Raw genomic sequence first — 55,998 nt, 5'->3', positions numbered from 1 at the left:
TTGCCGCTCTTGGCGCCGGCCGATTCGATGACGTCCGGGTAGATCGTGCCTTGGGCCAGCCACCGAGCATCGGTCAGTTTGCCGGCTTCCTCGTCGAAAATCTCGACGAACAATCCGCCGATGATTTTGCGTTTTTGCTCCGGGTCGTTGACGCCGGACAGTGCGCTCATGTAGCGGGCCTCGGCATCGACGCGGATGACCTTGATGCCCATGTGTTCGGCGAACATTGCCATGACCTGATCGCCTTCGTGCAGGCGCAACAGGCCGGTATCCACGAACACGCAGGTCAGTTGCGAGGCTATGGCGCGGTGCAATAAGGCCGCGACCACCGATGAATCGACGCCGCCGGACAAGCCCAGTATCACCTGATCGCCGCCGACTTTTTCCCGCACCGCCTTGATGCTGTCTTCGATGATGTTGTTGGCATTCCATAGCGCCGCGCAGCCGCAGATGTCCAATACGAAGCGGCTCAGGATGCGGCCGCCCTGCTTGGTGTGGGTGACTTCCGGGTGGAATTGCAGCGCGTAGAAATTGCGCGCCTCGTCGGCGATGCCGGCAATCGGCGCGCCGTCGGAGCTGGCGATCAGTTTGAAGCCGTTCGGCAATTCGACCACGCGGTCGCCGTGGCTCATCCATACGTCGAGTAGGCCGTAGCCTTCCGGTGAGACGTGGTCTTCGATTTCCGTCAACAGTTTGGAGTGGCCGCGAGCGCGAATTTGGGCGTAGCCGAATTCGCGGTGGTCGGAGGACTCGACCTTGCCGCCCAACTGTTCGGCCATGGTTTGCATGCCGTAGCAAATGCCCAGTACCGGCACGCCCAGGTCGAACACGGCTTGCGGCGCGCGCGGGGTGCCGCTGCTGGTCACGGTTTCCGGGCCGCCGGACAGGATGATGCCCTTGGCGCCGAAGTTTTTGACTTCGTCATCGCGACTGTCGCAGGAATAAATCTCGCAATACACGCCGATCTCGCGGATGCGGCGGGCGATCAGTTGCGTGTATTGCGAACCGAAGTCGAGGATCAGGATTTTGTCGGCGTGGATGTTGGATGCGGGAGTCGTCACGGGAACACCTTGAAGTAACGGAAGCGGCTTGGGCTTTAATCTAGCCCAAGCCGTCGGAAATAACAGAAAATCGGTCGCTGCCTAGAGTACGCGATACTCGCGGTACAGCTGATCCAGCAGGGCTTTGCTGTCGGCGACCGGCTGGTTCAGTCCGCGCTCGGCGATGCTGCGTTGCAGTTTTTTCAAAAACCGCAGATAAGGCGCGGCCCGCATGAAGTGGCGCAGGTTGGTATGGCCGCGCACGATCGCGCCTATCCGGTCGGCGTTGCCGCTCAGCGCTGCCGAGTCGGCTCGGACTTCGGCGGGTTTGAAGAACATCGTCAAGTTGCCGCCGTCTTCCGATAAGCGGTATTCGCTTGCGGTCAGGCCGACTTTTTCGCCCATCCGTTGCAGGGTGTTGGCGTTGAAATTGAACAGATGGGCTTCGTGAAAGCTGCTGGCCGGCGATTGGCAGACGGCCTCGACGTTGGGTACTTCGACAACCAGGATGCCGTCGGGTTTGAGCAGGCCGCGCAGGCGGCCGAGCACCGCGCTGGGGTCTTCGGTGTGTTCCAGCACGTGCCAAATCGTGACTAGGTCGAAACTGGCGTCGTCCAGTGCGGCGTCCTGGATGAAGCCGATTTGCAGGTTCAAGCCGTATTGGGCGGCGGAATATTCGCCATAGCCCTTGTTCGGTTCGATACCTTGCAGCTCGTGGCCCAGCGATTGAATCAGGTAGGCGAATTCGCCGCCGCCGGTGCCGACGTCCAACACCCGCCGGCGTTGCTGCAACAGATGCTTGATCTTGGCGTGGCGTTCCAACGCCACCCGGCCGGCGCGCAGAATGTGCTTGGCCTTGGGCGAGTAGGTTTGCTTATAGGCCAGACGGTAGTCGTCGGCGTAAAACTGGCGGGGGTCGTGCGGAAACGGGTCGCTCCACACCAGGCCGCAATCCTTGCAGATTACGGTGCGTAGCGCCGCGCCGCTACGGGAACGCTTGGACAGTACCTCGACATGGCGGCCGCCGCACAGGTTGCAGGGCATGGAGGATTCGAGTTGGTTTGCTTGCATGCTGATTTCCGGAAACCCGCCGTCGCCGGTCGGCGACGGCCAGGAGCGGACCGGGATCGGTCCGGATTAGTTCATGTGGTAGTTGGGCGCTTCCTTGGTGATCGTCACGTCGTGGACGTGGCTTTCCCGCATGCCGGCGCTGGTGACTCGAACGAACTGAGCATTGTTGTGCATTTCTTCTATCGTGCTGTTACCGGTATAGCCCATCGCCGAACGCACGCCGCCCAACAATTGATGGACGATGGCCAGTACCGAGCCTTTGTAAGGCACCCGGCCTTCGATGCCTTCCGGCACCAATTTTTCGACCTGCTCGGTATCTTCCTGGAAATAGCGGTCGCTGGAGCCTTGTTGCTGCGACATCGCACCCAGCGAGCCCATGCCCCGGTAAGATTTGTACGAGCGGCCCTGGAACAATTCGACTTCGCCGGGGGCTTCCTCGGTGCCGGCGAACAAGCCGCCCAGCATCACCGCGTGAGCGCCGGCCGCCAATGCCTTGGCGACGTCGCCGGAATAACGAATGCCGCCGTCGGCGATCAGCGGCACGCCGCTGGCTTTCAAGGCGTCGGCGACATTGCTGACCGCGGTGATCTGCGGCACGCCGACGCCGGCGACGATACGGGTGGTGCAGATCGAGCCGGGGCCGATGCCGACCTTGACGCCGTCGGCACCGGCTTCGACCAGCGCCTTGGCCGCCGCAGCCGTGGCGATGTTGCCGCCGATGACCTGAACCTGCGGAAAGTTTTGTTTGACCCAGCGCACCTTGTCCAGCACGCCTTGCGAGTGGCCGTGGGCGGTGTCGACGATAATCACGTCCACGCCGGCCTCGACCAGCGCGCCGACCCGTTCGCCGGTGTCGGCGCCGGTCCCGACCGCCGCGCCGACGATCAGTCTTTCCTGCTCGTCCTTGCAAGCTTGCGGATTGTCCTTGGCTTTTTGAATGTCCTTGACGGTAATCATGCCGCGTAAATGAAAGGCGTCGTTGACCACCAGGACTTTTTCGATGCGGTGGGTATGCAGTTTTTCGATGACTTCCCGGTGGCTGAAGCTTTCGCGGACGGTGACCAGCTTGTCTTTCGGCGTCATGATCTGGCTGATCGCCACGTCGAGGCGGGTTTCGAAACGCAAATCTCGGCTGGTAACGATGCCGACCAATTCTTCACCGTCGACGACCGGCACTCCGGAAATATTCTTGGCGCGGGTCAGTTCCAGCACTTCGTGGACCGTGACGTTGGGCGAAACCGTGATCGGGTCCTTGATGACGCCGCTTTCGTATTTTTTGACCCGCCGTACTTCGCCGGCCTGCTGCTCGACCGTCATGTTCTTGTGGATGATGCCGATGCCGCCTTCCTGGGCGATCGCGATCGCCAAGCGGGCTTCGGTAACGGTGTCCATCGCCGCCGAAACCAGCGGGATGTTCAGGGTGATTTTGCGGGTCAGCCGGGTTTTCAGCTCGACTTCGCGCGGTAATACGGAAGAATGGGCCGGCACCAATAAAACGTCATCGAAGGTGAGCGCTTCCTGAATAATTTGCATAATCACACCTGGGGCTAATCTTTAATAAGCCCGCCATTGTACAACCTAAGCGCGCATCCTAAAAATCGGAAATAGTCAACGGGATTTGCCGGCATCAAGGGGTTTTCCGGGTTAGCTCGTCGACAATGCGCTGATATTCCTCGGCCTTGGGTCGATGCAGATACACGCCCAGCGCCGCCATCAGGCTGAAAATATAGAGGGTGTTGTAACCGTCCCCGATCAGAAACATCCCGAAACCGAACAGCCCGACCCATACGATCAGCCCCTGGGTGACCGCAATCGTGACCAGATAGCGGGCCGCCGCCGGTTTGGGGCCTGGCATGGTCTGGTTCAGACGCAGCAGGACGTGGCGCAGCAGATTGGTGAACGGAAACAGCACGATGGCAATGCCGTACAGCACGCTACGGATCAGCTCGCGCCGGTCGGCCGGCCAGCCGAGCTGAAACTCATTCGGCCAGAAGTGGCAAAACGCGTTGTAGGCTAGCAGCAGCGCCAGCATCGCGACGCAGATCAGTTTGTGGGCCGTCAGCTTTTCGTGGTTGTCTCGACCAGGCGACTCGGGCATTACTGGCTCCTTAACTGGCGGTGGCGGTAATCGCGCAGGATAACAACAAACGCGACGAAGTCGTAAGCGGCGTGGGCCACCATCGGCATCAGCAGGTTGCGCTCGCCGCCGTAATCCAGCAAAACGCCGAGATAGAGACCGATCAGCAAGGCCAACACCGCGTACAATGGGGTTACCGCGTGTACCAGCGCGAACACCGTGTTGCTCAGCCAGAGCGCGGGCAGCGCGCCCCAACGGTTCTCCAGCCACGGCTGCAAAAAGCCGCGAAACAACGCTTCCTCGCCGAAGCCGGCTAGACCGGCCAGAATCAGCAGATCGGACCAGTGCCGTCCGACCAGTCGGGCGCCCAACGTCTCCAGCAGCAATTCGCGAATGTCGCGCAACGCCGGATATTCCAGCGCTTGCAGCGCGAAAAATACGATCAACAGCGGCAGCGTGGCCAACAAGCCGTTCGCCAATGCCGGTTCCGACCAAGCCAAGCCCGCGAACGGATCGACGTCGGCCAGCCAGCCGAACAGAACCGCAAGCGGCGCCAAACCGGCCTCGAATAGGCAGGCCAGCCGGAAAAAACGGTCTTGCGGCGGAATCGAATCGGACATTAGCGGTGGCTGCGAGGATGGGCGGGCCGAAAATTCTAAACAAAAACCGTTAGAATTGGCAGCCCAAACCCATTCCGAGGATCGCGCATGCAATGCTTTATATATAAAAGCCTAAAAAAAGACGAACTCTATTTATATCTGGACAAGAAAGACGATTTCTCGGCCGTGCCGGCCGATTTGTTCGCCGGCTTGGGGCGCTTGCAATTCGTGATGGAACTGGAGTTGACGCCGGAACGCAAACTGGCCAGGGAGAATGCCGAAAAAGTCATCGCCAGCCTGCGCTCCAAAGGCTTTTTCGTGCAACTCCCGCCCACTCGGTTGGCCGATCCGCTATCGCTCGCCAACGCCAAGCTGCACTGAAATCGGCGAATGCCAACCGGTTAATCCGTGCTAACATGCTCGCATTTTTATCGGGGGGCAGCTTTCTCCTGTTTCTCTAAAGACTCACCGGGAATTGTTACAAATGTCAGATAATCCATTAGCTTACGAAGACTCCAAGTCGAGAGGCATCCTGTGGGGATTCGGCTCGTTGGTCAGCGTTGTGGTCATCGTGATGCTGGTATTGGGGGAATGGTGGAGCCAGGAGCCGGAACAATTCAGCGTCGAAGATGAAGCGATCGAGCGCATGAATGTGACCCACACCGATCAAATGCCGATCGGCTACGTCTACGCCAACACGCTGGCACACATTGCCGACGTGATTTTATTCAAGGCCGGCGGGTACTTATCCAACGACGTGGCGCCGCCCGGCTTGTTCTGCGATAACATCCAAAGTTTCGAGTACGGCGCGCTGGTCATGCTGCGCGACGGCACCACCGCCTTGCGCAACCACTTCGCCCGCGACCAGTCACAATCGGCCGAAGACCCGGATTTGGCGAAAGCGGAGCCTTATTTTTACTACGAACGCAATTCCTGGGCGCTGCCGTCCACCGAATCCGAATACGTTAAAGGCGTCGAGGCATTGCATGGTTACATGGCGCGTTTGCAAAACCCGACTTCGGAATCCAAGCCAGCCCAGTTTCACGCCCGCGCCGATAACCTTTGGCAATACACCGAGGTTGTCATCAAACGCTTGGGCGGCTTATCCACTCGTTTGGCGGCCAGTACCGACAGATTTTCCGGAGCCGCGCACGGCGACCCCTCCAACCCGGTCGATATGAACATGCCGACCATCGGTCAAACGCCTTGGCTGGAAATCGATAACGTGTTCTACGAAGCGCGCGGCGCCAGCTGGGCCTTGTTGCACATTCTGCGGGCGATCAAGCACGATTTTTCCGACATTCTGCTCGACAAGCGGGCGATGAATACGCTGGACATCATGATTCAGTCGCTGGAAAAAGCCTTGACACCGACCTTGAGTCCGGTGGTATTGAACGGCGATGGCTTCGGTCTGTTCGCCAACTATTCGCTGGCGCTGGCCAACTATATCGCACGGGCCAACGCGGCGGCTTTGGACTTGCGCGACGTAATGAACCGGGGTTAAGTTGGCGATGCAGGACCAAATCAACGAAAACCTGAAAAAAATCGAAACCTGGAAGCGGATCATCTTCATGGTGATCTACGCCGCCATCGACGGCTTGGTTAAATTGCTGCTGTGGCTGGTAATTCTGTTGCAGGTCGGCTCGGTGCTGCTGACTGGCGCATGCAATCCCAACATCCTGAATTTCGGCCGCTCGCTGTCGATTTACCATTACCACATCTTGCTGTTCCTGACCTTCAATACCGACAAGCTGCCGTTTCCGTTCGCGGACTGGAACGAAACCGCCAATCTGGAATTGCCCCACAAACCCTAGTCCGCAATGACCGAGGTTCCGCGCAAAATCATCCATATCGACATGGATGCGTTTTACGCGGCGGTCGAGCAACGCGACCACCCGCAATACCGCGACAAGCCGGTCATCGTCGGCGGCCAGCCCGATTCGCGCGGCGTTGTCGCCACCTGTAGCTACGAGGCCCGCGTGTTCGGCGTGCATTCGGCGATGCCGTCGTCGCAGGCCTACCGGCTCTGTCCACACGCGATTTTCGTTAGACCGCGTTTCGACGTGTACCGGGCTGTTTCGGCTGCCATCCGCGCCATCTTCGCCCGCTATTGCGATTGCATCGAGCCCTTGTCGCTGGATGAAGCCTATCTGGACGTCAGCTCGGCCGAATCGGCGATGCGATTGGCGGGGCAAATCAAACAAGCCATTCGCCGGGAAACCGGACTAATCGCTTCGGCCGGCGTGTCCTATAACAAGTTTTTGGCGAAAATCGCCTCCGATTTGGGCAAACCGGACGGTTTGCACTTGATCACCCCCGAGCAAGGCCCGGCCTTCGTCGAAACCCTGGCCGTCGGCAAATTTCACGGTATCGGTCCGGCCACCGAACGCAAGATGCAGGCGCTCGGAATACTGACCGGCCTGGATTTAAAAAAGCCCCGCTGGTCTTGTTGCAGCATCATTTCGGCAAGGCCGCCCAGCATTACCACGACATCGCCCGAGGCGTCGATCACCGGCCGGTGCGGGCCGACAGACAGCGCAAATCGGTCGGGGTCGAAACCACCTTCGAACGGGACGTCGCCGACGCGGCGACTCAGTCGCGTTTGCTACAGGCTTTATTCAGCCAAGCCCTGTTACGGCTGACCGAAAAGCAGATGACGGCTTACACGCTGACGGTCAAAATCAAGTACCGCAACTTCGTGCAAGTGACCCGCGCCCGGACGCTGGATCGACCGATCGCCGACGACGCGGATACGCGCCTGTTGCTAGCCGAGTTGTTGCACAGCGCCGGCACCGGCGGCGAGCCGGTGCGATTACTGGGGGTCACCTTATCCGGCCTGGACCCGGAGCGCTCCGCCGGGCAGTACCGCCAGCTCGATTTATTCGAACACCTCTAGGACGACCCAACGCTCAAACGCTTTCCAACTGATCCTTGATCGGCAAATGACGGATACGTCGGCCGGTCGCCGCGAAAATGGCGTTGCATAGTGCCGGCGCGATCGGCGGCACGCCGGGTTCGCCGACGCCGCCCAGCGGCACGTCGAAATCGCCGGCCGGCAGCAAATGAACCCGGATTTCGCGCGGTGCATCGTCGATACGGGCAAGCTGATAGGCGTGAAAATTATCCTGCTGCGCCGCGCCGTTCTTGAAGCTGATCTCACCGTACAAAGCCAGCGTAACGCCCATGTTGCAAGCGCCTTCGATCTGAGATCTTATCCGTTCCGGATTCACTTGCGGGCCGCAGTCGACGGCGATGTCGATGCGGGGAATGTTCAGTTTGCCGTCCGCGCCGACCGCAACCTCGGCGACCACCGCCACATAGGTGACGAAGCTGTAATGCGCCGCCAACCCCAGGCCTTGACCCTTGGGCAAGGCTCGGCCCCAGCCGGCTTCGCGGGTCGCGGTTTCGATGACCCGACGCAAGCGGCCGATATCGATAGGATAGCGTTCCGGCGATTCGCCGTGGTTCCAGTTGTCGCCGAGAGCGCGCGGATCGATTTTGCGAGGCGGTCCTATCAAGGCCAGCAAAAAATCGCGGTGATCCTGGCCGGCCGCCACCGCCAACTCGGCGACGAAGGATTGCACCGCGAACGCGTGTGGAATATTTGAAACCGAACGGAACCAGCCGATCCGGGTATGGGCCTCGGCCTCGGCGGTTTCGATGCGCAGATGCTCGATCGCGAACGGCACGTTGATCACGCCCATGCCCAATTCCACCGGCATCGGCAATTTGCTGCCGGCGACGAAGGTCGAGGAAATGCTCGGCGAGGCGCTGCGGTGCAACCAGGACAGGGGCTTGCCTTCCGCGCTTAGTCCGGCTTCCAGGCGATCGAGCGTCACGGTGTGATAATAGGAATGGTGCAAATCGTCTTCGCGGGTCCAGGTGACTTTGACCGGTTTGCCGGCCATCGCTTGCGACAGCAAGGCCGCTTCGATTACATAGTCCGGCATCGATTTGCGGCCGAAGCCGCCGCCGAGCAAGGTGACGTGAACCGTCACCTTGTCCTCGGTTAGTTTCAGCCATTTGGCGACCTTTTCCCGGCTCAATTGCGGCGCCTGTGTACAGGCCCACACTTCGCAACGGCCGTTGCCGATGCGGGCGGTCGCCGCCGGCGGCTCCATCGGTGCCTGGGCCAGATGCGGGACGTAATATTCGGCTTCGACGCGCTTGGCGGCGGATTTCAGCGCGGCCCCAACATCACCTTGCTGGCGGACTACCTTGGCGGGTTGGCGTGCCGCTGCCTCCAGCTCGGCTTGGTAGGCCGAGGAGTCGTACCCGGCGTGCGGGCCGGCGTCCCATTCGATTTTCAACGCCGCGCGTCCCTGAATCGCCGCCCAGGTGTTGGTCGCAATCACCGCGACGCCGCCCAGCGGATTGAATTCGGCCGGCGGCGGACTGCCGGGCAATTCGACGACCTTGACCACGCCCTTCACGGTTAGCGCGGCACTGGCGTCGTAGCTTTTAAGCCTGCCGCCGAAGACCGGCGGCCGGGCAATCACGGCATACAGCATGCCTTTCAGCCGAATGTCTATGCCGTATTGAGCCTTGCCGGCGACGATGTCGGCGCCGTCGTAAATGTCCGACTGGCCCTTGCCGATGTAGCGAAATTCGGCCGGCGCTTTCAATCGCAGGGTATCTCGTTCAGGCACCGGCAGTTTCGCCGCCGCCTTGGCCAGTTCGCCGTAGCCGACGGTCTTGCCGCTGGGTAGATGTTTGACCTGATGCTGCTCGGCGCGCACCTCTTCGAGAGGCACCCGCCATTTGGCCGCCGCCGCTGTTTCCAGCATGCGCCGGGCCGCCGCGCCGACCCGGCGCATCGGTAGGAAAAATGCCGGGTACTGCGCGAGCCGTCGGTATCCTGATTGCCGAAACGGACCTCGTCGCCGGGCGCTTGCTCAACCCTCACCCGTGCCCAATCGGCTTCCAGTTCGTCGGCGACCACCATCGGCAAACTGGTACGCACGCCCTGACCCATTTCCGAGCGGTGGCAAACGATGGTGACCGTGCCGTCGGCGGCGATTGCAACGAACACCAGCGGATCGTCTATCCAGCCGTGCGGCATCGCGTCGGCGCCGTACTTTGCCGGGGTTTGCGGCGATGCGGTTTCGTCGGCTTTCAACAAGGCCGGAAAGCCCGCGGCCAGCACGAAGCCGGTCAGCGCGCTGGTTTTCAGGAACTCGCGGCGGCTGACGTTGACGATGCTCAGCGCGTCGCCGGGACGATCGGAAAACGGCCGGTTCATACGGGCTCCTCGTTCAGACTCGCGGCTTGTTTGATCGCCGCGCGGATGCGTTGGTAAGTACCGCAGCGGCATAAATTCACGCTCATCGCCTTGTCGATGTCTTCATCGCTGGGCCGAGGGTGTTGTTTGAGCAGCGCGGTGGCCGACATGATTTGTCCGGACTGACAATAGCCGCATTGCGGCACGTTCAAGGCCAGCCAGGCGTCCTGAACCTTGCGGCCGACCGGGTCGTTGCCGACGGCTTCTATCGTGACGATTTTCTTGCCGGCCGCCGCCGAGATCGGCGTCACGCAGGCGCGGGTGGGGGTGCCGTCCAGATGCACCATGCAGGCTCCGCACACCGCCATGCCGCAGCCGAACTTGGTGCCGGTCATGCCGAGCCGGTCGCGCAAGGCCCACAGTAGCGGCGTGTCGTCGGGCAGATCGATTTTATGGCGTTTGCCGTTGATATCGAGCGTGGTCATGGTCTATCGCTCCGTTAGGTGTCGCGAAAAATGCCGTGTGGCGAGTGGGCGCATCGTACACGGCGGTTGTCGGCCGGTAAAGCGGCCGAATTAACCGGGCGGACTTGCCGGGAGGCCGCTCAACGGTACGCAACCCGCGCCCCGCCGAACCGCGACCATTTCGGCGACGATCGCTAGCGCGATTTCCTCGGGCGTTTTCGCGCCTAAATCCAGTCCGGCGGGCGCCCGGATACGCTTCAGGGAGGTTTCGTCCCAACCTTCGCCGGCCAAGCGCGAAATCACCAATTGCGCGCGTTTGCGGCTGGACACCAATGCGATGTAGCCGGCTTCGGAATTTAGGGCCTGGGTCAGCGCGTCGTAATCGCCTTTGTGGTGGGTGGCGACGACGACAAAATCGCCGGCAAACGGTTGCAATTGTTGATAGCGCTGATCGTCGGTAATCAGCCGGCAGGCGCCGGGGAAGCGTGTCGGCAAGGCCTGATGATCGTCAACGATGGCGTCGAAACCCAGGCGGCCGGCGAATTCGCACAAGGCCTCGACGATGCGGCCGTGGCCCAACAGCCAGGCTCGCGGTTTCGGCACCACCGGCTCGACGTAGACCCGCATACTGCCGCCGCACGGCATGCCGGCGCCGAATACTTCGTCGGTCAGATCGACATCGATCACACAGGGTTCGCCGCTGGCCAGGGCTTTTAGCGCGGTATCGACCGCCATCGCCTGCGCGCAACCCCCGCCTATCCAGCCGGCCAGGACCTCGCCGGTTTCGCCGATCAGAGCCTTGGCGCCGGGTTTGGCCGACGACGAACCGAGAATTTCGATCACGGTGGCCAGGGCGTGCGGACGGCGGGCGTCGCGCAATTCAAGTTGCAAACTTAACAGATCGGGTTTTTGCATTGTCGGGGAAATAAGTCTTCGGGCCTGTCGATGTCGCGGAAAATACCGGGGTCGTCGCAATCGAGCAGCATGAGTTGATGAAGATGGGCTTGGATGACCGATTTTGCACCTTGATCGCCTTGCAATGCAATCAATTCGGCCGCCAATGCGCGAGCGAAGCCGACCGGATGACCGCGCTGGCCGTTGAACACCGGGGCAGCCACTAAGGCGCCGCCGCGCAAGGCCTCGGCGACTTTGATCACCGTACTCGGCAATATCCAGGGCATGTCGGCCAGCGCCACCAACCAGCCGGCGGCCGGCGAGGCCACTTGCACGCCGCGGACCAAGCTGTGTCCCATGCCCAGGTCGGCATCGCGGCAAACCGCGACTTCGGCGCCGGCGGCTTGCAAACGCTCGGCCAAGGCCGGATTGTCCGGCCGAACCACCGTGACGACCCGATCGCAACCCTCCGCCAGATTCCGGTAGGCGCGTAGCGCAATAGGTTCTCCATCCGGCAGGCATTGACTCAATTTGTCGGCGCCGTAGCGGCGACTAGCGCCGGCGGCCAACAGAATTCCGACTATTTCCGGCATTGGCTTAAACATGCGGTTGAGTATGGCAACATCGGGACGGGTGAAAAGTGTGGATTCGAGTTAAGCGTTACCGAACAGGGGAAACGGCGCGCCGGTGAGTCCGATTGCGAAGCGCGACTGATTTCCATGCCCGGCACTCGGCGATTTTTGCCACGCCCGGACCGCCGGCGAACCTTAGCATCGACGCAACGGCGGCGCAATCGCCCGTTGGATTCTTCACGCTGGCGCTTAATTCGTGTTTGTCGGACTCTCGGTAGTGCGGGTCAATTTGGCGGGGGCGCTTTCGCGTTATTACGGGGGGCAACTCATAGGCCACGGGTGGACCGATGTTTACCTTCGCGGCTAACGTCGTTCCGGCGCTCGTCTGTGCATTTTTCGGCGCAAAACGTCGGTTTCTGTCGGTTGGGACTCTGCGCTGACATACAAAGCCTGGGCGGACAACGGGCAGGCCGACTATAATTGGCCCAACTTCGTCTTGAAAACCGCACCGATGCTCAAGCTCCGTTTTTCGCCAGCGATATTGCCGATAGCGCTATTGGCCGCGTTGCTGGCCGGTTGCGCCGGCGACGACAAGAAGGCGCTGAATATCGCCCCGCAAGCAATACCGGCCGACGCGCCCAAGGTGGTCGCCGAGGCCTTGCAATTGCAGGGGCGGCCTTACGTTTACGGTGGAGCTTCGCCCAGCCAGGGCTTCGATTGCAGCGGCTTGGTGTATTACGTCTACAACCGCCAAGGCTTGCGTCTGCCGCGCGATACCTTTTCGTTGGCTACCCAGTTGCCGGCCGTCCATCCGGAGCAGCGCCAGCCGGGCGATCTGTTGTTTTTCAATACCGATAAGCCCTACTCCCACGTCGGCATTTACGTCGGCGACGACCGCTTCGTGCATGCCCCCAGTAGTCGGACCGGTCGGGTCATGGTGTCCGATTTGAATCAACCGTACTGGCGGGAACGCTTCATCGGCGTGCGCCGACCGCCCAGCCAGCCCGCGCTATCGATGAACGAAGCTTGTTTCGGCGGCTAATATTGGCGGCCGGCGCGCTCGTTTCTCGCGATAGTACGATCAGGTTAGGAACAATCCTCCGCCAGTCGAGCCCAAATCCGGCCGCGCACCGTTAAACGCAGCCGTTAAACAAGTACAAGGCTATGAGTCAACGCATTCCTGCTCTCGATAATCTGCGCGGTCTGGTGATGGTGTTAATGACCCTGGACCATACCCGCGACTTTTTCAGCAACGCCCATTTCGATCCTACCGACCTGGACAAAACCTCGCCGGCCCTGTTCATGACGCGCTGGATCACCCATTTTTGCGCGGCGGTGTTCGTGTTTCTGGCCGGTACCAGCGCCTATCTGTGGGCGGCCAAACGCGGTCCGGACGCACCACTCGGCGAATTTCTGGTCAAACGCGGCCTGCTGTTAGTCGTGTTGGTGGCGACCGTCGAAGCCTTTGCCTGGAATTTCCGGGCCGACTTGCGCCAGCTCGACGCCGGCGTTTTGTGGGCGATCGGCTGGTCGATGATCGCGTTGGCCGGCCTGGTCAAACTACCGCTGGCTTGGCTGGTGGCGTTCGGCGGCATCATGGTGGCGACCCACAATCTGTTCGACGGGATTAAACCGGAACACTTGGGCGGGTTCGGCCCGTGGTGGGCGGTGTTACACACCGGCGACGACATCGATTTCGGCGCCGGTTGGAAACTGAATCCCTATTATCCGCTGGTACCGTGGATCGGCGTGATGGCGCTGGGTTATGGCTTCGGCGGACTGATCAGCAGTCCGGGCTGGCAAAGCGGTCGGCGGCTGGCCGGATTGGGCACCGCGCTGATTCTGGGATTTGTCGCGCTACGCTACAGCAATTTTTACGGCGATCCCAAACCCTGGCGAAGCTACCCGGACCCGGCATTCACGCTGCTGTCGTTTATCAATTGCCATAAATACCCGCCATCCTTGCTGTACTTGCTGATGACCTTGGGTCCGGCCTTGCTGTTCCTGGCAGCCAGCAGCGGTCGGCTGTTGCCGATTTTGCCGGTGTTCGGTAAGACCCCGCTATTTTACTATTTGATCCATCTTTACCTGATACACGGTTTGGCGGTGCTCATCGCCTATTGGACCGACGGTCCGGTCGCTGCCATCGCCGGCGGCGGCATTTGGCGCAAGGATTTGCCGACGGACTACGGCTACGGGCTGCCCGGCGTGTACGCGATTTGGTTGCTGGTGTTGCTGACGCTGTATCCGGTCTGCCGCTGGTTCGAAGCCTTCAAGGCGGCGCGTCCGGCTTGGCGGTGGCTGCGCTATTTGTAGCGCGCTGCGAAGGCTAAGTCGCCTCGACGACCACCGCCGTCAAGTCATGCACTTCAAAGCGTTTGGAGGCCGCGCGCGACAGAGCGGTCACCCGTGGCGCCAAACGAAAGATCGGCCACGGCTACCTAATTTTTACAACAACCGGCTCGGCCGAAAGAGGAACATTCTTGCTGGAACTCGACTGGATTGCGGCCTACCTGGGTCTGGGCGTGGCGGTCGGCTTCTTTGCCGGCTTGCTGGGTATCGGCGGCGGCGGCATTATGGTGCCGGTGTTGACCACGCTGTTCGCGATGCAAAACTTCGGCGCGGCTCACTTGGTACACATGGCGCTGGCAACTTCGATGGCGGCCATCATCGTGACGTCGATCGCCAGCCTGCGCGCCCATCATCGGCATGGGGCGGTGATCTGGCCAGTGGTATGGACGCTCTCGCCCGGCATTATCGCCGGCACCTTCGCGGCGGCGTTCGTTGCCGCGTTGATTCCAAACCGACCGTTAGCCCTGTTTTTCGTGGTGTTCATGGCTTATGTGTCGCTGCAAATGGTGCTCAACGTTCGCCCCAAGCCCAGTCGACAGCTACCCGGCGCGATGGGTTTAAGCCTGGTTGGCCTGTTGATCGGCGCGGTGTCGGCGCTGGTGGCGATCGGCGGCGGTTCTTTGACCGTGCCGTTTCTAAGCTGGTGCAACGTGCGCATCCAGAATGCGATCGGCACCTCCGCGGCGGTCGGCCTGCCGTTGTCGCTGGCCGGCACTTTGGGCTACATGGCCAGCGGTTGGCGGGTCGAAGGCCTGCCGGCCCATAGTTTCGGCTACATCTATTTGCCGGCGGTGGCGGCGATTGCGCTAGTCAGCGTGGTGACCGCGCCATTGGGCGCCAGACTGGCCCATCGCCTGCCGGTACCTGCCTTGAAAAAACTGTTCGCGCTGTTGTTGTTGCTGCTGTCCGCCAAGATGCTGCACACCGTTTACGGCGCCTGAAACCCGGCCGGGAAAATCGGCGGGCGGCCGAGCGCGATTGGTTATAATGCCGGACAACGGAATGCACTATAAAGTGGAGGGATTTCATCCATGCCGCGCCGCGGCTATTGACTGGGGAAGAATATAAATGGCTGATGAACTACATAAAATCCTGATCGTCGGCGGCGGTGCCGCCGGTCTGGAGCTGGCGACCGAACTCGGGAAAAAACTCGGCAAGTCCGGCCGGGCGGAGATCACGCTACTGGATGCCACTTCGACTCACATCTGGAAGCCGTTGCTGCACGAAGTCGCCTCCGGCACCTTGGCCGAAGCCGAGGAAATCGAATACATGGCTCAGGCCCACCGCAACCATTTCCGTTTCCTGTTCGGCCGCATGGAAGGCTTGGACCGCGCCGCCAAGGAAATCATTGTCGCACCGATCAACAACAAACAAGGCGCCGAACTGATTCCGGCCCGCCGCTTCAAATACGATACCTTGGTGATGGCGGTAGGTAGCGTCAGCAACACCTTCGGCATCAAGGGCGTCGACCAGCACTGCATGTTTATCGACACCACTACCCAAGCCTATCGCTTTCAGCGCCAGCTGGTCGAAACCTATTACATCCAGTCTTACGCCAACCAAAGCAGGCAACGCGACAAGCCGCTGTCCATCGTCATCGTCGGCGCCGGTGCCACCGGCGTGGAGTTGTCCGCCGAATTGCACGAGGTCACTAAACTGCTGGCGACTTACGGCCTGGAAGGCTCGATAGAAGTCAACATCACCATCATCGAAGCCGCCACCCAATTGCTGCCAGCCTTGCCGCCGCGTTTGTCGCAAGCCACCCAAGACCAATTGCTCAAGTTGGGCATCCAGTTGAAGCTGGGCCGCAAAGTCACCGAAGTCACCGAGACCGAAGTGCATACCTACGACGGCGAGGTGTTCGACGCCGATCTGAAAGTCTGGGCCGCCGGTATCAAGGCGCCGGACTGGATGAAAAATCTGGACGGGCTGGAATCCAACCACATCAACCAGCTGGTGGTGGATCAAACCCTGCAAACCAGCGATCCCGACGTATTCGCGATCGGCGACTGCGCCGCCTGCGCCTGGGCCGACCATGCCGGTAACGTGCCGCCGCGCGCTCAGGCGGCCCATCAAATGGCCTCGGCCGTTGCCAAGACCATCGTCAACCGTCTGAACGGCAAGGCGCCGGTTAAATTCGTTTACCACGATTACGGCTCGCTGGTGTCGCTAGGTAAATTCAGCACGGTCGGTTCGTTGATGGGCAGCCTGATGGGTACGGTCAGCGTCGGCGGTTTTATCGCCTATGTGGTGTATTTGTCGCTGTACAAAATGCACCAAGTGGCGATTCACGGCTATTTCCGCACCGCGATGCTAACCCTGTCCAACCTGTTCCGGCGCAGTACCCACGCCAAAATCAAGATGCACTAATCCACCCGACGAGCGAGCGCAATGTTAGAAATCGAATACGAATTCCGCGAGGAAGACCTGGTTCACTTCAACGAACTCAGGCTGAAAAGCGATCCGGAAATGCAAAAGAAAATCCGCAACAACCGCCTGTTCGCCCCCGGCGTGATGATGGCGATCGGTTTGTTTTACTACGTGTACTACGTGGATATGATGACCACCGCCTACATCACGATCCTGGCGCTGGGTTGGGCGTTTGCGTCGCCTTTCATCATGAAAATCGACATGCGCCGCCAATTCTTCAATAAATACACCGAGGCCGAGAAAAAAGCCATGTTCGGCATCCACCATCTGACGGCGGAGCCGGAGTTCTTGCGGGAAACCTCGCCGGGCGGCAAGCATAAAACGCTGTGGAAAGACATGCTGCGCGTCGAGCGCCATAAGGATTACGTCTACATCTACGTCGATTTCGACGCCGCCATCGTCATCCCCCGTGCAACCGTCAAAAAGGGCGATCTCAAGGTGTTCGCCAAGCAGGTGGAAGGCTTGATCGAGCGCGCCAGCTGAGCTTTTGCCAGCCCGATAGGCTTTGGCCGCGACTTCGCCCAGCCAACCGCTTGTCTCAAGACGTCAATTGGTCTCTCCGCATCGGCGATGGAACGCTGATGCAAAAGTCGTTTTTGCCGGCGAGCTTGACCTGATACATCGCTTTGTCGGCATGATCGATCAACTGGGCAATCGACAAATGGGCGTGCTCCGGTCCGCTGGCGCAGATGCCTATGCTAACGCCGATATTCGCGTTTCGGCCCTGATTCAACGGGATGTCTTGCGGCAGTAATTGGATTGTTTTTTGTGCTATCCGGCTTAAGTCGGCTTGGTTGATCGCCGGTTTGCAGATTAAAGCGGCCAGAAATTCGTCTCCGCCCAGCCTAACCAGAATATCGTTTGCCCGAAAACAAGCCAATAAGCGTTCGGCTACCGCTATCAGAACGGTATCGCCGGCTTCGTGGCCGTAGTTATCGTTGATCGGTTTGAAATTATCCAAGTCCATCAGGAAAATCGCGAAGCCGCAGGCTTCTTGCAGGGCCAGATCGCGCATCAGATTGAGGCGGGTTTCCAGGCCATTGCGATTGAACAGCTTGGTCAATGGGTCGCGCTCCGCTTTAAAACGCGTTTGCAGTTCTTCAATCTTTCGTTCCGTGATATCGATTACGATCATTTGCACGAAAGCGCTGCCTTCGAATTCCGACGTTTCGCTCACCCTGGCTTTTGAAAACAGGCATTGAGCCCAACGCGGTCCATCTTGGTCGTCTGTAGTCGCCAATTCGAATTCGCCGTTCGTCAACTCGCCGGCGGTTAGCGTGTCGAATACGATACGATTAATTTGGCGGGCATCCTTGAAAAATTGCTCTACGCGGGCGGGACCTTCGGGCGCCGGGTCCAGACGCAATACCTCACGGCAAACCGGGTTGTGCAAAATGACATCGCCGTGTTCGTTCAGCACGCAAATACCCACGCTGGCATTCTCGAACAGCAGTCGAAAACGTTGTTCAAGCTTTTCGAGCTGCTCGCGCAACTCACGTTCGGAATGAATACGGAAATGCGAAATATCCAACAGGAAATTGATGTCGGCGATCAAGTGGCCAATTTCGTCCTTTCGGTGGCTAAGCGGACAGTGCAAGCGTTTCGTGCCGCTTGGGTCGATACGGTTCAGTGTGGATGCCACCGTTTTGATGGTGCGCACGAAGATTTGCTGGATAGCCAGCATGATGATCAGCGCCACGATCAACGTGTACGACGACAGGAGTAGCGCCTGATTTCGAGCGATCAGCTTGGCATTGCGCTCGATAATGTCGTGTTTGGGGAAAATTTGCAGCACACCGACTTTCTCGCCCGGACTGAATGGAGAATCCAGGTCGAGCGCTAACGGCGCTTCGCCGAGAGCATCATTCAGCGGTTTATGGTCATTGGTCGAACGCCAACCGCTTTGACTTTTCAGCAAGACGCCGGCTACGACTTCGTTATTCATTAAACCGCCGATAACGTCGTCTGCAATCTCTTGGTTATCCAGGTAAGCCGCGATCTGCGCGCTTTTTTCGACCGTTCTGGCTAATTCCATGATTCTGGCGTAAGCCTTATTGCGCTCTTGCCGCAACGTATCGGTATAGGACACCGCCGAGCCGACCCCCGCGACCAACAGCGCAAAAAAACTGATGACCAGCGTAATCCGTACCGAAAGTTTCTTAAAGGTGATCATGAGTTAGGCGAGTGAGTCGTCAGTCGGCCGGTTTTAGACGATATACGACTTTGCAACAGCCGTCATAGTCCCGGCCGTCGACATAACCGATGGCATCGGCGTTTTCCTTGACCGCCGACAACACCGCGGCCGGACTGGGCAGCATTTTCGGCGGCGTGGCGTTGCCGGTGAACAGCAGTCGCGCCCAATAGGCATTGACTTGGGGAACGGATTTGCCGACCAATTGTTGATAAAAATGCGCGCGGGTCGGGGAGTCCTGCGCCAGATCAATCGTAAACACGGCTTTGCCGCTGTGGAAATTCTGCTGGCGTCCCATGAAGAAGTCGATCACTTGGTTGCGGCTAAACTCCATGGCCTGATTGGTTTGATTGACCACCACCAAAACCTCCTCGCCGCAACATGCGGGTTGCCCGTGCAGCGTCGCCAACGGAATCAGAAAAATATAGGGATTTAAGAAACGGCGCTTGCCGGCCGGCAGCGCTTCCGAAGGGCTGACCCGCCTTGCATCGCTACGATTGGTGCCTCGGAAACGTCTCATGTTCAAACGGCCCGCCATCATTAAAAAGACCAATTCATGCTGAGCGAAAACAAATCGACATCTAAATCCGGCGTCGAAATCTCACGGCTGCCGTTCAGCCAAAGACTGGAAGAGTTAGCGGCGACATGACTGTGGTCCCATTGAATCTTTGCGGCCAAATTGGGCGCGAAATCCCAGCGGGCACCCAAACTGATGGTCTCCTGATTGATCCTATACTCTTGCATGGCTACCGATGTGGCGGCATACAGTTGGTCTTGCAACGGACCCGAGATTTCCGGCGGTACGACCGCTTTTGACTCGGCGCTCGGTCTGGCGATGCTGAACAAGAGATAGGGGGTAATGTCGCCGATATGTCGGCCAATACTGAAGTAACCGCTGAATTGGCTTTGTATTTCGGGTACGCCGGAATCGAGATAACCAAACTCGCTTTGAATGCTCCATTCGTTGGCGTTATAGGCGGCGCCTATTGAGTAAAAACCAATGCCTTTACCAACCTTGTTGAGTTGCGCGGCGTAATCGGCCGCATTGCTCCAGACGGTTTTCACTCCAGGGCCGGTGAGCCCTTGGAGCAGCTGCGAGATTCCCGCGAAGTTTTTATCGAAAATGGTATAGGTGGCGCCGAGGGACAACTGCCAGTCCTCATCTTCGTAACTGAATTTGCCACCGAATATCGGCGAAAGCGCCAAGGTGTTTTTTGAAACGGTATCGAGCTGAAAGATCGGAAACGAATGCGAGTAACTACCGGCAAACGCTTTCGCTTGAAAAAACCCTGTGCCAGCGGTACGCGCCAAGCCAGGTCCACGCCATCAAAGTTTTGGTTAATCAAGGAGCCGTAAAATTCCGTCGGCGGCCTTTCCCACAAATAGGCGTAACCGACATTGCGGTAATCGGATAGCAGATAAACATCCAGCCCCAGGCGTCCCGCGCGCACAGTGAAGTTGCGGCTGGGTTGCCAGCGCAGCAAGCCCCAAAATAAGTTTTCGTTCAATGAGTTGTACGATCTGTCCTTAATCAGGAACTGCACCATTGCATCCCATTCGTCGGTAAATTTGGCGCTGGCCTGAATACCAAGTTGGGTGCTCGATCTCCACGACCAACGGCCGTCGAAGGTGTTCGGTTGATCGGTCGATGTTTGTAAATACAGGATGTCGCTGCTGTCGTAAACAACGCCTAAGGTACCAAAACTGCTCAGGCGAAATTTTCCATCCTCCGTGGAAAAAAGTCCGCACGAACGGTTCGCACGCTCAATAGAATCGGCAGACTACACACAAACAATGAAATTATCCGCTTCACGACGCACTCCGAATGCCTGGGGCAATGGCGTTAAGTTAACAAAATCAAATCATGTCGCATTTCATAAGTTATTGAAAAATATTTGAATAAAACATTATAGAGGCGTCAGTGCCAGTGCCGGAACTGTCGGAAACCGATGGATCACTGGATTAGCGCATTGAGATTACGAAGCCTACCGTCAACCGTCAAATCGACTCTTACGGTATACATTGTCAACGTCCGCACGGTATTCAGGGCCTTTGGAAGGCGATTTCAGCACAACCGAGTCGTTTGCAGACTCAACAAGTGTAGACGTTGCGCGTTAATGATGGAATGAAACCGGATAGGCAGCTTATTGTTGTGCGGCGTCTTCAATGAATAGGCCTAAAACAACCTCTCGACCTGTCTTGCTTCAACCGCATTGGGTCGCGATCAAGAGCGCCGGTCTTGCGAGCGGGGTCGATCACTCAGGGCTTTCGGAATTCGGATTAGCATGGCCCGTCCAACTCAGCTTCTTGTATTTTTCCGGACTATCTTTAACCGAATATAATCGATAAAGTGGCGCCGGTTCGACGCGAGCGTCAGGCCGACCGGGCATGCAATCACCTCTTGGAAGTAGTAAAGCAGATGAAAAATTATCCCGAAGTAAAGATTCCTTCCCTGGATGCCTGGGCCAAGGCGGCCGCGAAATCCGCGCCGGGTGGCGCGGTCGAGAACCTGACCTGGACAACGCCGGAGGGGCTCGCGGTCAAGCCACTCTATACCAAGGCCGATACCGAAAACCTGCCGTTCGCCGATACCCTGCCGGGATTCGAACCGTTTTTGCGCGGCCCGCAAGCGACGATGTACGCGGCGCGGCCCTGGACCATCCGCCAATACGCCGGCTTTTCGACCGCCGAGGAATCCAACGACTTCTATCGTAAGGCTTTGGCCGCGGGCGGCCAGGGTATCTCGGTGGCCTTTGACCTGGCTACCCATCGCGGTTACGACTCCGACCATCCGCGGGTGACCGGCGATGTCGGTAAGGCCGGTGTGGCGATCGACTCGGTGGAAGACATGAAGATTCTGTTCGACGGTATTCCGCTGGACAAAGTCTCGGTGTCGATGACGATGAACGGTGCGGTGTTGCCGGTGCTGGCCGGCTACGTGGTCGCCGCCGAGGAGCAGGGCGTGTCGATGGCGCAACTGTCAGGGACCATCCAGAACGACATCCTCAAGGAGTTCATGGTCCGCAATACCTATATCTACCCGCCGACGCCGTCGATGAAGATTATCGCCGACATCATCGCCTACACGGCCAAGCACATGCCCAAGTTCAACTCGATCTCGATCTCGGGGTACCACATGCAGGAGGCCGGCGCGACCCAAGCCTTGGAACTGGCATTCACGCTGGCCGACGGCCTGGAGTACGTGAAAACCGCGATTGCCTCGGGCATGGACGTGGACGATTTCGCCGGCCGGCTGAGTTTCTTTTTCGCGATCGGCATGAACTTCTATCTGGAAGTGGCAAAGCTGCGCGCGGCGCGCCTGCTGTGGTGGCGGATCATGAAGTCCTTCAACCCGAGCAATCCGAAATCGATGATGCTGCGCACTCACAGCCAAACCTCGGGCTGGTCGCTGGCCGAGCAAGACCCCTATAACAATGTGGTGCGAACCACGATAGAGGCGATGGCGGCGGTGTTTGGCGGCACCCAGTCGCTGCATACCAACGCGCTCGACGAGGCCATCGCCCTACCCACTGAATTCTCGGCGCGGATCGCCCGCAACACTCAGTTGATCATCCAGGAAGAGACCCACATCACCAAGGTTATCGATCCCTGGGCCGGCTCGTACATGATGGAATCGCTGACCCAGGACATTGCAGACAAGGCTTGGGCCATCATCGAAGAAGTTCAGGCGATGGGCGGCATGACCAAGGCGGTCGAGACGGGCTGGGCCAAGCTGCAAATCGAAAAATGCGCCACCCAAAAGCAAGCCAATATCGATTCGGGTCGAGACGTGATTGTCGGCGTTAACAAATACAAACTACCTCAGCAAGACGCCATCGATATTCTGAACGTCGATAACCACGCGGTCCGCGACGCGCAGGTGACGCGTCTGGCAGAGATTCGCGCTAGCCGCGATGCCGGAGCGGTTCAGGTGGCGCTGGCCGCTTTGAGCGACTGCGCGAAAAGCGGCGACGGCAACCTGCTCGACCTGGCCATCAAGGCGGCCCGTCTGCGCGCCACGGTCGGCGAAATCTCCGAAGCGCTCGAACAGGTCTGGGGCCGCCATCGCGCCAGCAATCAGGTCGTCACCGGCGTGTACGGCGCGGCCTTCGAGGCCGATCAGGAGTGGACGCAACTTAAGGAACAGGTCAACAACTTTGCGGCCGCCGAAGGTCGCCGGCCGCGCATCATGATCGCCAAATTAGGCCAGGACGGTCACGACCGCGGCGCTAAGGTCGTCGCGACCGCCTTCGCCGATCTGGGCTTCGACGTCGATATCGCGCCGCTGTTTCAGACGCCGGAAGAAGTCGCCCGCCAAGCCATCGAAAACGACGTGCACGCGATCGGCGTATCGACGCTGGCGGCCGGCCATAAAACGTTGGTGCCGGCGCTGATCGACATTTTGGCCGGGCAGGGCGCCGGCGATGTCATCGTCTTCGTCGGCGGCGTGATTCCGGCCCAGGACTACGAGTTTTTGTTCGCCGCCGGCGCCAAGGGCGTGTTCGGACCCGGCACGCCGATTCCGCAATGCGCGCGGGATGTGTTAAACGCCATCCAAGCGGCGCAAGCGCCGACGGCATCCTGATCCGGGGCCAACAGCATGCCGGTTCTACCGAATTTCCAACTCAACCGCGAAGACCAAGCGCTGGTCGGTGCCGTGCTCGCCGGTCAGCGTCGCGCCTTGGCCAAGACGATTACCCTGATCGAGTCGACCCGTAGCGACCATCGCCAGCGGGCAGGGACCCTGTTGCATGCCCTGCTGCCGAACAGCGGCAACTCGATTCGGCTCGGCATTTCCGGCACGCCGGGCGTCGGTAAATCCACGTTTATCGAGGCACTCGGCTTGCACCTGATCGAACAGGGTCATCGGGTCGCGGTGCTGGCGGTCGATCCGTCATCCTCGCGCTCCGGCGGTTCCATTCTCGGCGATAAAACCCGGATGGAATTATTGTCCGCACGCGACGAAGCCTTCATTCGCCCATCGCCTTCATCCGGGTCGCTGGGCGGCGTCGCCGCTTCGACGCGAGAAGCCATGCTGGTTTGCGAAGCGGCGGGCTTCGATGTGATCATCGTCGAAACCGTTGGTGTTGGTCAGAGCGAGACAGCGGTCGCCGGCATGACCGATGCGTTCTGCCTATTACAGCAACCTAACGCGGGCGACGATCTGCAGGCGATGAAAAAAGGTATCGTCGAACTGGCCGATATTTTCGTTGTCAACAAGGCCGATCTCGATCCCGTGGCGGCCGACCTGACTGCAGGCCAAATCACAGGGGCGCTGACACTGCTGCGGCCAAGCGCCGCGCGCTGGCAGCCGCCGGTACTGAAAGTCAGTGCGGCTTTGGGTGAAGGTATCGGCAATTTCTGGCAACAACTCGGCCTCTTTCGCCAGACCGTCGGCGAAACCGGCGAATTGGTCGCTAAACGCAGGCATCAGTCGTTATCCTGGATGTGGGCGCTGATCGAGTCCGGCCTCCAGGAACGCTTTCGAGAAAACCCCGGCGTCCGGGCCGCGATGCCGGATTTAAGCGCCGCCGTCGAAAACGGCAGCGTATCGCCTACGCTGGCTGCGCACCGTTTGCTCGAACTGATGGGCGATACTACCGGGATTTAGCCCGAACGCTGGGCGACAATAAGGCAAAAGGGGCATGCCGGTTAGCCGATAGCAGGCATTAAAATAGCGCACATACTACCTGCCCAAGGTTTGCATCATACGACTGACCGCATTTTCGGCTCGAGGTGTGCTGAGCAGATGAACATCGTTAGTCATCAACGCCCAGGCAGAAATATCGACCTCAGTTTTTCGACGCCAATTGGTGCATCCTTACGCTGCGGGAACTGCGAATAAATCTGCGGTAACTTAGTTGGATGGCTTGCCGTCGGTTAGCGGGTGCAAGGAGGATTTCTCGGTGTTACCGGCTTCGGTTGTTTGGGAGTCAAGGTTGTTTTGAAGCGCGCGCCGCGCCCGAAAGGCGCCCGGCGGCTCTTGGAATTGCTGACGGAATTGGCGATAAAAGTAAGACAGATCGTTAAACCCGGATTGGAAGGCGATCGCCGCGATATCAAGGTGGCGGAACTTGGGGTCGGCCAGCAGCCGGCATGCCCGGGCAATTCTGAGTCGATTAAGAATCTGAGTAACACTTTCTCCGGTTTCATTCAGCAGATCGAACAAATATCTCCGGGATATTCTCAATTCGCCGGCGATTTGCGCCGCATTCAGCCCTGGCTCACTAAAGTGCTTTTCCAGATATCGAATGACGGCCGCTTGCCGGGCCGCCCGCACCCCTCCGGAATGGGACTCCTTAACCACCTCGTCGTTACAAAGAAAAGCGATGAGATCGACAATATGATCCCCCACTAGTTCGCCTAGGCTAGGATCTTGAGCGACGCCCCCCGGTCTAGCATTTGCAGGTAATTTCTTAACAACTCTATGCCCTCCGAGTTGCAAAGAGGGGTCATAACCAGGCGCTCGGCTTTCGGTACCCGTTTGGTCAATTCTGATCTGGAAATGCGCAAGCTCAAGAGTTCCTGGTATCCCTCGGGCGAGTCTGGTCCGAACCCGCCGTCGAGAACTTTGGTCGAATCAACTAAGCCGGCGGTGCTTCGATTGATCAACAGTCGCCGCTGTCCTTGCATAACCTCCCAGATACCGGCTACGCATACCGATAGGCCTAGGTAATCGTCTAACCCGTCTCCGGTAATGAGTTCACGAGTACGGCGAAAACGCACCGCGGTACTAGTATGCGCCGCCAAGTTCACGTGGCCGAAGGAATGAAACCGTGTTTGGTTGAAAAAAGGCCGCGAATCGACGTGTTCGACATCGAATCCAGCAATTTTTCTGGCAAACATCTCGCGCCAAATGTCGACCCGGTCTTTATCCGGGAAATCAGTGCTGGAAAAGATGAATGCAGCGTTAGTCATAGGCCCAAATTCATTTTACTTTTTGATGGATGCGATCGATTGCCTGAAACCAACATCGAACGCCAGGGAAATAAAGAGGTCTGAAAAAAATAAAATATCATCCAGCTACTTGTCCGACTTATCTTTTTGCCCATCTACTGGTCGTCCCGATTTTTTTGCCGTTAACAGGCTGTTGAAATTTAAAAAACTGCTCCACTTTTGTCCCCAAAAACGCATTTTCCGCAAAATAAAATTTTGTAAGTCCTTGATTGTTTGTTGCGGCTAAATGACTTTTAGCGACAAATTGGAAGGTTTTTTCCACCGAGTTTCTTTTTCAACAACCTGTTAGACGCAAGCTAAGTTAGTCCCCGCCAAGCAACATGTCGAGTGAAGAAATACCTTGAGGTCGTCTCGGAGAAACGGGCTCCGCTTCCTGATGGCGACTCAAGCTTCAATTCGTCATGGCGAGCGTATCGGGTCGATTTGAATGAGTGTTTTCGCTGAATGAATTCGAAGCAGTGATCGGTGTCGCGGAGAACGGACCGCGAGTTGGACCGCGTTAAAATTTTTTAGGGGCATTGAACCTTAGCGTTGCTCCGGGGATATACCAACGAGCGGCATCGGTGCTCCGACCACCCCCTATTCGGTAGCTGCGCCATGCCGCTCGGTTATACGGTCTATATTCCTTGTAAACCGCAATCGCACCCGGAGGGAACTTAGTTTCCCGCCGGGTGCTTCCATCGGATATCAGCAACAGAGGATAGGTGTATGAGAATCAACACAGCGAAACATTGGGTATTCGTCGCGATCATCGCCGCCGCGCAGCCGGCGCAAGCCGTCGCGGTCAGCGACGCGGTCGGCGATTATGTCGCCGGATACAACGGCAGTACGGCGGGCGACTTGGATGTGGTGTCGGCGTCGGTCAGTTACGATCAGGCCACCGCGACTTTCCGTTTGGATAGTACGTTCAATGCCGACATCGGTTCGTCGCCGAGCGGTTTTTATATTTGGGGCTTCAATCGCGGCGGCGGTACCGCGCTTTTCGAATCTAACGGTCTGAAGAATATTTTGTTCGATTCGGTCGTGCGCTTGAACAACGACGGCACCGGCTTGGTAACCTTGATCGCGCCGTCGTTCAGCACGACGAACCTCGCTCCGGGCTCGGTGACGATCACCGGTAATCATATGGTTGCCGAGATTGCATCGGGTCTGTTGCCGTCGACCGGTTTCGCGCCGGAAAGTTTTACCTGGAACCTGTGGCCGCGCGACGGCGCGGTTGCCGCCGGCTTCACCCAGATTTCCGATTTTGCCCCGGACACCTTCAACGTTGGCGTACAGGTCGTACCCCTGCCAAACGCGGCTTGGTTGTTCGGTTCGATGCTGGGCTTGATGGGGTTGCGCCGCAACCGCCGGGCGTCTGGACGGTAAATTCGCCGGGCTCTTGGCTCTTGCAATCGGGCCGGAACGGCCCGATTGCAAGGCTTTGCTAGCTGTCGTCCTGAATGATCGAAATCAACAGTTCGTTGAAGGTATGGATTGGGGAACCGGTTCCCACCGTATCCACGACGGTCGCCAACAGGCGGTTCACCGCGCCGAGCAGCTTTTCCAGGATTTTATGGCCGCCGACCAGTTCGATGCCGTAGAGCATGAACTCCTCGGTGAAATGATTGATGACTTTCAGCTTCAAATGCAGCGGACTGCCGAGCAAACCGTGCGTCAACAAGGCGTTGGTGTCGGCGCGTTGAATCGCGTCTTTCAATGCGTAAAAGTGAGGGTCCAGTTCGCGCCACGCCCGTTTGTAATCGTCGCGGAATTTGGGCAAAAAATACTGGTCCGCGCCGATCAAGTCGCCGAGCAGCTTTTGTAAGGTATCGACGAAGTGGAGTAGATTTTTCCTGTCGTCGTCGCTCACGCCGAATTCGAGTTTTTCCATGCCGTATCCAATGCCAGGGGTTCCGCGCGGCGCGCGCCAAGGCGCTGGCCCGCAAAAGTTCACCGCCCGGCGCGGTTTCGGGCGGTTATTGCTTGGATAATAGCAGAAACCCGCCGGCGCGGCGGTTCGCGCTGTGCGACGCCGACGATTTACCGTTAACAGATTTCGCTGACGATCGGCATTTGCGTTCTCGGCCCCGGATGCCGGACCGAACCGCCGTCGCCGCTACGGGTCAGGGTGTGACTTCGTAGTTGGAATACGGTTGCGACTTCAGTCTGTCTTCCAACACGGTCAGTTTCATCACCGGCTCGGCCAGTTCGTAGCAAGTCTCTACGCTGTCCTTCAACATCGCATAGCCTTCCGGATCGGCGATCGGTCGCTGCGATTGCCAGGCCTCGCGCCAAGCCGCTTCGTCCGGCCATTGCGCGTAGGCTACCCAACTGCCGTCGGCATCGCGGTGCAACCGCGATCCGAGACTGCCGTACATTTGATAGACGGCGTCGGTCACCTTCAGCCAGCCCTCGCGAAATTTCGCTTCGTATCCCGGTTTCACCCGCCAACGATATACGGCAACAAACATGGCTATTCTCCTATCCAGTGTGTACGCGCCGGCCCGAGGCCGGCCTTCGAAAATGTGTTACCAAGCTTCCAGCACCACCACTTTCCATTCCCGGTTCGCTACCGGATTTAGACTGACCCAAGAGGCGATGCGCCGGCCGCTATACGCCGCCGAATTTTCATAATACCCCACCCCGCCCCGTTGCCCGGCAATTTCTTCGGCCAATTGGCGCAGCTCAGGGAGTTGGGCATACCGTTCCTCCCGAAACAGATTTAGCCCGATTTCGTTTGTTTCGGTATCGAACAAAATCAACCCGTCATCCTGGATGATCCAAATGGTTCGGCGGCTGTCTTGCAACTCCGCTTGCAGCAAGCCGCCTAGAAATTCGGCGGCCTTGATACGGCCGGAGACGAAGCCGATCGTCGCATTGCCGGCCTTGACCGGCGCGACCAGCGTGACAGCCTGATAACCTTCCGGTGCCGCATGCACCTGGCTCAGCACCGGCTCGCCGCTTTGCAAGGCCATTCGGTTATGTTCCAGCTGAGAAGTGTCGGCGCCGATCGCGTGCCGGTAGCGGGCCGGCGCCACGGCCAGGAGGGTGCCGGGCGCCCGGGTGGTGGCGGCACTTTCCAGACGCGGTAGCTCCGTGGTCAGTTTTTCCAAGCGCGGCGTGGCGCCAACCAGGTCGGCAGCGGTCCGAAATTGAGTCGCGGCCTGAACTAAGCCGTTCAGCAAATTTGCGAATTCGCCGCCGATACGATAGGCAATCCGGCTGGCGACGGTTAGATTGGTGTTGGAAATGCGGGTTACGTCGGCCAGCGCCTGCTCGGCGCGTTGAAACTGTTGCTTGGCCTGTTCGCCCTCGGCGACTGCCAGTTTGTGGGCTTGCTTGGCTTCGATACCGAATCTCAATGCCAAGCCGGCGCCGATCACGATAGACGCCATGACCGCAGCTGTTGCCAGCAACAACACCTTGTTACGGGCAATAAAACGCTTCAGCAGTTCGGCGCGGGTATAGGCGTAGGCATTGACGAGACGCCCGTCGCGAAATGCCCGCAATTCGTCGGCGAACGCGCCGGCATCCTTGAATCGCTTGGCCTTGTCCTTGGCCAACGCGTGATCGCAGATCGCCACCAGTTCGACCGGAGCCGCCAAATTCGGATTCCGCGCGGTCGGCATGGCCTGGTCGGAAGCCAACTCGGCTAGAATCCGGTCCATGCCGCCTTGTAGAGGAGGCCGGCCGTTCAGCAAATAAAATAGCATGCAGCCCAGCGCGAACACGTCGGTGCGGGCATCGATACCGCCGAAACGCGGGTCGGCTTGCTCCGGCGCCATGTAGGCCGGTGTGCCCAAGATGTCGCCGAGCCGGGTCAGGTCTTCGTCGTCATCAGCGTTCGAGCGGCCGGCGCGCGGTAACGGCGCCGCCGCCGACTCCGTCTCGCTTTCGACCTTGGCCAAGCCCCAGTCCAGCACGATGGTCTCGCCAAATTGACCCAGCACCACGTTGCCGGGCTTCAAATCGCGGTGGACCACGCCTTTGGAATGCGCGTAAGCCATCGCCTCGCAAACGTCGATCAGGCGGTCCAATAGGGCCAAACGCTTGGACAGCGCATGTTCGGGCAACGGATCGGCGTTGCACTCCTTCAGCGCCTGGGCCAAGGTGTCGCCGCGTACCAGTCGCATGACGTAGTAAGGCGCGCCGCTGGGCTTAACACCCAAGTCGTAGACCGGCACGATGCCTGGATGCTCCAGCCGGCCGGTGATGCGTGCCTCGCGCAGAAAGCGGGTGCTGAGTTCGCGGTCTTCGTTGGCGGCCTGATCCAGCATTTCCTTGATCGCGACTTCCCGGCCGATACGCTCGTCGAAACCGAGCAGCACCTGGCCGACGCCGCCGGCACCGACCGCACCGCGCAACGAATAGCCGCCGCCGTAAGCCTCGTCGTTCGCGCGAGTGTCGGGCAACGGACGCGGGTAAGGCCGCGGTTTCAGCACCGTTAAATCGTCTTGCGGGAGAAGGCGGGTCAGGTCGTCGTCGGGCGTCATCGGCTAACCGTGGGAACAAACAGTTGCGCCAAGTATAGGTCGCTATTTGCGGTGGGGCCGGCCGCGCGCGGATTAGGTCGGCGGCGGCTTGCGGTCGGCGTGGCCCAGATCGCGCTCCGGGGCGATTTGATCGCGGACGCGTTGCTTAAGCTCGGTGATGTCCGGGAAGCGACCCTCGGCCTTGCGCGACCAGACCAGTACGCCGTCGGCATAGACCTCGAAAATGCCGCCGGTGCCGGGCTGCAAGGCCAGCTCGGCCAGATCGCCGTCGAAAGTGCTCAGCAGTTCCTGCGCCATCCAGGCCGCGCGCAGCAGCCAACGGCATTGGGTGCAGTAACGGATTTCGACGCGGTGGCTCATCGCAGCTTACAAAATCTCGCGCAAGCGTTGGTAGATGCCGCCGAAACTGCCGTTGCTCATCAACAAGACGTGGCAAACGCTGCCGGCTTCGGCGCGGATGGTTTCGATGATGGTATCCAGGCTGTTGCAAATCTCGATGTTGTTGGCGTATCTCAGCAATTGGCTTAAATCCCAGCCCAGTCCGTCCGGCTGAAAGATGATGGCCTGGTCAGCCTGGCTCAGCGATTCGGCCAGCGACTGGGTATGTACGCCCAGACGCATCGTATTGGAGCGGGGTTCGACGATGGCCAGGATTTTTTCGTTGCCGACTTGTTTGCGCAGGCCGTCCAGCGTGGTTTGGATCGCGGTCGGGTGGTGGGCGAAATCGTCGTAGACGGTGATGCCGGCTTTCTTGACAATGACTTCCATCCGCCGCTTGACGTTCTGGAATTGGGCCAACGCGGCAATCGCGTCGGCCGGCAGTACGCCGACGTGACGAGCGGCGGCAATCGCCGACAAGGCGTTGTAGACGTTGTGTCGGCCGGTCAGCGGCCATTCGACGACGCCTTGGGCTTGGCCTTCGAAATGCACCGCGAAGCGGCTGCCGTCTTTGCTCAGCAATTCGGCTTGCCACGGCGCCGGGGCGTCGATGGCGGTCAGTTGCACCGGCGTCCAGCAGCCCATTGCCAGTACTTCGGCGACATGCTGCTCGCAGTCCGGCGCGATGATCAAACCCTGGCCGGGGATGGTTCTGACCAGATGGTGGAATTGCTTTTTGATCGCGTCCAGATTTTCGAAGATGTCGGCGTGGTCGTATTCCAGGTTGTTCAGAATCGCGGTGCGCGGCCGGTAGTGGACGAACTTGGAGCGTTTATCAAAGAACGCGCAATCGTATTCGTCGGCTTCGATGACAAAGAAATCCGACTTGCCCAGCCGTGCCGAGATGCCGAAATTCAGCGGAATGCCGCCGATCAAAAAGCCGGGCTTGAAGCCGTTGAATTCCAGGATCCAGCTCAACATGCTGGTGGTGGTGGTTTTGCCGTGGGTGCCGGCCACCGCCAACACCCATTTGTGTTGCAGCACGTGTTCGGCCAGCCATTGCGGGCCGGAGATATAGGGCAGGCCCAGATTCAACACGGCTTCCACCTCGGGGTTGCCGCGCGACATCGCGTTGCCGATCACGACCAGATCCGGCTTGACGTCCAGATTTTCGGCCTTATAGCCGTTCATCAAGCGAATGCCTTGTTGTTCGAGCTGGGTGCTCATCGGCGGATAGACGTTTTGGTCCGAGCCGCTGACGCTGTAGCCGAGTTCGCGGGCGATCAGGGCCAGACCGCCCATGAAAGTGCCGCAGATGCCGAGGATGTGGATATGCAAAGGTTTATCGTTGGTCATGTGGCTGGTTTATTTGCCTGCTTCCTTGGGGGCCTCGCCTTCGGGCTTAGCTTCGCCTTCTGGTTTGGCTTCGGTTTCGGATTTGGTTTCTGTGCCTTTGGCGCCTGCCGCTTCCAGCAACTTGACGATGGTCTCGCGGCCCGTCTTCTTGGCTTTGTCGAGGATTTTGACATTCTGGCCGTCGGCGGCATTGACGTTGGCGCCGGCCGCGATCAACACGCCGACCACGTCGGCGCTGCCGAACATCACCGCGTCGCCGAGCGCGGTGGCGCCGGTTTTATCGGCGGCATTCACGTCGGCGCCGTAGGCCAAAAGCGCTTTGACCACCCGCAGATTGCCGTTGAAACTGGCCGCCATCAGCGCGGTTCTGTCCTGTTCGATCTTGGCGTTGACATCCTCGCCTTGAGCCAGCAAAGCCTCGACTCGCTCCGGCTTGCCGGCCGCCGCCGCCGCGAACAGCTCCTTGCCGCCCTCGGCGCCAGCGGTAACTGAAATCGTCAGCAGCGCCAGCGCCGCGAATCGGGTCGTGAACATTCGGATTGCTTGCTTGCGTTTGCTTATCAGTTGGGTTGAAATAACCGGCATAACGATTTACATCATCTATCAATGAGCGAAAAAAACAAAGTTTTAGTTGAGGCCCAGCCTTACTACATCGAGGCGCAATCTTCGCCCGAAGACAACCGCTATGTGTTCGCCTATACCGTGACGATTACCAACGTCGGTTCCAGCGCCGCCAAGTTGCTGACCCGGCATTGGCTGATTACCGACGCCAACGGCAAGGTGCAGGAAGTCAACGGCGAAGGCGTGGTCGGCGAGCATCCGCATTTGAACCCCGGCGATTCGTTCCGCTACACCAGCGCGGCGATGATCGAAACCCCGGTCGGCGTAATGCAGGGCAAATATCAGATGCAGGCCGACAACGGCGAAAGCTTCAACGCGAACATACCTAAGTTTACCTTGTCGATTCCCCGCACTCTGCATTAATGGCGACCTACGCGATAGGCGATATTCAAGGGTGTTACGACGACTTGCGCCGCCTACTGGACCGGGTAGACTTCGATCCGAACAAGGATACGCTGTGGTTGGCCGGCGATCTGGTGAATCGGGGGCCGAAGTCGCTGGAAACCTTGCGCTTCGTCAGGAGTTTGGGCGACGCGGCAATCTGCGTGCTCGGCAACCACGATCTGCATCTGATCGCCACCGTGGTGGCGCTGGGCAAGTCCAGCAAGAAAGACACGCTGGGCGCCATTCTGCGAGCCGCCGACTGCGACGAATTGATAGCTTGGCTGCGCCATCGTAAATTATTCCATTACGACGATGATTATTGCATGCTGCATGCCGGCCTGCCGCCGCAGTGGGATTTCGAACTGACCCGGCAAATGGCGCTGGAAACCGAGCAGGCCATGCAAAGTCCGGACTACGAGCGCTTCTTTCGGTCCATGTACGGCAACAAGCCGGCGGTCTGGCAGGACGATCTCAGCCACACCGAGAAACTGCGGTTTGCGATCAATTGTTTCAGCCGACTCCGTTATTGCAGCGCCGACGGCGTGTTGGATTTCACGCAGAAAGGTCCGCTCGGCAGCCAGCCCGAGCATTTGCTCCCGTGGTTCGCGGTGCCCGGCCGACGCAGTCTGGGCATGCGGATCATCTTCGGCCATTGGTCCACACTGGGGTATTACGAGGGCTACAACTGCTACGGTATCGATACCGGTTGTCTGTGGGGCGGCCAATTGACCGCGCTGGAATTGTCCGACCCGCCGCGCCGCCACCAAGTCGAATGCCAAGCCGCCAGCGATCCGCTGGCCGTTTGAAAACCTGAACTTTACCGGTGTTTGCTTATCCATTGTGACGCCGCCCTGAAGGCGCGCATTCATTCAACCCTCCGAGAGTACATCCGATGATTAAACCGCTACTGATGCTGGCCGCGCTGATTTTGCCGCTGACCGCGACTGCCTACCCCAGCGAAAACGATTACGGTCAACCGACCGACCACAAGCTCGAGCACTTGAGCAAAATGCTGCAACTGACGCCCGAGCAAAAAACCAAGCTGGAAGCCATTTTCACCGAGCAACACGCCAAATTCCGGGCGATTCACGAAGAGTCGCACGCCCGCATCAAGGAAGTGCTGACCCCGGAACAGATGCAGAAAATGGACGAGATGCGCAAGGAGCATATGGAAAAACGCCAGGAAAAGCGTGGTGCGCTCAAACCCAACCAACCTTGATCGGTTCGGTTCCGCGCATGATAGGTCAGCCGCATAGGTCAGCCGCCATGCTAACTCGCATACTTCTGGGCTTGGCGGCCGGTGCCAATAGCCGGCCCTGGACGCTTAGGCCGGCACCGGTCGGGACAAGTCTTGGCGGCGAACGGATCGCCGGCCATGGATAGCTCGCCCACCGTCGCCATCGTCGGCGCCGGTCCGGCCGGTTTGATGGCCGCCGAAGTGCTGGCTCAAGCCGGTGCCGCTGTTACCGTTTACGACGCGATGCCGTCGGCCGGACGCAAATTCCTGATGGCCGGCAAAGGTGGCTTGAACATCACCCATGTCGAAGGTTTTGAAAGTTTTTTATCGCGCTACGGTGCACGGAGCCACGCTCTGGCCGGGTTTATACACGATTTCTCGCCGGAGATTTTGCGCCATTGGGCGGCCGAATTAGGCATTGCGACTTTCGTCGGCAGTTCTGGCCGGGTGTTTCCCAACGAAATGAAAGCGGCGCCGCTACTGCGCGCCTGGCTGCATCGGCTGCGCGGCAGCGGTGTCAAATTCCGGATGCGTCATCGCTGGCTGGGTTGGACCGACCAGCGGCTGCGCTTTGCGAGTCCGGACGGCGAAAAACTGATCGAAACCGATGCACTGGTATTGGCCTTGGGCGGTGCCAGTTGGCCGCAGTTGGGTTCCGACGGCGCCTGGACTCAGCCCCTGGCCGAGCGCGGCGTGACCATCTCGCCGTGGCAACCCGCCAACTGCGGCTTCGAAACCGGTTGGAGCGATTATTTCCGCGAACGCTTTGCCGGCGAGCCGCTGAAGTCGGTGGCCTTGACGTTTGTCGGAAACGACGGCCTGGAATGCCGGCGGCTTGGCGAAATGACGATAGCGGATTACGGTTTGGAAGGCGGCTTGATCTATACGTTGTCTGCGCCGATTCGCCAGCAGATCGCCGCCAACGCCGCCGCCGTCGTCCATTTGGATTTACTGCCCGGCTTAACGGTCGAGGAAGCCGGCCAGCGTGCCGGGCAAGCGCGCGGCAAAATGAGTTTGAGCAATCATCTGCGCAAACGCTTGGGTCTCGGCGGCGTAAAAATGGCGCTGCTCCGCGAAGTCTTGAGCGCCGCCGAAATCAACGACCCGCACCGCCTCGCTATCGCGGCAAAAGCCCTGCCTATCCGCCTGAGCGTGGCCCGACCGCTGGCCGAGGCGATCAGCAGCGCTGGCGGCATAGACTTTGCCGAACTTGACCAAGGCTTGATGCTGCGGCGTTTGCCGGGGGTGTTCGCGGCCGGCGAAATGTTGGACTGGGAGGCGCCGACCGGCGGCTATCTGCTGACCGCTTGCCTGGCGACCGGCCGCGCCGCCGGGCTGGGCGCGGCTACCTGGCTGCAAGCACGTTGACATTTGCGGCGCGTCGCGGTTTGTTATCATAACCGTCTACCTTAACCGGCCGCCCGGGACTGCCGTTCCGAAGCGCCCCAACCCACGACGCTTGCCATGCAAATTCAGGCTACGCTGCAAAAACTGCTGGATAAACACGACCTCGACGGCGAGGAAATGCGCGCGACGATGCGCGCGATGATGAACGGCAAGTTGACCGACGCCCAAATCGCCGGTTTTTTGATCGCGCTGCGTTGCAAGGGTGAAACCATAGACGAAATTGCCGCGGCGGTCGGCGTGCTGCGGGAGTTGGTGCACAAGGTGCCGGTGACGGGCAAACACGTCATCGATACCTGCGGCACCGGCGGCGACGGCGCCAATACCTTCAACATCTCTACGACGGCGGCTTTCGTGGTCGCGGCGGCCGGCGGTAAGGTCGCCAAACACGGTAACCGTTCGGTGTCCAGCTGCTGCGGCAGCGCCGATTTGCTGGAAGCCGCCGGCGTCAATCTGGACCTGCCGGCCGAGCAAGTCGGCCAATGCGTCGAAGACATCGGCGTCGGCTTCCTGTTTGCCGCGAAGCACCATAGCGCGGTGCGCCACACGGTCGGGCCGCGCAAGGAAATGGGCGTGCGCACGCTGTTCAACCTGATCGGCCCGTTGTCGAATCCGGCCAATGCGCCGCACCAGCTGATCGGTGTGTTCGACAAACAATGGCTGGTGCCGGTGGCCGAAGTGTTGAAACGCCTGGGTAGCCGCCACGTGTTGGTCGTGCATGCCCACGACGGCCTGGACGAAATCAGCATCGCCGCGCCGACCGATGTCGCGGAACTGCACAACGGCGCGATCGGCACTTACACAATTACCCCTGAATATTTCGGCCTGCGCCGCGCACCGCTCGACAGTCTGGCCATCACCTGTGCCGAGGACAGCCTGACCATCGTCAAGGCCGTGCTGAATAATCGTCCCGGCCCGGCGCTGGACATTGTCGCGCTAAACGCAGGCGCCGCGATTTACGCCGCCGATCTGACCGACTCGCTGGAAGCCGGCGTCCGCCGGGCCTATGCGGTGCTGGCGGACGGTAGCGCGTTGGCTAAGTTCGAGGCCTTGGTGGGGTATTCCAAGGGCGGTTAAAGCATTGATTTTTTTCTAATCATTCGAGTAGCCACTCGGCGAGCGGCTGTTAGCTTGAAAGAGGGATTGAATCCGGGCCGTTTGGTTCGCCGGCCACGCTCAAGCTTTCCCTAGCGTCTACGTCGCAATCCGCCCACCAGCGCTAATCCCGATACGAACAACCCCAACGATGCCGGCAGCGGCACGGCGGTCGGCACGTTGGCTTGGAATACGCCGGGCACCGTGGCGGAGCGCAGGCCGGATAGGAACACCGCGCTATCCCAAAGCGGATCGTTGGAATCGGCAATGACGGCTTCCAGACTATGATTGGCCAGGGCTGGGTTCAGTAAGGCATTGACGGTCAAAACCGCCGTATAACCGTCGAACTCGAACGGAACCGAGGTGGCGCCGGCGTTGGGCGTCAGAAAGCCGTTGTCGTTTTGTACGGTGTCGGCGCACGGATAAACGCCATTGCTGCTGCAATTGTCCAGCACCACGAAGTTCGAGGCATCGAAGTGTGCGTAATTGACGCCGTCCACGACCAACGCAAAGCCGTCGCGGAAAATGCCGGTCCATTCCGGGTATTCCTCGGAGGCAAACACGAACTGGGTCGTGATGCCGTTGGCGCTCGACGCTGACGGATCCAGGGTAAAGTCGAACTTCAGCGAATTGGCGTCGTAGGTCATTTGCTTGCTGAGCTTGGAAACTTCGTAGCTCGCGCCGGTTCCGGTCACGCCGGTTGCCCCGCTGGACGTGTTGGAATGGGCAAAGTTAGCCATGCCGGTGGTCAGGACGATGCCGTCGGCGTTCACCACGCTGCTGAATTCGCTGGCGGCATAGACCCGCGCCTGGTCGCCCTTGCCGATGTAACTCACGTTTTGCGCGACGATGCCGCTGTTGGGCACCCGCCAGGCATTCAACAATTGATTGCCGGTCACACTATCCACCGGCGTTTGCACCGGCGGGGGAGTGACTTTTATCGTCTCCAGTTCGGTTTCGGTGATTTCCGGTGCGTCGGCATCGTTTTGCTTTTCCGCGCCGTATTGCAGCACGTAAAGGTCCGAAGCGGAGGGATTGTCGTCCACGGTGCCGCTGTTACCACCGCCTCCGTTCCCGCCATTTCCACCACCGCCGTTACCGCCTCCGGCAGCCCAGGTTGCGTTCGTAGCCGCCAGTAAAACCATTAGTACAGCCAAATTCACGATTTTCATATTCGATCTTTCTTCTTCAGGGTTAAAGGTCATTCGTTTCCCAGCTCGGCGATCCGATCGGGGCCGGTTAGATTGGAAATCCCTTCCGCGCCGTTCGGTCTCGCTAACATGTGTTAATGCGAACTGGCACCTAAGAAGTTCAATCGGATAAATTTTCGGTGCGAAATGAGGTTAAGAATTGGGCTGCGCGATAACGACGCAGTTTGAAAGGCCGAAGCCCGCGCTCGGAGGCCGCATAAGTCGTAACGGACGCGGGCAATACCGGGTTCACGCGCCGACGTGAGGTATCAACCGATTTCGATAGCCGCGGCTGTCCTAAATCCAAGGCTTATCGGGGCCGGGGCGGCCGATTGACGACGGCGCCGTGAAGCAATATGATCGCCGCCAGAGTTGTCATTCTGATGTCTTGATTCCGGGCGAACCGCGATGGCGCCAGATTCAGCGACTCGCCACACATGCGTTCTGCTTTACTCCATCAGTCACCTATAGTGCGGGCAAGAAGTCGAACTTATGCCACTTTAGCGTGCCGGGAGCTTCATGACCTTTACCCAGTCCCACGTTTTAAACCCTAGTCTGTCTCATCCGAAATATCGCCCCGATATCGATGGCTTGCGAGCCATCGCCGTGCTGTCGGTCGTTGCGTTCCATGCCTTTCCGAACGGTTTAAAAGGCGGCTTCATCGGCGTCGATATCTTTTTTGTGATTTCCGGCTATTTAATTTCCACGATCGTTTTTCAGAACCTGGAAAAGGGTACGTTCAGTTTCAGCGAGTTTTACATCCGCCGGATCAAACGTATTTTTCCGGCGCTGATTCTGGTGTTGGCCGCGAGTTTTGCGTTTGGCTGGTTCGCGCTGTTTGCCGACGAGTACAAACAGTTGGGCAAGCATATCGCCGCCGGTGCCGGCTTCGTGTCGAATCTGGTGTTGTGGAATGAGGCCGGTTATTTCGACAGCTCCGCCGAAACCAAGCCCCTGCTGCATTTGTGGAGCTTAGGTATCGAGGAACAGTTTTATATTGTCTGGCCGTTGTTGCTGTGGCTGGCGTGGCGGAAAAATTTCAATTTGTTTACGGTGACGGTGATCGTCGCTATTGCCTCGTTTTATTTGAATGTTCGCGGCGTATTGAACGATTCGGTCGCCACGTTTTACTCGCCGCAAACTCGGTTTTGGGAACTGCAGTGCGGCAGTTTGTTGGCGTGGATGGCCTTGTACCGCAAGCACGCCTTCGCATCGGTTCGACACAGGCTGGACGGTTGGCTGGTGGCCGTCGTCTATCGGGAGGGCCAGCCGGTGGATGGCAGAACCCTGGCGAACGTGTTGTCTTTCCTCGGTATCGCGCTGTTGATTTACGGGTTCAGCGTCATCGACAAGGACTCCGACTTTCCCGGCAAATGGGCGATATTGCCGATGCTCGGCGCGGTATTGATCATTTCGGCCGGACCGAATGCTTGGGTCAATCGGAAGTTGTTATCCAACCGGCTAGCGGTTTGGGTCGGTCTCATCAGCTTTCCGCTATACCTGTGGCATTGGCCGCTGCTGTCCTTCGCTCACATCATTCAAACCGACCAGCCCAGTGTCAATATCCGAATCGCCGCGGTGCTATTGACGGTGGTGTTGGCTTGGTTGACGTATGCCTTGGTCGAGAAACCGATACGCTTGGGTAAGCACAGCGGCGCCAAGACCTTGACCTTATTGCTGCTGATGCTGGGTATCGGAAACGTCGGCTACCAGTTATATCTGAAAAACGGCCTGGAGTTTCGGGATGCCGACGCGCTCAGTAAAACCCAGATGTTCGCCGATGTGAACGGCACCGTGCTGTTCAATACGCCGGAAGATTGGGTAGACGATCGATGCCGCGCCGAATTGGGAGCCAGTTACAATTACTTGATCTGTCGATTTACCAGCGCCACGCCGAAAACCTTGGTGGTAGGCGACAGCCACGCCGCGCAGTTTGTCTACGATTCCATTTCTCATGGCGCCGACGATCTGGCGCTGGTGGCGGTGAACGGCTGTCTGCCGTTTATCGATTTGGTTACGATCAATCCGACCGAGCAGTACGAGGAAAAGTCGACGCGTTGCAAGGTCATCATGCCCATCGTGCTGAAACTGTTGCGTGATTTTCCGTCGATACAGCGGATTGCGTTTGCTACCCGAGGCGCGATGTATATCGAAGGCTCCGGTTACGGCAATACCGAAACCAAAAATGTTTATCGGATTATCAACGGTCCCGACGATGTATTAGTGGAAAATTATCACAAGTTTATCGACGGTTATTTGGATTCGATTAACCCGATCCTAAAACTCGGAAAAGAAGTAGTGTTTATCGAAGACGTGCCGGAAATTGGCGTCAAGGCCAAAAATTGCGTCGACGAGCGGCCGTTTCATATCAGCCCGAAAGATCGTCCGGAATGCAGCGTATCCAGAACGTCGTTCGACAAACGTAATGCGAATTATCGGAAGGCGGTGGATTCCATCGTTAACTCGACCCAGCATCTAGTTAAGGTGTTCTCGGCCTATCAATATTTGTGTAACGATGTTTCTTGCGGTGGCATGCGGGACGATATGTCTTACTTTTACGACGACGACCATCTTTCGATGCGCGGCAGCCATTTTATTTTGGAAAGTTCGCCGAATGGCTGGACCGGTAAACCGGCCAAGCATTCCGAAGTTCGAGTCCGCTTCCGGGCATGCCGGCGCCGAAGGCGTATTGTGCTGTCTGAGAAGTCCTCTAATCCACTTGTAAACCGCGACTGATTCCGTTCATCTGTGTGGAATGGGATATTTGGGACGCGCGGAAGATTAACGTAATCAATTCAAGGGCGACGATCACCTTAGTTTTATCAAAATCGCTAAAAATAGTTTTCGCTATTTTTAATGGCTTAGCACACGAACTGAATAGCGATAACCAACCATTAGGATTGATAACATGCAATCACTGCAAACCGGCGACCAAGCCCTATTTCCCCTGAATATCCCCTTATTCCCAAAATGCACTTTACAACTGCAAATATTCGAACAGCGCTATATCAAGATGATATCTGCTTGTTTACGAAGTGGATCGAGTTTTACCGTATGCTTGCTGCGCGAGGGTTTTGAAAAACAGGAAGTGCTTGTTAATGCCGATGCACCCGCAAAGAACGAGTCAATTTTTTATTCAATCGGTACCAGCGCTAAAATCATCGACTTTGGCCAAATGCCCAATGGCTTGCTGTCTATCTCTTTACGGGGCGAGCAACGCCAAAGTCTGGATGAAATTCATCAACAAGCCGATGGACTGTGGCTTGCCAAAACGGGCAATTTAGAGGAAGTAAACGTTTGCAACGGGGAAGTTCTACCTATTTGGGCAGCCGTTTTGAAAAGTTTGATCCAAAGTGGCGTTGTCAGCTGTTCCGAGGCGGAACTTTACGACCACCCGGAACTAGCGATGAATTATTTTGCCATGTACGCACCTCTGCCATCGCATTTGAAGCAATCTTTATTGGAAATAGATGACTTACAAATTCGCTGGCAACGTTTGCAAGAATTTACCGCGCAAAGCTTAATTAAGGTTTAGATGTAATGATTTAGCCTGGATAACACGTGGCCTTAATCCAAGTTTCGCCTTTTAAAACGAGAGAGTGAGGGGAATATATTTAAATAATCCGCTATCCCTCATTTTCAAAGAGGGGGCAGATCGCTGAGCAGTGACAAAATCCGTTTGATTGCAAGCTGGCACGGAAATTTCTAAGTAGTCCGGACACTCGCGGAAACCGCCGGATCGAGCGCGTTGGACGAGTGCCATTGTTTAGAAATCGAACATAGACATTGTTCATCTGCCTGCAATTCTAACACTTGCGCCACTAATGGATAATTTGAGATACCTGCGTATCGCGTTGGGCATGGTCTTGGCCCTGAGCATTTCCTCCTCTTCGGCGACCGACGCCCACCTCAGCGACAAAGGCCTGTACCGGGTGAGTTGGCAAAGCTTGGCCCCGGAAGTGACGACCGATTTGATACACGAGTGGCTATTGCATGTGGAGACCGCCGACCGACGTCCGGCGGATAACCTGATCATCACCGTTTCCGCCCACATGCCGGGACATGCGCACGGCCTGCCGACTCAACCCAGGGCGACCGCGTATCTCGGCAACGGCGACTACCGAATCGCCGGCATGAAATTTCAAATGAGCGGCGTTTGGTGGGTACGCTTCGATTTTTGGCGGAAAAACCGGCGCGACTGGGTGATCTTCGAGGTCCCGGTCAAATGAGCGCCCCGTTCAAACCCGAGCTCGCCCCAGCGATCGGCCGGGACGATAAGCCCGGTGCCGTAGACATTCCTAGAAACGAACCGCTTACCCGGCAACGGCAGACTTGTTCGGCCAAGCGCTTGGCGGGCGGTTGGACTCTGCTCCTGGTGTTGAGCGCGACCAATGCTGGGGCGATCGATTCCGGACTATGGTCCGATAGCGAACTGACCACGCTGCGCTCGCTAGCGCTGTCCAGTCTGCCGCCGTTGCCGGCCGATCCGTCCAACCGCTTCGCCGACGACCCGGCGGCCGCGGTGTTGGGGCGGCGCTGGTTTTTCGACCAAGGGCTCAGTTCGAACGGCAAAGTCGCTTGCGCCAGTTGTCACGATCCGGACCGGGATTTCCAGGACGGGCGAGATCTGGCGAAAGGCGTCGGCCGAACCAACCGTCGCGCGATGCCGCTAGCGGGCATGGCTTACAGCCCGTGGCTGTTTTGGGACGGTCGCAAGGACAGCCAATGGGCGCAGGCGCTCGGTCCGCTGGAAAACCCCAACGAACACAATCTGACCCGCGGCGGTTGCGCCAAATGGGTGTTGGCGCATTACCTGTCCGAATATCGCGCCGTGTTCGGAGAGCCGCCCGATCTGTCGGCGCTGCCGGATAACGCCGGTCCGCTGGGCGACAAGCGAGCTCGGCGTGCTTGGATCGGGCTCGACGATTCGGCGCGCGACGCAGTCAATCGGGTTTTCGCCAATGTCGGCAAAGCCATCGCGGCTTTCGAGCGGCGCATCGCGTGGAACGAAAGCCGGTTCGACGCCTATGTGCGGGCCTTGGGGGAACAGGCTCCGGCCACGCCGGAAAACTCGTTGAGCTCGGAAGAGATCGCCGGACTGAAACTGTTCATCGGCAAGGCCCATTGTGTCGAATGTCATCGCGGGCCATTGTTCACCGATCTGGATTTTCACAATACCGGCGTGCCGGCCCGCCCCGGTTTGCCCAAGGATTTGGGGCGCCTGGCCGGCGCGGAACAGGTCGTCGCCGACGAATTCAATTGCCTCGGCGGTTACAGCGATGCCAGTCCGGAACAATGCCGAGAGTTGAACTTCATCAACAAGGGTGAGCGACGCCTGTTGCGGGCCTATAAGCCGCCCAGTTTGCGCAACGTCGCGCAGCGTCCGCCCTATATGCATGCCGGACAATTCGCCAGCCTGGAAGCGGTGATCGGCCACTATAACCGGGCGCCCGCCGCCCGGCGGGGCGCAGCGAGATCAAACCCTTACATCTGAAACCCGCCGAAATACGCCAACTGGCCGCCTTTCTAAACACCTTGAGCGGCACCATCGATAGCCCGGCCGACGCGCGGTCGCTTGACTCGTCTCGATAGGCAAGCAGCGCCCGGAGGCTTGCCTTGAGCTGGCGCGCCCGCATCCAAGCGCTTCGTGGAAACCACAGCGATTCCGCCCAGGAGTGCCCGTGGGCTTAGGCTGGCGGTTGTTCCGGCTTACACGGACGCGCAAAATCCCGTACCCGCCGGCAAGCCAGCGGACGCATCCATTCGCGACGATGACCGCAAGCGTCGGCGGCTTTGGGTAAAACCCCGCGCCCCGCGCTATGGTCTCGCTTTAATTACGCTTGGGACAGTTTTCGCAACGCGTTTCCCAGCCGGTTTGCAAGGCCAGATCCATTTTGGCTTCCAGACGCGCCAAATGCCGATTCAGCGCGCGAATTTCCTGATGCAGGGATTGGTTGTTTTCGTGTATGTGCTGGAAGTGGGTCTGAAAATATTTCGGCAGCGGAAATAGCTCGATAAAATCGGATTCCGGTTTAGCGGGCCGTTTGCTTTTCTTAGGGGCCTGAATATTTTGGGATTGCGATACAGTCGTCAATTGCGTCATTGGATAACTCCTTTTCAGTCAATGCGTTTGCCTCGGCGAACGCTGGATAAATCCATCCGGGATCTCTCGGGTGTGCATCCTTGCCCGTTGCCGATGCCGGACCCGCCGGCGCCGGCAGACTCATTTCGCGGCATAGGGGTGCTTGGCACCGGCCTTGGCCCCAATCACTTCGGCCGCGCCGGGTCGGTGGGAAACCGCCCGTTCGATAGCCAATTTGGTTGCTTGGTAGTTGTAGCGTTCGATTTTGTTGTCGTCCTCTGCGGCCCAATGGATGAACACGCCGACCGAGATGAACAAATCGTCGGCCTGCTCGAGTGGGATCGTGCCGTTTTCAACCGAATCGGCCACGGCCATTGCCACGCCGCGCTGGGCAGGACCGAACATTTGCACGGCCTGCCTAGCGCCCTTGATCGTGACTTTGTTGAACAGGATCGTGGCCGGCTTGACCATCAAATTCGGCGCGACGACGGCCAACAGCGTCGAAAAGCCCTCCTTGTTGTTGGTCAATGCCAGTGCGAACGCGGTTTCGGCGGCGGAGCCGCGCGGCCCCAGGATCAGGTCGATATGAGCAATCTCGTTGCCGTCGCCGACTAAGGCTTCCCCGACGCAAAGATGAGTGATTTTCGTCATGACGGTTTGTCTCGTGAGAGGTTAAAACTTAGCGCAACATGTAGTCGGCGATGGCCTGCAGTTCGGTTTCGCTCAGATGCGGAAAACCGGGCATTTGCATGCTGTTCTCGCGCTTCTTGCCGGGATTTTGGGTCCAGCGGATCAGGCCCTTGGCGTCTCCGGCGTAAATTCGGCGGATTTCCCCCATGTCCGGGCCGACCGTCGGCAGATTAATATGGTGGCAAGCCGCGCAATTGCGCTGAAACGCTTGTTCGCCGAGATCGACCGGTTCGCTTTGTTGCACCAATGCGGCCGATTCCGCCTCTTGCCTGGCGTCGGCCGCCGCAGCCAGATAGTTGGCGGTTTTCTGGGCGATCGCGGCTTTATGGTCTTTCAACGCGTGTTCTCGATACTGGTGGCGGGCCACGGCCATTGCCAAGATCGTGCAGGCGAACAGAACTATGATTCTGCTGAAATGCCTGTCCAGCGAGTTGTCTGGGTTCACCAGATTGCCCCACATCCAGTACAGCGCCGGAACACCGAAACCGCCGCCGGCGAACAACAACAAGGTGACGCCCCAGCTCATGCCCTGGGCCGGAAGACTGACGAAGACCACCAACCCGGACAATATCTGAAAGATGGTCGCGCCAAACGCAAAGGCGTAGAAAAAGCGGCGTACCGATTGCAGCAACGGTTGGCTGAGTTTGACCTCGGCTTGAAATGCCGGTCGGCCGCTCCACCACGCGAAAAACAGCGCGCTGAATAAAATCGCCGCCGAAACGAAGTGTAAGTAACGCTGCAACACGTTCGGCAACAACACTGCCGAGAAAAAGCCTTTCACCTCCGGCCAATATTCTGGAAACAACATCAGATTGACGTTGGTCATGTAGATCAGCGGAATAAACAGGAACAGTGCCGATTCCAACGCGGCGATGCCGATATGCAGTTCCGGAATGTTGACGAAGCGATCCCACCAAAACTTATGCGCGTAGGCCAGCAGAAAAGCGACCGCCACCAGTGGGATTACGGCCATCCAGGCGCCGCCGATCAAGGCGCTGGACGCGTAAAACTGCGGCGCGTACAGCGTGTTGATGATCAACAGCGGAGCGACGCCCATCACCACCGCCAGACTTTTGTTGACGGTGACCGCCTGGGCGATTTTATAGGCCAATCGCTCGTATTCGATCTGCTTCAGACCCTTGATCTGGCAGAACAGGCTGAACAGCGATCCACCCAGCATCATATGCACGAACACAATATGCACGATGAACGAGACGATCAACAAGACTTCGAGCAATCCCTCCGGCGCCGGCAGCGGAAGCGGGATGTCGCGAGGTACTGGAACATTCATGTCGGGTTTCCTGATTATGGATGAGTAAGATCGGGGATGCTGCCGTAGTGCGTCGAAGCGGCCACGTGATCGGGCTTGGGAATGCCGGTGACCTGAACGCCTTCATACGACTGGGCGCGGTTTTGCAGCGAAGCCAAATAAACCGCCAGCGCGGTCAGTTCTTCTTGGTTGCCTGGGAACGGCGGCATGAAATAGCGGGCGCCGTGCATGTTTTCCAGATAGGCCGCAATCACGTCGGCGTTCCAGCGTTGGTCGCCGTACATCCGGACCAATTGGGCACGAATGCCGTTGACGCCCTTGACGGTGTGACAACGGGTACAGGTCAGTTGAAACACTTCGCGGCCGGCGATGGTTTGGTTGTCGGAGCGTATGTCGCGCACGCCGGCGTAAACCGCGTGCTTCAGAATGCCGTCGCGCCGCAGCAAGGGGTAATCGGCGACCCGTATGCCGTTGGCGTACATGTAGTTACCGATGATGAAAGGCTTGCGGATGAACTCGCGGACCCGCTCGAACTGTCCCAGCATCACGCACAACACCAGCGCCGCCGCCACATACTGGCCGCCGTGCAAACGGCCGGGACGGCGCAGGCTGTCCGCCAGCACCCAGCCGACGAACAGCAGGCCGGCGATCAGCACCCATTTGAAATTGGCGAGCCAGTCGGTATAGGCCTGGGTGGTGATCGCGACCGGGATATTGGCGAGCATGTGCGCCGGCACCACGCTGGAATACCACCATGCGGCTATAGCCAGCAGACCGGTCCATAATGCGGTCCAAACGCATATCGTGCGCGCCAAGCCCTCTCGAAAAGCCGTGTCGTGATCGGTAAACCAATAGCCGAACGCCATCATCGTCATGCCGCCCATGACCATGGCCAACGAGGTTCTAAAGGCCAATTGCGGCAAGTACATCGGATTGAACAGGCCGGCCCACAACGATTGCTGTTCGTGCCAGTCGCCGGGGTCCATCATGAATCCGAGTATCGCGACGATGATGGCCATCGTGATCCACGAAAACGCCGCCAACATCACGCCAAAGCGCATATGGCGGCGTTTGGCTTGCGCCGATTCGGTCGAGTTCGGCCAGCTCAGGAAATACAGCATGATTAGCGAGACTTCGCTAACGAATACGATCCATTCGACGAACCAGCCCCAGAAAAACACCCGAATCAAACTGCCGATGGCCGCCGGATTGACCAAGGCCGCCGAAAACCAGATGCCGACGCCGGTCAACGCGCCAACCGTGGTTGTCACGATGAATACCACTTTCAACAAGCGGTAAGCCAGGGTGTCCCAGCGCGGATCGCCGTGACGAATACCGGTGTATTCCAGCAGAACCACGATCGGCAGGGCGCCGATCGCGAAGGCATGATTAATCAGTACGTGCAGAATCGCATCGACCGCGATCAGCAGGCGGTTTCCGATGAAGTCGATATGAAATATTGGAAAATCCATGTAGGTCCCTAAGCAAAAGTCAGATTTGCCTCAGCCCAAGGCAAATGCCGTGCCTGTTTTGCCTAACGAGCTTGCCGCGCCGCGAGCTGCAAGGCTTGGCGTTGGCAACAAAAATTTCGCCCGGCAAAATGGGTCGCCATTTGTAGCGAATCGGCTCGGCGAAATAGTGTAGAAACTGGACAGGTATGCAGAAATTAAACGGACAATAACTGCCCGATCCGTCGGGGAATCGCGGCGGCGGGCAAGGCCGGCCGAGTTCGGTATAACGCCGGTTTGGCCGGAAACCGGTTTTGGGTATCGTGGGCGCCCCAAAATTCGGTTGGCGGGATTCGAAAAGTCGAGCCGCCGGTTATGGGCCGACAGCTCGGGCTTGCTCAGAACGCGTTTAACGGTTGTAAATGTACATCGTGACTTCGAAGCCGAAGCGCAAGTCTTGATAACGTGGGGTTTCCCATTTCATGTCGATGATCTCCTAATGAGTTTGCTTGTTAAATACTCGGTGTGACGCCGAACCGGCCGATTTGGTCGGTTCGGCGTTCGTCTATCGGCTGGGATGCGCTTCCCACCAATTGACGAAGGTTGGCTCCGATCCGGTTCCCAATAAGCGTAGATAGGCCGTCAGGTTGGCGAGATCGTTGGGGCACAAGTTGTTTTTGAACGACGGCATGCCCTCGCCTTCGCCTTGCGTTACCGCCTCGGCGGTTTCGTCGGCTTCCCCGACCAAGCTCGGGCCCATCGCGCCGCCGTGGCCGCCCATGCCGTGGCAGCTGTAGCAATTCATCCGCATGAAGGCCCGACGACCTTCGCCAGCGGCGTCCTGAGTCGGCGTGACGCATTGCGGCGGGGTGGTCAATTTCGGATCGGCCGCCACGGTGGTTCCGCCACCGGTGCCGGTCCGGCTGGAAGCCGTTTCCGAATAGCTGCCGCCCGTCTTGGGTCGATCCGCTCGCGCGGCGCCGATGCCGCCGACGATGAGCATCAAGCCCAAGGCGGCGCAACTGAGTGTCTGTAAAACTCGCATGATTGATTTACCTCTTTTATCAATGGTTAGCGGCCACGCTATCCGTCGCGGATGGCGTTGAGCCGACGATAGGTTGGATGATCGGTACGCGGTAAGCCGCTAGAATCGCTTGGATCTCCGGCCGCTTTCTGGTCAGGCTGGCCGCTAAACGATCGGCCAGGGCCTGGTCGTCTTTGCGCACTCCCAGCGCGATGTCGAACGCAAACGGCATTTCCGGACTAGCGGAATCGGCCGGTACCGGCGCGACCTGGATTGCGTTGCCGTAAGGCTTGGCGAAATAACCGGCAATCGGCCCCCAAACCACGGCCAGATCGATCTCGCCGTTGGCGACGGCGCTCACGATTTCGCCCTGCGGGTTTGCCTGGCTCTCCTCGCCCCACATCGAATAGCCGACGATGTTTTCGACGATGCCTCGGCTAGCCAGCGCGTGCGCCGGCGGCGAATTGGCACCGTCGTTGCCGATCGCATGCAGACCGATTTTCAGATCGCGCAAGCGCGGATCGTCGAACGACGAGATGTCCAAATGCCGGCCGGCAGGCGTCACGAAGGCGTAACCCGAGCGATAATACGGCGGGGTGGCGCGCACCCGTTCGTAACCGTGGGGCACGCCCATCACGACATCGCAATGACCGGCACCCAAGGTTTCCCGTATGAAACCCTGGCGTTGCTTTTGCCAGTAAAAGCTCAGCTTGGCCTGCAGATCGTCGGCTAACAGCGCGGCGATCTTGTTTTCGAACCCCTCTTGATTGCGATTGGAAAACGGCAGATTGTCCGGGTCCGCGCACACCCGCAGCTCGGTTTCGGCCGAGGCTGGCGCGGCTAGACTGAATAGCGCCGTCAACAAAGCGATCGCGGCATTGCGACTGGAAGGTGGGTGCATGGCAGCTTTCTCCGTACCGATGAAGGACATCAGGGCAGTTTGTAAACGTGAACCCAACCGCCGTTACCGGTGGGGTGTTCGCCGCCGGAGTTGGCCGCGCACTTGTCGTCGCTGAATACCGCGATACGTTGCTTGCCGTCCGCGCCGGCAAAACTGATCGGGTTGCCGACCGTATTGCATTGCAGCGCGGTGTTAAACAACGGTGCGCCGGTCTTGGCGTCGACGGCTTTCAACGCGGGCGCCTTGGTCGAGTAAAACACCACGCCGCCGGCCGTCGTCAATGTCCCCGCGTAGATCCAGGCTTGCTCCTTGACGCCCCAAAGCTTCTCGCCCTTGGTGGCGTCCCAGGCGATCAGCTCGCTGGCGTAACTGGTGTCCGACGCCGGCCCGATGCTGTAATCGGTCCCCATATAGGGTGCGCCGGAGATGAATTCGGCCTTCAATGCCTCTAAATTGCTGCACAGATTGAAGGTCGGCGCGTAGAACAATCCGGTTTTCGGCGAAAACGAAGCCGGTTCCCAACCCTTGCCGCCGAGCACCGACGGACAGATCTTCTCGGTCAGCACGCCTTGGTGGACGCGCATATCTTCGTTGACGTCCGGCAACCCGGTCGCGGTATCCACTTCGTTGGCCCAGTTGACTTCATCCACGAATTGCGGCGCCAGCAGCACTTCGCCGGTGGCCCGGTCAAAGGTGTAGGCAAAACCGTTCTTGTTGAAATGCACCAGTAATTTGTCATGGCGAACGCCGCCGACCGTGACGGTTTGATTGACCGCGATGGCCTCGCTGGCGGCGTCGTAGTCCCAACTGTCGTGTGGGGTAAACTGGTAGGCCCAGACCGCTTCGCCGGTATCCGGTTTTCTGGCGAAAACCGATGCGCCCCATTTATTGGCGCACTTTTGCGGGTCCTTGGCATACGCGGTTTGGTCGCAGCGCATATCGGCGTTCCACACGCCCGGCTGGCTGGTGCCGTAGAACAGCAAGTCCAGCTCGGGATCGTAGGTCAAATAACCCCACGCGGCGCTACCGCCCAATAGATAGGCGCGCTGGTTGGGCCAACTGGTCGCGCCCTGGTCGACTTGACCCTTGTAATAGACCGAATTGTCGCGGAAGTTCTGGCCGATCAGCACGTCCTTGTCGGGGCCTGTGTTGTAGGCGCGCCATAAGGCTTTGCCGGTTTTCAGATCGAGCGCCTGAATCCAGCCGCGCACGCCCATCTCGCCGCTGGAAGACGCCGTAATCACCTTGCCTTTGGCAATAATGGGCGCGACGGTCATCGTCACGCCGGTATGCGGATCGGCCAAACGATTGCGCCAGACTTCCTTGCCGGTGACCGCGTCGACCGCCACGGTGGTGTTATCGAGCAGGTTGAAGACGATTTTACCGTCGGCGTAGGCCGCGCCGCGATTGATGCCGCCGCAGCAATTGGCGCCCTGGGCGTATTCGCTGATGTTTGGGGCGTAGGCCCATTTGGGTTTGCCGGTGGTGAGATCGTACGCGATCAATTTGTTGGGAAACGGTGTGACGACGTACAGCGTTTTACCGACCACCAATGGTTCACCCATGTGGCTGCCGTGAGTGCCGGTTTTAAAGGCAAATTCTTCTTTTAATTTCGCGGCGTTGGCGGGGGTAATGTCGGCCAGCTCGCTATAGCGTATGCCTTCCGGCGTACCGCCGGCGGTGGTCCACTCGGCGCCGGCGCCGGTTTGCGCCGACGCGGTTTGCGCGGCCAACAGTCCGGCCCCAAACAGCAGGGCGGTGATCGGCGTCGTTCGCCGATTTCGGCTGAGCTTTGAATTACGACAAAGCGGGTTGTCAGTGGTCATTGAATGGCCTCCTTCTAATGGTTTAACGGTCGAAAAGGCAATAACGAAATCAGCGGAAAATCGCGAGAAATGAATATCGAAATTCGTTTCGATAACTGATGACGTCGAGTCCCTTCGAATTTGTGAGAAAACAAACCTAGTGTTTAGGCGTGAATGCGCCGATATCGGAAAACGATCGGGCATATTCAGAATATCGAGCTGGAATGAATGTTTTGTTAATGCGGGATTAAATCCAAATTAAAACCGGGATTTTTTCCTATTGACAGGGTTGGCTTGAATGCTTGTGCTGGCTAAAAACTCTATATAGCTGATTTATATTGGTTATTTCTAATTGGCTGGCGGCGGATTGGTGGCTCGGCACGAATTGGGCTTTGCCGGGAATTGAAAGGCTGCGGAATTTTAATTTGAGTGGTTCGGTGTCGAATAACTTCGAAAATACTCCGCCCCATTATCCCATTTAATTAATTCTGGTTCAGGCTTGGCACAGTAAGCCGGTAGAATAAATTCAAGCTTAAAACTCTATTAGAACTTTATTAAAACCGCTTGGTCGGCAATCGGCAAATTGTGCCGGCGATCTATCGTTACCAATATCAATCCAAGGCAATCTCGGTTTAACGGGCCGTTACCGCGCGGCGTTTGCCGCCCCATAAAACCCAAGCCAATTAATGGCAGCAAGAGCGAGGACTTGAGAAAACGCAGCCGAATATTGGTGCGCTAGTCAGGAGGCGAGCGTAGCGCTTTAGTCGGATAGTGAGAGATAGTTGTAACTATTCAGCGATCTGTCTTACTGTTTGAAAAAAGGGCTAATTCTACTTTGTCAGATTTAAGCAACCCGTCATGCCCGCCGGGATGCGGGCATCTAGTGCCATGGATGGCAAGCTTCGATCCGTCCGTGGGGTCTGGATTTCGGCAATCCCTGCCGAAATGACGAGCACTGCCTAGAATCTGACAAGGTAGAACTAGAGGACATTACTTAATAAATCCTCCGCGGTTCCCCATTCTCAAAGGGGGTGATTGGATTAAGGCCACGGGTGGAACCTATGCTGCATAGTTACAGATAGTTCAGTGCTGGATGCGGACTCGCTTGACTCAGTGGCGGCGAGCGTTCCGAGTGGGGGAGGCCGGGAAATCCTCGTTTAAAGCAGCCTGTCCACGATCGACATTACAATCTCGACCGCGATCAGCCAGATGATGATCCATTCCAGCGCCGAGGAATGCTGGTGCTTTTGTTCGTCGGCCAGCATCTCCAGCAGTTCGTGTATCGTTTCCAGTTTTTTCGACAGCACTTCGGTGCGCGGCGCGATTTCCAGATAATTGGCGGCCATCGAATACATGCTCTGATATTCCGGGTGTTCCCAGAAGAATTCCGGGGTATCGAGCAAATCGTAGTTCAGGATGATGTCGCTCTTGGTCAGGAACAACTGGCCGCGGATCATTGCCATCGCCTGGCGGTTGAGCTTGATTTTGCCTTCGCGAGCCAGCGATCGAGGCAGGTGAGCGGTCGCGCGGATTGTGTCGATGGCGTGGCCTTCGAAGGCCGCCAGTTTGATCGACTGGGCCATCGCGTGCGACAAAGCCAGCAAGACCAGGAAGTCGCCGGATTGCAATTCGATATGATCGTGTTGAAAACGATCCTGCTCACAGTCGGTTTCGTAGCTGAAATTGTCCTCCGGCGGTTCGTCGGCCGGCGTAGTCGCATATTCGAGCAACAACTCCTGCAAGCCGTGGCGTTCGTCGAGCGCGACGTTCCAGTAAACCACGACGCCGTAGGAAAATACCACCGCGCAACCGGTTTTGTAATCCACGATCAGCGCGTTCCGAAATACTTGAGTGCGCCGGGTGTCGAGCAGTTTTTCGCGCAGATCGGCAAAACGGAACGATTGCGCCAGGCAGACGGTCATGCAGCGCTTAACGATACGATTTTCCATGGTCAGGTCGATTTCCGTTACAGGCTTAGCATTACTTTGTATCACAGGCGGCGCAAAGGTTAAAATAGCGGTTTTCGACCATTCATCGAGCCTACGGCCACGCTTATGCCTACCCACTATAACACCGACGATTTAAGAATTTGCGACACCAAGGATGTCGTAGCGCCGATTCAGGTTCATGAAGAGATCCCGATGACCGAATTCGCCGCCGCCAATATTCTGAAGACCCGCGCGGCGATTCACGACATTTTGTACGGCAACGACGACCGGCTGTTGGTCGTCATCGGCCCTTGTTCGATACACGATCCGGAAGCGGCGGTGGAATACGCCCGGCGTCTGAAGTTGGAAATCGAGCGCCTGGAGCGAGACCTGGTGATCGTGATGCGGGTCTACTTCGAAAAGCCGCGTACCACGGTGGGCTGGAAGGGTTTGATCAACGACCCGGATTTGAACAGCAGCTTCAACATCAACAAAGGCTTGCGGATGGCGCGCAAGGTGTTGTCCGACGTCAACAATCTGGGCGTGCCGGCCGCGACCGAATACCTGGACTTGATTACGCCGCAGTACGTGTCCGACCTGATCTCCTGGGGCGCGATCGGCGCCCGCACCACCGAAAGCCAGGTACACCGGGAACTGGCTTCCGGATTGTCTTGCCCGGTCGGCTTCAAGAACGCCACCGACGGCGGCGTCAAAATTGCGATCGACGCGATCAACGCGGCAATGAGTCCGCACCACTTCCTGTCGCTGACCAAGGAAGGCCGTTCGGCGATTTTTTCGACGCGCGGTAACGAAGACGCCCACATCATCCTGCGCGGCGGCAACAATCGCCCCAATTACGACGAAGTCAGCGTCCAACAGGTCGCCGAAGGTCTGGAAGACGCCGGCCTGCGCCCCAATATCATGATCGATTTCAGCCACGCCAACTGCCAGAAGAAATACGAACGGCAAATGTTGGTGGCGCAGGACGTGGCCGGCCAAATCCGCCAGGGCGATCGCCGCATCGTCGGCATCATGGCGGAAAGCAATCTGGTCGAAGGCCGCCAGGATGTCGAAGACGGCAAGGCGCTGGTGTTCGGCCAAAGCATTACCGACCCCTGCCTGGGTTGGGACGATACCGTCAAATTACTTAACGATCTGGCCGGCGCCGTCGAACGCCGCCGCGCCGCGACTACATCGAAGGTTTAACGCATGAAAATACAAGTCAACGGCGACAGCCGCGAAGTGGCCGACAATACCTCGGTCGCCGACGTCATCGCCGATTTGGGCCTGACCGGCAAACGCATTGCCGTCGAATTGAATCTGGAAATCCTGCCGTTTACCCAGCACGGCCAACATGCTTTGAAGGACGGCGACCGCCTGGAAATCGTCCACGCCATCGGCGGCGGCCAGGACGATTATTTCACGCTGGCCGGTAAGCAATACCGCTCCAGGCTGTTGGTCGGCACCGGCAAATACCGGGATTTGGACGAAACCCGCGATGCGATTGCCGCCAGCGGCGCCGAAATCGTCACCGTGGCGATTCGCCGTACCAACATCGGCCAAAACCCCGGCGAACCCAATCTGCTGGACGTGATTTCGCCGGACAAATACACGATATTGCCCAACACCGCCGGCTGCTATACCGCCGACGACGCGGTGCGCACCTGCCGTCTGGCCCGCGAGTTGTTGGGCGGCCACAAGTTGGTCAAGCTGGAAGTGCTGGCCGATCAACTGACCTTGTTTCCGGATGTCGCCGAAACCTTCGTCGCCGCCGAATTGCTGGTCAAGGACGGCTTCGACGTGATGGTGTATACCAACGACGATCCGATTGCCGCCAAGCGCCTGGAAGACATCGGCTGCATCGCGGTAATGCCGTTGGCCGCGCCGATCGGCTCGGGCCTCGGCATCCGCAATCCCTACAATATCCTGACCATCGTCGAAAACGCCAAGGTGCCGATTTTGGTCGACGCCGGCGTCGGCACCGCGTCCGATGCGGCGATCGCGATGGAATTGGGCTGCGACGGCGTATTGATGAACACCGCGATCGCCGCCGCGAAAAACCCGGTGCTGATGGCCTCGGCGATGAAAAAAGGCATCGAGGCCGGCCGCGAAGCCTTCCTGGCCGGACGCATGCCGCGCAAACGTTTCGCCTCGGCGTCGTCGCCGATCGACGGCTTGTTTTTATAAGCCGGCGCCTGGCGGCCGTCGCTCGCTACGCCGGCTTGCACGGCCGGCGCGGGCGGCCTCGATCCATCACGCGGTAAAAGCAGCGATTTGCAAAGTCGGCTTGAACTGAAAACCGCCGAATTTCAATCTCCCATCTCTTTGTCTGTCTAGCCGGTTTAGTCAGAACCGGCCGCCGACAACCCGTCGGACCGGGAAATACTCGCCCGGCCAGCGCCAGTCTCACTTCGGCAAGGCCGGCCGGAGGTTATAGGTCTTTCCGTGTCGTGTTTCCAAGCTTCCGTGGCGTCCTTCCAACGGTCAGTGACGTGCTTCCAGGCTTCCGTGACGTCCTTCCAACGTTCCGTGACGTGTTTCCAGGGTTCAGAGACGTGCTTCCAACCTTCCGTGTCGTGTTTTCAGGCTTCCGTGACGTCCTTCCACGGTTCCGTGTCGTGTTTCCACGGCTCCGTGAAACCGGAATCGCCGGAAGCCTTGCCAGCTGTGGGCTGCAGCGGTTTTCCCCCAACGTTGGAAACACGCGTAAAAACCGTTCCGGGACGGCCTTCCCGGCCGGGGTACCGCCAGCCGCTTTGAAACACGCACCGATTCGCCGGACAGATAGCTACCGCAAGATTGGCTAGTGCCATAGCCGATGCGCACGCTGCTTGAGCGTTGG

The 55,998-nt window shown here is 58.4% G+C and carries 56 protein-coding genes and 1 pseudogene (1 of these 57 only partly in view); 25 read left to right on the top strand and 32 right to left on the bottom strand.

Translation table 11 applies throughout. The features are described 5' to 3' along the window. From guaA to ACP4CD_RS16050, 5 genes are all read right to left on the bottom strand, one after another. On the bottom strand, positions 1–1,061 hold the 5' portion of the coding sequence (gene guaA / locus ACP4CD_RS16070) for a glutamine-hydrolyzing GMP synthase (RefSeq protein ID WP_426991631.1). It extends 526 nt beyond the left edge of the window; only the first 1,061 of its 1,587 coding nucleotides appear in the window; it begins with the start codon at positions 1,059–1,061; the stop codon falls past the left edge of the window. Between the two features lie 81 nt (positions 1,062–1,142). Further along, complete coding sequence (locus ACP4CD_RS16065) at positions 1,143–2,111, bottom strand: class I SAM-dependent methyltransferase (protein ID WP_426991630.1); 969 nt, start codon at positions 2,109–2,111, stop codon at positions 1,143–1,145. 66 nt (positions 2,112–2,177) lie between these two features. Then, positions 2,178–3,644 (bottom strand): IMP dehydrogenase, encoded by a 1,467-nt coding sequence (gene guaB, locus ACP4CD_RS16060; protein ID WP_064026411.1) that lies wholly within the window; start codon positions 3,642–3,644, stop codon positions 2,178–2,180. Between the two features lie 94 nt (positions 3,645–3,738). Continuing rightward, positions 3,739–4,209 (bottom strand): hypothetical protein, encoded by a 471-nt coding sequence (locus tag ACP4CD_RS16055; RefSeq protein ID WP_426991628.1) that lies wholly within the window; start codon positions 4,207–4,209, stop codon positions 3,739–3,741. After that, positions 4,209–4,808, bottom strand: a complete 600-nt coding sequence (locus ACP4CD_RS16050) for a CPBP family intramembrane glutamic endopeptidase (RefSeq protein WP_426991626.1) — start codon at positions 4,806–4,808, stop codon at positions 4,209–4,211. The genes ACP4CD_RS16055 and ACP4CD_RS16050 overlap by 1 nt, the downstream gene beginning before the upstream one ends. Before the next feature lie 87 nt (positions 4,809–4,895). Here ACP4CD_RS16050 and ACP4CD_RS16045 point away from each other — a divergent pair, with 87 nt between their 5' ends. From ACP4CD_RS16045 to ACP4CD_RS16025, 5 genes and pseudogenes are all read left to right on the top strand, one after another. Then, entirely contained in the window at positions 4,896–5,168 is a 273-nt protein-coding gene (locus ACP4CD_RS16045; RefSeq protein WP_426991625.1) for a YcgL domain-containing protein, read from the top strand. A gap of 103 nt (positions 5,169–5,271) precedes the next feature. Beyond that, complete coding sequence (locus ACP4CD_RS16040) at positions 5,272–6,291, top strand: DUF2333 family protein (RefSeq protein ID WP_064026403.1); 1,020 nt, start codon at positions 5,272–5,274, stop codon at positions 6,289–6,291. 7 nt (positions 6,292–6,298) lie between these two features. Then, a complete protein-coding gene (locus ACP4CD_RS16035) occupies positions 6,299–6,601 on the top strand; it encodes a DUF4389 domain-containing protein (protein ID WP_426991624.1) in 303 nt (100 codons plus the stop codon). A 6-nt stretch (positions 6,602–6,607) separates the two neighbouring features. After that, positions 6,608–7,162 (top strand): annotated as a pseudogene (gene dinB / locus ACP4CD_RS16030) (DNA polymerase IV); the annotation flags it as partial. Between the two features lie 143 nt (positions 7,163–7,305). Continuing rightward, on the top strand, positions 7,306–7,683 hold the full coding sequence (locus ACP4CD_RS16025) for a hypothetical protein (protein ID WP_426991622.1): 378 nt from the start codon (positions 7,306–7,308) through the stop codon (positions 7,681–7,683). A 13-nt stretch (positions 7,684–7,696) separates the two neighbouring features. Here the strand turns inward: ACP4CD_RS16025 and ACP4CD_RS16020 are convergent, their stop codons facing one another. From ACP4CD_RS16020 to ACP4CD_RS16000, 5 genes are all read right to left on the bottom strand, one after another. Beyond that, positions 7,697–9,298, bottom strand: coding sequence for a xanthine dehydrogenase family protein molybdopterin-binding subunit (locus ACP4CD_RS16020; RefSeq protein ID WP_426994696.1), 1,602 nt, complete (start codon positions 9,296–9,298; stop codon positions 7,697–7,699). Between the two features lie 110 nt (positions 9,299–9,408). Next, positions 9,409–10,029: a molybdopterin cofactor-binding domain-containing protein gene (locus ACP4CD_RS16015; protein WP_426991621.1), complete on the bottom strand. Its 621-nt coding sequence runs from the start codon at positions 10,027–10,029 to the stop codon at positions 9,409–9,411. Next, positions 10,026–10,493 (bottom strand): (2Fe-2S)-binding protein, encoded by a 468-nt coding sequence (locus ACP4CD_RS16010; protein WP_064026395.1) that lies wholly within the window; start codon positions 10,491–10,493, stop codon positions 10,026–10,028. Before ACP4CD_RS16010 ends, ACP4CD_RS16015 begins: the two co-directional genes overlap by 4 nt. Positions 10,494–10,583: 90 nt before the next feature. Continuing rightward, on the bottom strand, positions 10,584–11,387 hold the full coding sequence (locus ACP4CD_RS16005; protein WP_064026393.1) for an XdhC family protein: 804 nt from the start codon (positions 11,385–11,387) through the stop codon (positions 10,584–10,586). Further along, the gene (locus tag ACP4CD_RS16000; protein WP_426991620.1) at positions 11,366–11,959 is read right to left on the bottom strand and encodes a nucleotidyltransferase family protein; all 594 of its coding nucleotides are present in this window, start codon (positions 11,957–11,959) and stop codon (positions 11,366–11,368) included. The genes ACP4CD_RS16005 and ACP4CD_RS16000 overlap by 22 nt, the downstream gene beginning before the upstream one ends. A gap of 490 nt (positions 11,960–12,449) precedes the next feature. Between ACP4CD_RS16000 and ACP4CD_RS15995 the strand changes: the two genes are divergently transcribed. The 5 genes from ACP4CD_RS15995 (at position 12,450) to ACP4CD_RS15975 (ending at position 17,203) form a co-directional block, all read left to right on the top strand. Then, complete coding sequence (locus tag ACP4CD_RS15995; RefSeq protein ID WP_426991619.1) at positions 12,450–12,980, top strand: C40 family peptidase; 531 nt, start codon at positions 12,450–12,452, stop codon at positions 12,978–12,980. Between the two features lie 122 nt (positions 12,981–13,102). Then, a complete protein-coding gene (locus tag ACP4CD_RS15990) occupies positions 13,103–14,254 on the top strand; it encodes a DUF1624 domain-containing protein (RefSeq protein WP_426991618.1) in 1,152 nt (383 codons plus the stop codon). A 167-nt stretch (positions 14,255–14,421) separates the two neighbouring features. Next, positions 14,422–15,231 carry a sulfite exporter TauE/SafE family protein gene (locus tag ACP4CD_RS15985; protein WP_231883589.1) on the top strand — a complete coding sequence of 270 codons (810 nt, stop codon included), beginning with the start codon at positions 14,422–14,424 and terminating at the stop codon, positions 15,229–15,231. Between the two features lie 127 nt (positions 15,232–15,358). Next, entirely contained in the window at positions 15,359–16,660 is a 1,302-nt protein-coding gene (locus ACP4CD_RS15980; protein WP_426991616.1) for an NAD(P)/FAD-dependent oxidoreductase, read from the top strand. A gap of 21 nt (positions 16,661–16,681) precedes the next feature. Then, a complete protein-coding gene (locus tag ACP4CD_RS15975; RefSeq protein WP_064026382.1) occupies positions 16,682–17,203 on the top strand; it encodes a YcxB family protein in 522 nt (173 codons plus the stop codon). Positions 17,204–17,258: 55 nt separating this feature from the next. Here ACP4CD_RS15975 and ACP4CD_RS15970 read toward each other — a convergent pair whose 3' ends face one another. Genes ACP4CD_RS15970 through ACP4CD_RS15960 form a run of 3 tightly spaced genes read right to left on the bottom strand, consistent with a single transcriptional unit; the run spans position 17,259 to position 20,222 of the window. Next, a complete protein-coding gene (locus tag ACP4CD_RS15970; RefSeq protein WP_426991615.1) occupies positions 17,259–18,893 on the bottom strand; it encodes a diguanylate cyclase domain-containing protein in 1,635 nt (544 codons plus the stop codon). Positions 18,894–18,912: 19 nt separating this feature from the next. Next, on the bottom strand, positions 18,913–19,431 hold the full coding sequence (locus ACP4CD_RS15965) for a hypothetical protein (protein WP_197471738.1): 519 nt from the start codon (positions 19,429–19,431) through the stop codon (positions 18,913–18,915). Positions 19,432–19,451: 20 nt separating this feature from the next. Further along, on the bottom strand, positions 19,452–20,222 hold the full coding sequence (locus tag ACP4CD_RS15960) for a hypothetical protein (RefSeq protein ID WP_426991614.1): 771 nt from the start codon (positions 20,220–20,222) through the stop codon (positions 19,452–19,454). Between the two features lie 1,108 nt (positions 20,223–21,330). Between ACP4CD_RS15960 and scpA the strand changes: the two genes are divergently transcribed. Beyond that, on the top strand, positions 21,331–23,496 hold the full coding sequence (scpA, locus tag ACP4CD_RS15955; protein WP_426991613.1) for a methylmalonyl-CoA mutase: 2,166 nt from the start codon (positions 21,331–21,333) through the stop codon (positions 23,494–23,496). Between the two features lie 15 nt (positions 23,497–23,511). Beyond that, complete coding sequence (gene meaB / locus ACP4CD_RS15950; RefSeq protein WP_426991612.1) at positions 23,512–24,522, top strand: methylmalonyl Co-A mutase-associated GTPase MeaB; 1,011 nt, start codon at positions 23,512–23,514, stop codon at positions 24,520–24,522. A gap of 246 nt (positions 24,523–24,768) precedes the next feature. On the opposite strand, the gene ACP4CD_RS15945 is transcribed toward meaB, so the two are convergent. Beyond that, positions 24,769–25,266: a helix-turn-helix transcriptional regulator gene (locus ACP4CD_RS15945; protein WP_426991611.1), complete on the bottom strand. Its 498-nt coding sequence runs from the start codon at positions 25,264–25,266 to the stop codon at positions 24,769–24,771. 8 nt (positions 25,267–25,274) lie between these two features. Then, positions 25,275–25,757 (bottom strand): hypothetical protein, encoded by a 483-nt coding sequence (locus tag ACP4CD_RS15940; protein WP_426994695.1) that lies wholly within the window; start codon positions 25,755–25,757, stop codon positions 25,275–25,277. On the opposite strand from ACP4CD_RS15940, the gene ACP4CD_RS15935 reads away from it, so the two are divergent. Next, positions 25,650–25,913, top strand: coding sequence for a hypothetical protein (locus ACP4CD_RS15935; RefSeq protein WP_426994727.1), 264 nt, complete (start codon positions 25,650–25,652; stop codon positions 25,911–25,913). The genes ACP4CD_RS15940 and ACP4CD_RS15935 overlap by 108 nt on opposite strands. 34 nt (positions 25,914–25,947) lie before the next feature. Here the strand turns inward: ACP4CD_RS15935 and ACP4CD_RS15930 are convergent, their stop codons facing one another. After that, complete coding sequence (locus ACP4CD_RS15930; protein WP_281021988.1) at positions 25,948–26,130, bottom strand: hypothetical protein; 183 nt, start codon at positions 26,128–26,130, stop codon at positions 25,948–25,950. A 446-nt stretch (positions 26,131–26,576) separates the two neighbouring features. Between ACP4CD_RS15930 and ACP4CD_RS15925 the strand changes: the two genes are divergently transcribed. Continuing rightward, the gene (locus ACP4CD_RS15925; RefSeq protein ID WP_426991610.1) at positions 26,577–27,236 is read left to right on the top strand and encodes a hypothetical protein; all 660 of its coding nucleotides are present in this window, start codon (positions 26,577–26,579) and stop codon (positions 27,234–27,236) included. Positions 27,237–27,294: 58 nt separating this feature from the next. Here the strand turns inward: ACP4CD_RS15925 and ACP4CD_RS15920 are convergent, their stop codons facing one another. The 6 genes from ACP4CD_RS15920 to ACP4CD_RS15895 form a co-directional block, all read right to left on the bottom strand. Next, positions 27,295–27,741, bottom strand: a complete 447-nt coding sequence (locus ACP4CD_RS15920; protein WP_071160170.1) for a hypothetical protein — start codon at positions 27,739–27,741, stop codon at positions 27,295–27,297. Between the two features lie 232 nt (positions 27,742–27,973). Then, positions 27,974–28,321: an antibiotic biosynthesis monooxygenase family protein gene (locus ACP4CD_RS15915; RefSeq protein ID WP_071160172.1), complete on the bottom strand. Its 348-nt coding sequence runs from the start codon at positions 28,319–28,321 to the stop codon at positions 27,974–27,976. 57 nt (positions 28,322–28,378) lie between these two features. Next, a complete protein-coding gene (locus tag ACP4CD_RS15910; protein WP_426991608.1) occupies positions 28,379–30,343 on the bottom strand; it encodes a serine/threonine protein kinase in 1,965 nt (654 codons plus the stop codon). A 72-nt stretch (positions 30,344–30,415) separates the two neighbouring features. After that, positions 30,416–30,703: a SelT/SelW/SelH family protein gene (locus tag ACP4CD_RS15905; RefSeq protein ID WP_064026363.1), complete on the bottom strand. Its 288-nt coding sequence runs from the start codon at positions 30,701–30,703 to the stop codon at positions 30,416–30,418. Positions 30,704–30,709: 6 nt separating this feature from the next. Beyond that, complete coding sequence (mpl, locus tag ACP4CD_RS15900) at positions 30,710–32,059, bottom strand: UDP-N-acetylmuramate:L-alanyl-gamma-D-glutamyl-meso-diaminopimelate ligase (RefSeq protein WP_426994694.1); 1,350 nt, start codon at positions 32,057–32,059, stop codon at positions 30,710–30,712. Positions 32,060–32,086: 27 nt separating this feature from the next. Beyond that, positions 32,087–32,611, bottom strand: coding sequence for an ankyrin repeat domain-containing protein (locus ACP4CD_RS15895; protein ID WP_426991607.1), 525 nt, complete (start codon positions 32,609–32,611; stop codon positions 32,087–32,089). Positions 32,612–32,683: 72 nt separating this feature from the next. On the opposite strand from ACP4CD_RS15895, the gene apaG reads away from it, so the two are divergent. The 5 genes from apaG (at position 32,684) to trpD (ending at position 36,800) form a co-directional block, all read left to right on the top strand. Beyond that, a complete protein-coding gene (gene apaG / locus ACP4CD_RS15890) occupies positions 32,684–33,061 on the top strand; it encodes a Co2+/Mg2+ efflux protein ApaG (protein WP_064026361.1) in 378 nt (125 codons plus the stop codon). Next, positions 33,061–33,888, top strand: coding sequence for a symmetrical bis(5'-nucleosyl)-tetraphosphatase (locus ACP4CD_RS15885; RefSeq protein ID WP_071160178.1), 828 nt, complete (start codon positions 33,061–33,063; stop codon positions 33,886–33,888). Before apaG ends, ACP4CD_RS15885 begins: the two co-directional genes overlap by 1 nt. 86 nt (positions 33,889–33,974) lie before the next feature. Continuing rightward, on the top strand, positions 33,975–34,301 hold the full coding sequence (locus ACP4CD_RS15880; RefSeq protein ID WP_064026356.1) for a periplasmic heavy metal sensor: 327 nt from the start codon (positions 33,975–33,977) through the stop codon (positions 34,299–34,301). A gap of 156 nt (positions 34,302–34,457) precedes the next feature. Beyond that, positions 34,458–35,687, top strand: coding sequence for an NAD(P)/FAD-dependent oxidoreductase (locus ACP4CD_RS15875; protein ID WP_426991606.1), 1,230 nt, complete (start codon positions 34,458–34,460; stop codon positions 35,685–35,687). 96 nt (positions 35,688–35,783) lie between these two features. Beyond that, on the top strand, positions 35,784–36,800 hold the full coding sequence (gene trpD / locus ACP4CD_RS15870) for an anthranilate phosphoribosyltransferase (RefSeq protein ID WP_426991605.1): 1,017 nt from the start codon (positions 35,784–35,786) through the stop codon (positions 36,798–36,800). A gap of 110 nt (positions 36,801–36,910) precedes the next feature. Here the strand turns inward: trpD and ACP4CD_RS15865 are convergent, their stop codons facing one another. After that, positions 36,911–37,864 carry a choice-of-anchor L domain-containing protein gene (locus ACP4CD_RS15865; protein ID WP_426991604.1) on the bottom strand — a complete coding sequence of 318 codons (954 nt, stop codon included), beginning with the start codon at positions 37,862–37,864 and terminating at the stop codon, positions 36,911–36,913. Positions 37,865–38,527: 663 nt separating this feature from the next. Here ACP4CD_RS15865 and ACP4CD_RS15860 point away from each other — a divergent pair. The 4 genes from ACP4CD_RS15860 (at position 38,528) to ACP4CD_RS15845 (ending at position 43,502) form a co-directional block, all read left to right on the top strand. Continuing rightward, positions 38,528–40,744, top strand: coding sequence for an acyltransferase family protein (locus tag ACP4CD_RS15860; protein ID WP_426991603.1), 2,217 nt, complete (start codon positions 38,528–38,530; stop codon positions 40,742–40,744). 172 nt (positions 40,745–40,916) lie between these two features. Next, positions 40,917–41,543 (top strand): LON peptidase substrate-binding domain-containing protein, encoded by a 627-nt coding sequence (locus ACP4CD_RS15855; RefSeq protein WP_281021997.1) that lies wholly within the window; start codon positions 40,917–40,919, stop codon positions 41,541–41,543. Between the two features lie 289 nt (positions 41,544–41,832). After that, on the top strand, positions 41,833–42,237 hold the full coding sequence (locus tag ACP4CD_RS15850) for a FixH family protein (protein WP_168030214.1): 405 nt from the start codon (positions 41,833–41,835) through the stop codon (positions 42,235–42,237). Then, the gene (locus ACP4CD_RS15845) at positions 42,234–43,502 is read left to right on the top strand and encodes a cytochrome-c peroxidase (RefSeq protein WP_426991602.1); all 1,269 of its coding nucleotides are present in this window, start codon (positions 42,234–42,236) and stop codon (positions 43,500–43,502) included. Before ACP4CD_RS15850 ends, ACP4CD_RS15845 begins: the two co-directional genes overlap by 4 nt. A gap of 336 nt (positions 43,503–43,838) precedes the next feature. Here the strand turns inward: ACP4CD_RS15845 and ACP4CD_RS15840 are convergent, their stop codons facing one another. From ACP4CD_RS15840 to ACP4CD_RS15800, 9 genes are all read right to left on the bottom strand, one after another. After that, positions 43,839–44,111, bottom strand: coding sequence for a hypothetical protein (locus ACP4CD_RS15840; RefSeq protein ID WP_064026342.1), 273 nt, complete (start codon positions 44,109–44,111; stop codon positions 43,839–43,841). A 120-nt stretch (positions 44,112–44,231) separates the two neighbouring features. Next, a complete protein-coding gene (gene fae / locus ACP4CD_RS15835; RefSeq protein WP_426991600.1) occupies positions 44,232–44,741 on the bottom strand; it encodes a formaldehyde-activating enzyme in 510 nt (169 codons plus the stop codon). Between the two features lie 28 nt (positions 44,742–44,769). Next, positions 44,770–46,071: a c-type cytochrome gene (locus ACP4CD_RS15830; protein ID WP_426991598.1), complete on the bottom strand. Its 1,302-nt coding sequence runs from the start codon at positions 46,069–46,071 to the stop codon at positions 44,770–44,772. Between the two features lie 14 nt (positions 46,072–46,085). Beyond that, the gene (locus ACP4CD_RS15825; protein WP_426991597.1) at positions 46,086–47,522 is read right to left on the bottom strand and encodes a c-type cytochrome; all 1,437 of its coding nucleotides are present in this window, start codon (positions 47,520–47,522) and stop codon (positions 46,086–46,088) included. 385 nt (positions 47,523–47,907) lie between these two features. Further along, on the bottom strand, positions 47,908–47,982 hold the full coding sequence (pqqA, locus tag ACP4CD_RS15820; RefSeq protein ID WP_082885416.1) for a pyrroloquinoline quinone precursor peptide PqqA: 75 nt from the start codon (positions 47,980–47,982) through the stop codon (positions 47,908–47,910). An 81-nt stretch (positions 47,983–48,063) separates the two neighbouring features. Continuing rightward, positions 48,064–48,543, bottom strand: a complete 480-nt coding sequence (locus ACP4CD_RS15815) for a c-type cytochrome (protein ID WP_082885405.1) — start codon at positions 48,541–48,543, stop codon at positions 48,064–48,066. A 19-nt stretch (positions 48,544–48,562) separates the two neighbouring features. Next, positions 48,563–49,423, bottom strand: coding sequence for a substrate-binding domain-containing protein (locus tag ACP4CD_RS15810; protein ID WP_064026498.1), 861 nt, complete (start codon positions 49,421–49,423; stop codon positions 48,563–48,565). 29 nt (positions 49,424–49,452) lie between these two features. Further along, positions 49,453–51,249, bottom strand: a complete 1,797-nt coding sequence (locus ACP4CD_RS15805; protein WP_426991596.1) for a PQQ-dependent dehydrogenase, methanol/ethanol family — start codon at positions 51,247–51,249, stop codon at positions 49,453–49,455. Between the two features lie 1,136 nt (positions 51,250–52,385). Then, positions 52,386–53,177: an RMD1 family protein gene (locus ACP4CD_RS15800; RefSeq protein ID WP_168030200.1), complete on the bottom strand. Its 792-nt coding sequence runs from the start codon at positions 53,175–53,177 to the stop codon at positions 52,386–52,388. Between the two features lie 105 nt (positions 53,178–53,282). Between ACP4CD_RS15800 and aroG the strand changes: the two genes are divergently transcribed. Both aroG and thiS read left to right on the top strand, forming a co-directional pair. After that, positions 53,283–54,362: a 3-deoxy-7-phosphoheptulonate synthase AroG gene (gene aroG / locus ACP4CD_RS15795; RefSeq protein ID WP_426991595.1), complete on the top strand. Its 1,080-nt coding sequence runs from the start codon at positions 53,283–53,285 to the stop codon at positions 54,360–54,362. A 3-nt stretch (positions 54,363–54,365) separates the two neighbouring features. Continuing rightward, entirely contained in the window at positions 54,366–55,343 is a 978-nt protein-coding gene (gene thiS, locus ACP4CD_RS15790) for a sulfur carrier protein ThiS (RefSeq protein ID WP_426991594.1), read from the top strand. Positions 55,344–55,998: the final 655 nt, after the last annotated feature.

This window comes from Methylomonas stagni (assembly GCF_050154735.1).
GTDB lineage: Bacteria > Pseudomonadota > Gammaproteobacteria > Methylococcales > Methylomonadaceae > Methylomonas > Methylomonas koyamae_A.
This window is presented reverse-complemented; position numbering and strand designations above follow the sequence as displayed.

Excerpts from the sequence above, each read along its gene's own strand:
- ACP4CD_RS16065 (WP_426991630.1), bottom strand. The coding sequence starts at position 2,111 with ATGCAAGCAAACCAACTCGAATCCTCCATGCCCTGCAACCTGTGCGGC.
- guaB (WP_064026411.1), bottom strand. The coding sequence starts at position 3,644 with ATGCAAATTATTCAGGAAGCGCTCACCTTCGATGACGTTTTATTGGTG.
- ACP4CD_RS16055 (WP_426991628.1), bottom strand. The coding sequence starts at position 4,209 with ATGCCCGAGTCGCCTGGTCGAGACAACCACGAAAAGCTGACGGCCCAC.
- ACP4CD_RS16050 (WP_426991626.1), bottom strand. The coding sequence starts at position 4,808 with ATGTCCGATTCGATTCCGCCGCAAGACCGTTTTTTCCGGCTGGCCTGC.
- ACP4CD_RS16045 (WP_426991625.1), top strand. The coding sequence starts at position 4,896 with ATGCAATGCTTTATATATAAAAGCCTAAAAAAAGACGAACTCTATTTA.
- ACP4CD_RS16040 (WP_064026403.1), top strand. The coding sequence starts at position 5,272 with ATGTCAGATAATCCATTAGCTTACGAAGACTCCAAGTCGAGAGGCATC.
- ACP4CD_RS16035 (WP_426991624.1), top strand. The coding sequence starts at position 6,299 with ATGCAGGACCAAATCAACGAAAACCTGAAAAAAATCGAAACCTGGAAG.
- ACP4CD_RS16020 (WP_426994696.1), bottom strand. The coding sequence starts at position 9,298 with ATGCTGTATGCCGTGATTGCCCGGCCGCCGGTCTTCGGCGGCAGGCTT.
- ACP4CD_RS16015 (WP_426991621.1), bottom strand. The coding sequence starts at position 10,029 with ATGAACCGGCCGTTTTCCGATCGTCCCGGCGACGCGCTGAGCATCGTC.
- ACP4CD_RS16010 (WP_064026395.1), bottom strand. The coding sequence starts at position 10,493 with ATGACCACGCTCGATATCAACGGCAAACGCCATAAAATCGATCTGCCC.
- ACP4CD_RS16005 (WP_064026393.1), bottom strand. The coding sequence starts at position 11,387 with ATGCAAAAACCCGATCTGTTAAGTTTGCAACTTGAATTGCGCGACGCC.
- ACP4CD_RS16000 (WP_426991620.1), bottom strand. The coding sequence starts at position 11,959 with ATGCCGGAAATAGTCGGAATTCTGTTGGCCGCCGGCGCTAGTCGCCGC.
- ACP4CD_RS15995 (WP_426991619.1), top strand. The coding sequence starts at position 12,450 with ATGCTCAAGCTCCGTTTTTCGCCAGCGATATTGCCGATAGCGCTATTG.
- ACP4CD_RS15990 (WP_426991618.1), top strand. The coding sequence starts at position 13,103 with ATGAGTCAACGCATTCCTGCTCTCGATAATCTGCGCGGTCTGGTGATG.
- ACP4CD_RS15980 (WP_426991616.1), top strand. The coding sequence starts at position 15,359 with ATGGCTGATGAACTACATAAAATCCTGATCGTCGGCGGCGGTGCCGCC.
- ACP4CD_RS15975 (WP_064026382.1), top strand. The coding sequence starts at position 16,682 with ATGTTAGAAATCGAATACGAATTCCGCGAGGAAGACCTGGTTCACTTC.
- ACP4CD_RS15970 (WP_426991615.1), bottom strand. The coding sequence starts at position 18,893 with ATGATCACCTTTAAGAAACTTTCGGTACGGATTACGCTGGTCATCAGT.
- ACP4CD_RS15965 (WP_197471738.1), bottom strand. The coding sequence starts at position 19,431 with ATGAGACGTTTCCGAGGCACCAATCGTAGCGATGCAAGGCGGGTCAGC.
- scpA (WP_426991613.1), top strand. The coding sequence starts at position 21,331 with ATGAAAAATTATCCCGAAGTAAAGATTCCTTCCCTGGATGCCTGGGCC.
- meaB (WP_426991612.1), top strand. The coding sequence starts at position 23,512 with ATGCCGGTTCTACCGAATTTCCAACTCAACCGCGAAGACCAAGCGCTG.
- ACP4CD_RS15935 (WP_426994727.1), top strand. The coding sequence starts at position 25,650 with ATGCGCCGCCAAGTTCACGTGGCCGAAGGAATGAAACCGTGTTTGGTT.
- ACP4CD_RS15940 (WP_426994695.1), bottom strand. The coding sequence starts at position 25,757 with ATGTTTGCCAGAAAAATTGCTGGATTCGATGTCGAACACGTCGATTCG.
- ACP4CD_RS15925 (WP_426991610.1), top strand. The coding sequence starts at position 26,577 with ATGAGAATCAACACAGCGAAACATTGGGTATTCGTCGCGATCATCGCC.
- ACP4CD_RS15920 (WP_071160170.1), bottom strand. The coding sequence starts at position 27,741 with ATGGAAAAACTCGAATTCGGCGTGAGCGACGACGACAGGAAAAATCTA.
- ACP4CD_RS15915 (WP_071160172.1), bottom strand. The coding sequence starts at position 28,321 with ATGTTTGTTGCCGTATATCGTTGGCGGGTGAAACCGGGATACGAAGCG.
- ACP4CD_RS15910 (WP_426991608.1), bottom strand. The coding sequence starts at position 30,343 with ATGACGCCCGACGACGACCTGACCCGCCTTCTCCCGCAAGACGATTTA.
- ACP4CD_RS15905 (WP_064026363.1), bottom strand. The coding sequence starts at position 30,703 with ATGAGCCACCGCGTCGAAATCCGTTACTGCACCCAATGCCGTTGGCTG.
- ACP4CD_RS15895 (WP_426991607.1), bottom strand. The coding sequence starts at position 32,611 with ATGTTCACGACCCGATTCGCGGCGCTGGCGCTGCTGACGATTTCAGTT.
- apaG (WP_064026361.1), top strand. The coding sequence starts at position 32,684 with ATGAGCGAAAAAAACAAAGTTTTAGTTGAGGCCCAGCCTTACTACATC.
- ACP4CD_RS15885 (WP_071160178.1), top strand. The coding sequence starts at position 33,061 with ATGGCGACCTACGCGATAGGCGATATTCAAGGGTGTTACGACGACTTG.
- ACP4CD_RS15880 (WP_064026356.1), top strand. The coding sequence starts at position 33,975 with ATGATTAAACCGCTACTGATGCTGGCCGCGCTGATTTTGCCGCTGACC.
- ACP4CD_RS15875 (WP_426991606.1), top strand. The coding sequence starts at position 34,458 with ATGGATAGCTCGCCCACCGTCGCCATCGTCGGCGCCGGTCCGGCCGGT.
- trpD (WP_426991605.1), top strand. The coding sequence starts at position 35,784 with ATGCAAATTCAGGCTACGCTGCAAAAACTGCTGGATAAACACGACCTC.
- ACP4CD_RS15860 (WP_426991603.1), top strand. The coding sequence starts at position 38,528 with ATGACCTTTACCCAGTCCCACGTTTTAAACCCTAGTCTGTCTCATCCG.
- ACP4CD_RS15855 (WP_281021997.1), top strand. The coding sequence starts at position 40,917 with ATGCAATCACTGCAAACCGGCGACCAAGCCCTATTTCCCCTGAATATC.
- ACP4CD_RS15850 (WP_168030214.1), top strand. The coding sequence starts at position 41,833 with ATGGATAATTTGAGATACCTGCGTATCGCGTTGGGCATGGTCTTGGCC.
- ACP4CD_RS15845 (WP_426991602.1), top strand. The coding sequence starts at position 42,234 with ATGAGCGCCCCGTTCAAACCCGAGCTCGCCCCAGCGATCGGCCGGGAC.
- ACP4CD_RS15840 (WP_064026342.1), bottom strand. The coding sequence starts at position 44,111 with ATGACGCAATTGACGACTGTATCGCAATCCCAAAATATTCAGGCCCCT.
- fae (WP_426991600.1), bottom strand. The coding sequence starts at position 44,741 with ATGACGAAAATCACTCATCTTTGCGTCGGGGAAGCCTTAGTCGGCGAC.
- ACP4CD_RS15830 (WP_426991598.1), bottom strand. The coding sequence starts at position 46,071 with ATGAATGTTCCAGTACCTCGCGACATCCCGCTTCCGCTGCCGGCGCCG.
- ACP4CD_RS15825 (WP_426991597.1), bottom strand. The coding sequence starts at position 47,522 with ATGGATTTTCCAATATTTCATATCGACTTCATCGGAAACCGCCTGCTG.
- ACP4CD_RS15815 (WP_082885405.1), bottom strand. The coding sequence starts at position 48,543 with ATGCGAGTTTTACAGACACTCAGTTGCGCCGCCTTGGGCTTGATGCTC.
- ACP4CD_RS15810 (WP_064026498.1), bottom strand. The coding sequence starts at position 49,423 with ATGCACCCACCTTCCAGTCGCAATGCCGCGATCGCTTTGTTGACGGCG.
- ACP4CD_RS15805 (WP_426991596.1), bottom strand. The coding sequence starts at position 51,249 with ATGACCACTGACAACCCGCTTTGTCGTAATTCAAAGCTCAGCCGAAAT.
- ACP4CD_RS15800 (WP_168030200.1), bottom strand. The coding sequence starts at position 53,177 with ATGGAAAATCGTATCGTTAAGCGCTGCATGACCGTCTGCCTGGCGCAA.
- aroG (WP_426991595.1), top strand. The coding sequence starts at position 53,283 with ATGCCTACCCACTATAACACCGACGATTTAAGAATTTGCGACACCAAG.
- thiS (WP_426991594.1), top strand. The coding sequence starts at position 54,366 with ATGAAAATACAAGTCAACGGCGACAGCCGCGAAGTGGCCGACAATACC.